This window comes from Pseudomonas subflava, assembly GCF_023823685.1.
Classification (GTDB): Bacteria; Pseudomonadota; Gammaproteobacteria; order Pseudomonadales; family Pseudomonadaceae; genus Aquipseudomonas; species Aquipseudomonas subflava.
In genome coordinates, this window is sequence record NZ_JAMXBF010000009.1 from 332,793 (window position 1) to 387,476 (window position 54,684).

Below are 54,684 nucleotides of genomic sequence, written 5' to 3' on the forward strand. Positions count from 1 at the left end.
GCTTCTGTAGCTTCGACTTCCACCAGCAGCTGGCGGCTCTTCACCTGGTCGCCCTGGCTGACCTGGACGCGGCGGATCACGCCGTCCATGCCGGCCTTGAGCGGGTGCTCCATCTTCATCGCCTCCAGCACCAGCAGCAGCTGGCCCTTGCTCACCTGCTGCCCCTCGCTGACCAGCACATCGACGATAGCGCCATCCATCGGCGCCTTCACCGTGCCGGAGGCCGCGCCCTCGGCGCCGCTGGCCGGCTCGTGGGTAACGTCGATGAGCTCCAGGTTGCGGCCATTGCCGTACAGCCAGACGCGCTCGCCATCCTGGTGATAGGCCAGGCGGCGGCGCACGCCGTCCAGCTCCAGAATGGCCCAGCGGCCGTCGCTGGCCAGCAGGCGCAGCTCGACGGTCTGTTCGCCGACCTGCGCGCGCAGCTGCGGCTGCTCGCCGGTCTGCAGCACCTGCAGCTCCACCACGTGTTTCTGTTCGCCCTGCTTGAGCAGGAAGCGCCAGGGCGCGCCGCCGCTGTTGCGCCAGCCGGAGAGGCCCGGCTGGTGCGCGCGGGCATTGGCCGAGGCCTGGTAGAGCAGGGCGGCGGCGGTGGCCAGCTCGGCGGCAGCCGGCGCTTGTGGCGCCAGGCTCGGGTCGTTGGCGAAGTGTTTGCCGATGAATGCGGTGGTGGCGTTGCCGGCGGCGAACTCGGGGTGCGCCAGCAGGTTGGCGAGGAAGCGCTGGTTGCCATTCACGCCGAGCAGCACGCAGTCCTCGACGGCGCGTACCAGCTTGCGCCGGGCCTCGTCACGGGTGGCGCCGTAGGCGATGACCTTGGCCAGCATCGGGTCGTAGAACGGGGTCACGGCCTGGCCTTCGACCAGGCCGTGGTCGATGCGTACGCCGTCGCGCAGGGCCGGCTCCCAGCGCAGTACCTGGCCGGTCTGCGGCAGGAAGTTGTGCGCCGCATCTTCGGCGTACAGGCGCACTTCCATGGCGTGGCCGGTGAGACGGATTTCATCCTGCCTGAGCGGCAGCGGCTGGCCTTCGGCCGCGCGGATCTGCCAGGCGACCAGGTCTTGCCCGGTGATCAGTTCGGTGACCGGGTGCTCGACCTGCAGGCGGGTATTCATTTCCAAGAAGTAGAAGGCGCCGCTGCTATCCAGCAGGAACTCCACGGTGCCGGCGCCGACGTAGTTGACCGACGCAGCGGCCTTCACCGCCGCCTCGCCCATGGACTGGCGCAGCTCCGGCGTCATCACCGGGCAGGGCGCTTCCTCGACCACTTTCTGGTGGCGGCGCTGCACCGAGCAGTCGCGTTCGCCCAGATAAACGATGTTGCCATGCTGGTCGCCGAATACCTGGATTTCCACGTGGCGCGGCTGGATCACCGCGCGCTCGAGAATCAGCTCGCCGGAGCCGAAGGCGTTCTGCGCCTCGGAGCGGGCGGTACGGATCTGCGCGGCCAGCTCGGACGACTCATGTACCAGGCGCATGCCCCGGCCACCACCACCGGCGCTGGCCTTGATCATCAGCGGGTAGCCGATGCGCTCGGCCTCGCGGGCCAGGGTCTCGTCGTCCTGGGCGGCGCCTTCGTAGCCGGGGATGCACGGCACACCGGCTTCGAGCATGGCGATCTTCGACAGGCGCTTGCTGCCCATCAGGTGGATGGCTTCCACGGTCGGGCCAATGAAGACGATGCCAGCCGCCTCGCAGGCGCGGGCGAAGTCGGCGTTCTCGGAGAGGAAGCCATAGCCGGGGTGGATCGCGTCGGCGCCGGTCTTCTGCGCGGCGGCGATGATGTTGTCGATCACCAGGTACGACTGGTTGACCTGGGCCGGGCCAATGCACACGGCTTCGTCGGCCAGTTGCACGTGGCGGGCGCCGGCGTCGGCCTCGGAGAATACCGCCACGGTGCGGTAGCCGAGGTCCTGGGCGGTGCGTATCACCCGGCAGGCGATCTCGCCGCGGTTGGCGATCAGAATCTTGTTGAAGGCGGGCATCGTCGTGCTCCTGCTGTTGTTATTGAGCCCAGGAGGGCTTGCGCTTCTGCACGAAGGCCATGGTGCCTTCCACGCCTTCGCTGCCCAGCACCGCCTCGGCGAACTGGCCGGCGGCATGGTCGAGCAGGCTGCCGAGGTGTTCCGTCTCGGTGGCCAGCAGCAGCGCCTTGGTTGCCGCGTTGGCGCCGGGGGCGCACTGGCGCACCTGCTGCAGGCATTCGGCGAGGCGGTCGACCACGGCCTGGTCGTCGGCTTCGCTGAAGTGCACCAGGCCCAGGCGCAGCGCCTCGGCACCGTCGAAACGGGCGGCAGTCAGGGCCAGGCGACGGGCCTGGGTCAGGCCGATACGCTTGACCACGAAGGGGGCGATCTGCGCCGGCAGAATGCCCAGGCTGGTTTCCGGCAGGCCGAACTTGGCGCCCTGGTGGGCGATGGCGATATCGGAGACGCAGGCCAGGCCGAAACCGCCACCGAGCACGGCGCCTTCCAGCACGGCGACCAGCACCTGCGGCGCGCACTGGGCTTCCTCCAGCAGGCTGCCGAAGGCGCGGTTCAGCTCGCGGTAGGCGTCGCCGCCCTTGGCTCGCGCACCGGCCATGTCCTTGATATCGCCGCCGGCGCAGAAGTGGCCGTCGGCACCGCGCAGCACCAGGGCGCGCACGCCCTGGTCGGCACGCACCGCGCGCAGCACGGCGCGCAGTTCCTCGACCATCGCCAGGCTCATGGCGTTGCGGCTGTCCGGGCGGTTGAGGGTGACGTAGAGCACGCCCTCGACCTGTTCCAGCAGCAGGGTTTGCGTGTTTGGTAGTTCAGCCATCACAGGCTCCTCGTGATCGTTCCCACGCTCTGCGTGGGAATGCGCTGTGCGGTGCTTTGCGCCGCAGGGACGCGGAGCGTCCCGTGCTGGGTTTCCACGCGGACGGCTCGACGCCTCGACGTGGGAACCATCGGCGAAGTTATTTCTTTTTGCCGGGCAGAATGCCCATCAGCTTGCAGATGATGCCGAGCATGATTTCGTCGGCGCCGCCGCCGATGCTCACCAGGCGCACATCGCGATACGCACGGGAAACGGGGTTGTCCCACATGAAGCCCATGCCGCCCCAGTACTGCAGGCAGCTGTCGGTGACTTCGCGGCCCAGGCGGCCGGCCTTGAGCTTGGCCATCGAGGCCAGCTTGGTGACGTCCTTGCCTTTCACGTACAGCTCGGTGGCGTGGTAGACGAGGGCGCGCAGGGCCTCGATCTCGCTCTGCAGCTCGGCCATGCGGAAGTGGATGACCTGGTTGTCGATCAGCGGCGTGCCGAAGGTGTGGCGCTGCTTGCAGTACTCGATGGTGCTGTCGACGCAGTACTCCAGGCCCTTGATCATGTTGGCCGCGCCGAACATGCGTTCTTCCTGGAACTGCAACATCTGCATCATGAAACCGGCGCCCTCAACGCCGATGCGGTTACGCTGTGGCACGCGCACATTGTCGAAGAACACCTGGGCGGTCTCCGAGCTGCGCATGCCGAGCTTGTCCAGATGCGGGCTGAGGGTGATGCCCGGGGTGTTCATCGGCACCACGATCAGCGACTTGTTGACGTGGGGCTTGTCGTCGCTGGTGTTGGCAAGCAGGCAAATGAAGTCGGCACTCGGCGAGTTGGTGATCCACATCTTGCTGCCGTTGATCACGTAGTCGTCACTGTCCTTGCGCGCGCTGGTCTTCAGCCCGGCCACGTCGGAGCCGGCGCCGACCTCGGAGACGCCGATGCAGCCGACCATGTCACCGGCGATGGCGGGACGCAGGAACTCCTCGCGCAGCTCATCGGAGCCGAAGCGAGCCAGGGCCGGGGTGCACATGTCGGTCTGCACGCCGATGGCCATGGGGATGCCGCCGCAGTGGATGGTGCCGAACTCTTCGGCGGCAACCACCGAGTAGCTGTAGTCCAGGCCCATGCCGCCGAATTTTTCCGGCTTGGAGATGCCCAGCAGGCCGAGGTCGCCGGCCTTCTTGAAGATCTCGTGCATGGGGAATTTGCCGGCCTTTTCCCACTCGTCGACGTGCGGGTTGATCTCGTGCTCGACGAAGTTGCGCACGGTGCGGCGGAGTTCTTCGTGTTCCTGGGTAAAGATCATTGTTGTTCTCCTTGTAGGGGGGCGGGGCCGCCTAGGCTGCGCGCACCGCGATCTTGGTTGGTGCGCACGGCGCACCCTACGGTCAGAATCTCGCGACGCCGAAAGTGTTGGTCTTGAGCGGGCGGAGGCTGGCCTCCGCGCAGATGTCGAGCAGCAGGCCGAGCAGGGCGCGGGTGTCACGTGGGTCGATCAGGCCGTCGTCCCACAGGCTGGCGGTGCCGTAGAGCGCGGTGGATTGGCTGTCGAGCTTCTGCGCGGTGGCCATTTCCAGCATGTCGAGCATCTTCGGATCGGCTTCTTTGCCTTCCTTGCGGTGTTTTTCCTCGGTGACGATGCGCAGCACCTTGCCGGCCTGGGCTCCGCCCATCACGGCGGTCTTGCTGGTGGGCCAGGCGAAGATGAAGCGCGGGTCGAGGCCGCGACCGCACATGGCGTAGTTGCCGGCGCCGTAGGAGCCGCCGACGACGATGGTCAGCTTCGGTACGGTGGCGTTGGCCACGGCCTGGATCATCTTCGAACCGTGCTTGATCACGCCGAGCTGCTCGGACTCGGTGCCGACCATGAAGCCGGTGGTGTTGTGGAAGAACAGGATCGGCATGTTGCTCTGCTCGCACAGCTGGATGAACTGGGCGGCTTTCGCCGCGCCGCGCGGGGTGATCGGGCCGTTGTTGCCGATCAAGCCGCAGGGCTGGCCTTCGATCTGCAGGTGGCCGCAGACGGTCTGGCTGTCGAACTCGTTCTTGAAGTCGAGGAACTCCGAGCCGTCGGCGATGCGGGCGATGATCTCGCGCACGTCGTACGGCTTCTTGGCATCCGCCGGGACCACGCCGAGCAGCTCGTGGGCCGGGTGCAGCGGCTCCTTGTAAACGCGTTGCGGGCGCACCGGCAGCTGGGCGTTCCACGGCAGCATGCCGACGATCTCGCGGGCCAGGCGTACGCCGTCGGCGTCGTTCTCGGCCAGGTACTCGGCGGTGCCGGCAACCTGGGCGTGCATCTCGGCGCCGCCCAGCTCCTCATCGGTGGCGATCTCGCCGGTGGCGGCCTTGAGCAATGGGGGACCTGCGAGGAACATCTTGGCCTTGCCGCGCACCACCACCACGTAATCCGACAAGCCCGGCTGGTAGGCGCCGCCGGCGGTGCTGGAGCCGTGCACCACGGTGACCTGCGGGATACCGGCCGCGGACAGGCGCGCCTGATTGGCGAAGGCGCGTGCGCCCTCGACGAAGATGTCGGCGGCGTAGGTCAGGTTGGCGCCGCCGCTCTCGGCCAGGGTGACGATGGGCAGCTTGTTCTCGCTGGCCACCTGCTGCAGGCGCAGGGACTTGCGCAGGCCGGTGGGGGAGATGGTGCCGCCCTTGATCGCGCTGTTGTTGGCGATCACCAGGCAGCGCACGCCGGCCACGTAGCCGATGCCGGCGATGATGCCGCCGCCGGCCTGGGTGCCGTCCTTGTCGTCGTGCAGCTTGTAGCCGGCCAGGGAGCAGAGTTCGAGGAACGGGCTCCCCGGGTCGAGCAACAGGTTGAGGCGCTCGCGCGGCAGCAGCTGGCCGCGCTTCTCGAACTTGGCCTTGGCCTCGGCCGCCTTGTCGAGGACCTTCTGTTCCACGTCACGGAAGCTGGCGATGGCAGTCAGCATGGCCTCGCGGTTCTGCGCGAAGCTGTCGCCGTGGACGTCGAGTTCGGACTGAATCACCGGCATCGCATCACTCTCCCTTGAACACTTCGGGCAAGTAGGCCCGATGGAAGCCGTTGTAGGACTCGCTGGCCTTGGCCTTGCCCAGCGTCCAGGCGCGGGTGCCCTGGCTGGCGGCGCCGTCGATGCGGATGGTGTTGCCGCTGATGAAGTTGGCGCCGGGGGAGAGCAGGAAGACGATGGCCGCGGCCACCTCCGACTCGGTGCCGATGCGCTGCAGGGGCACGTGATCCTTGAGGTTGCGGATCATGTTCTTCATCGACTCGGGGTAGGTGTCCATGCCGCTGGAGGCGATCCAGCCCGGCGCCACGGCGTTGACTCGCACACCGGCGTGGCCCCACTCGTAGGCGGCGGTCTTGGTGAAGTTCTCCATACCGGCGCGGGCGGCGCCGGAGTGACCCATGCCGGGCATGCCGCCCCACATGTCGGCGAGCATGTTGACGATGCTGCCGCCGGTCTTGCTCATGCTCTGGGTGAACACTTCACGGGCGATCAGGAAGCCGCCGACCAGATTAGTTCTGACCACCGTCTCGAAGCCTTTCTGGTTGATCGACACCAGCGGCGCGGGGAACTGGCCGCCGGCGTTGTTGACCAGGTGGTGGATCGGCCCGCGCTCGGCGATTACCGCCTTGACCATGGTCTTGACCGCTTCTTCTTCACGGATATCGCAGACGGCAAAACTGGCGCTGCCACCGTCTTCGGCGATCTCGCCGCAGGTGGCTTCCAGTTTCTCCGGCTTGCGCCCGACCAGCACCACATGGGCGCCCAAGTGCGCCAGTTCATGGGCCACGCAGCGGCCGATACCGCTGCCGCCGCCGGTGACCAGGATGGTCTGGCCAGCGAACAGGCCGGGCTTGAAGACTGAGTCGTATGCCATTGTTATTATCCTTGTTACAGGCTGTCAGCCAGTGCGTGTGGCACCGGAATCGGGAATTCCAGCAGCTGCTGGGCGAAGGCCTTGCCCTGCGGGTCGATGCGCAGGCTGGCCACGCCGCCGCCGCCCAGGGCGTTCTCCAGCAGGAAGTTGAGGCTATGGCTGCCAGGCAGGTACCAGCGCTCGACGCGGCCGATCTGCGGATCGAGCACATGGCTCATCCAGTCCACTACCGCTTCCTTGCCCAGCGCCTCGGCGATCCACGGCAGGTACTCCGGCTTGCGCGCCATCACGCCGATGTTGCTGTGGTTGCCCTTGTCACCGGAGCGCGCCACGGCCAGCTTGATCAGCGGCACGCTGGCGTCGGCCTCACCGCTGGGCGAGGGCGCATCGGCCTCGACGGCGATACGGGCCGGGTCGAAGGTATCGAGTTGGGGCAGGGCGACCGCGCTGCGTTCGCCATTGATTTCCACGGCCAGCTCGCAGGCGCTCTTGTCGACCAGGAAGCTGAACAGGCGGATCACCGGGTACACGGTGGGGCGGCCTCCGACGATGCCGGTCAGGCCCGGCGCCATTCCGGTGGCGGCCTGGGCGATCTCGCGGGAGAACAGGATCAGTGCCTCCTTCTTGGCATGACGCACGCCGAGCTTGATCACCACCTCGCGGGTGTCCTGCCTTTGGCCGCGAGGTCCGTAAGTGGCCTCGGCGCCCAGCAGCTCGATATTCACTTCGCGGTACGGGCCCCAGCCGCGCTCGGCGAAGATTTCCTCGGTCTTGCGGATGATCGCCTGGCTGACCCGCTCGGCCTTGGCCACGGCATCGATGCCGGCGATCAGACAGCTGGCGGTGCAGCGGAAGTCGTCCGGATGAGTGGCGCTGACCTTGTACTGATCGGTCGGTGCCAGGCCGCGTGCGCCTTGCAGTTCGACGCGGTTGGCGCCGACCTGCTTGAGTTCGACCCGGGTGAAGTCGCAGATCACGTCCGGCAGCAGGTAGGCGCGCGGATCGCCGATCTCGTAGAGCATCTGTTCGCCTACCGATAGGGTGGAGACCAGGCCGCCGGTGCCTTCGGGCTTGGTCACCACAAAGCGGGCATCGTCGCGGACTTCGATGACCGGGAAGCCGATGTGTTCGTAGTCCGGCACGTCGCGCCAGTCGGTGAAGTTGCCGCCGGTGCACTGGGCGCCGCATTCGATGATGTGGCCGGCGAGCGCGGCCTGGGCCAGCTTGTCGTAATCGTTCCAGGCCCAGCCGAACTCATGCACCAGGGCGGCGCTGACCACGGCGCTGTCGACCACGCGGCCGGTGATGACGATATCGGCGCCGGCCTGCAGTGCGGCGACTATGCCCGGCGCGCCGAGGTAGGCGTTGACCGACACGCACATGGGCGGCAGCGCGGCGCCGCTGAACATCTCCACGGTGCCGGCCTTGGCCAGCTCGCCGAGCTTGGGCTGCAGGTTGTCGCCATGCAGCACGGCGATCTTCAGCTGCACGCCGGCCTTGTCGCAGGCGGCGGCCAGGGCGGCGGCGCAGGCGCTCGGATTGACCCCGCCGGCGTTGCTCACCACGCGGATCTTCTTCTGCGCGATCTCGCCCAGCAGCGGGGCGAGCACTTCGACGAAGTCGGTGGCGTAGCCTTCGTCCGGCTTCTTCATGCGCGCGCCGGCCATGATCGACATGGTGATCTCGGCCAGGTAGTCGAACACCAGGTAATCCAGTTCGGTACCGCGTACCAGCTGGGCGGCGGCGGTGGAGGTGTCGCCCCAGAAGGCGGAGGCGCAGCCGATGCGTACGGTCTTGGTCATTGTCGTGAGTCCGCAGGAATGCCTGATGGTTCGAAGGCTACCAAGCAAGCGCTTGGTTGAAAAGCCTCCGTCCGCTTCTTTTTACCCAAGCGCTTGCTCGGTGCCCTGGGAGGCCCTAAATTCGCCAGGCTTGCGTACAATCCGCGGTGCAAGCGAGCGCTGATGGGGAAGAGATGAGTTTGGACGAGCAAAAAGCCCGAAAAGTGATGCAGAAACTGGTCGCCAGTGGCGAACTGACCGACCCGGACAGCGCCCGCGGCAAGCTGCTGCAGACCGCCGCCCACCTGTTCCGCAGCAAGGGCTACGAGCGTACCACCGTGCGCGACCTGGCCGGCGCCGTGGGCATCCAGTCCGGCAGCATCTTCCATCACTTCAAGAGCAAGGACGAAATCCTCAAGGCGGTGATGGAGGAGACCGTGCTCTACAACACCGCGTTGATGCGCGCCGCCCTGAACGAGGCTAACGGCCCGCGCGAGCGCGTGCTGGCGCTGATCCGCTGCGAGCTGCAGTCGATCATGGGCGGCACCGGCGAGGCCATGGGCGTGCTGGTGTACGAGTGGCGCTCGCTGTCCGACGAGAGCCAGGCGTACATCCTCAGCCTGCGCGACACTTACGAGCAGATCTGGCTGCAGGTGCTCGACGAGGCGCGCAGCGCCGGTTACTTCAAGGCCGATCCGTTTGTCTTGCGGCGCTTTCTCACCGGCGCGCTGAGCTGGACCACCACCTGGTTCCGCCCGGGCGGCAAGATGACCCTGGACCAGCTGGCCGAGGAGGCCCTGGCCCTGGTGTTCAAGGAAGGCTGAGACATAGCTAATCTGCCATCGGCACTGGCTACGGCCAGTCGCGGCTACAGGGACGAGGCGGCCGCCTGGTTTTTCCCACACGAGGTAACCGCGTTGCGCCTGTCCCTCCGCCTGCTGTCGATCGTCCTGATCCTCTGCGCGCCCGCCGCGGGCGCCGAGCAGCCTGTGCGCGTCGGTGCCTATCACTTCCCGCCCTACGTCATGAAGCCGGAGAGCAACGCGCCCGAGGGGCTGTTGCCCGAGTTGCTGGCCGCCTTCAATGCCGCGCAGGACCAGTACCGCTTCGATCTGGTGCCGACCTCGGTGACCCGCCGCTACCGCGACTTCACCCAGGGGCGCTACGACATGATCCTGTTCGAGTCGCCGGACTGGGGCTGGCAGGACATCCCGCTGAACAAGCTCGACCTGCAGATCGCCGACGCCGAGGTGTACGTCGCCCGCCAGCTGCCGGGCCGCGACCAGCATTTCTTCGACGCCATCGGCGACAAGCGCCTGGCGCTCTACACCGGCTACCACTACGGCTTCGCCGGTTTCAACGCCGACCAGGACCATCTCACCCGGCAGTTCAATGCGGTGTTCACCTACTCCCACGACAGCAACCTGCTGATGCTGATGCACGACCGCGTCGACATCAGCGTGGTGACGCGCTCCTATCTGCGGATCTTCCAGCGCGACAATCCCGAGACGGGACGCCAGCTGGTGATCTCCGAGCGCACCGATCAGGTCTACCACCACCACGCATTGCTGCGCCCGGGCGGCCCGCTCGACGTCGCCGGGCTGAGCGCGTTGCTGCAAACGCTGCAGCACAGTGGCCGGCTGGAGCCGCTGATCCAGCGCTACCAACTGCTGCGGGCCACGGACATGGCGGGCGAGCGGGCGCGGCCCATGCCGCGCTGAGGCGCCGTCGCTCATTTACGCGGCGCCCGCCACTGGGCTAGTCTTCGTTCAGCTCCAGTTGTCCATGAGGTCAATATGTGTCGGCGTCGACAAGGATTGCTTGGCGCTTTACTGCTGGCCATGTTGGTCGGCTCGGAGGCTTCGGCGGGCGAAGTGCTGATCGCCGCGGTGCATTTCCCTCCCTACGTGATCAAGCCCGAAGAAGATCCGCACCGTGGCCTGCTCGGCGATCTGGTGAAGTCCCTCAACCAGGTCCAGAGCCGGCATCGTTTCGCCCTGCGCGCGACTTCGCTCAATCGCCGCTTCGAGGACTTTCGCAAGGCGCGCATCCATGTCGCCATCTTCGAGAATCCCGACTGGAACTGGCAGGGTGTCGCCGGCACCCGTGTCGAGCTGGGCCTGGAGGATTCCGAGGTGCTGGTCGCGCGGCGTGAGCGCGGTCGCGATCAGCACTATTTCGACAATCTGAAGGACAAGCGCCTGGCGCTGTTCAACGGCTACCACTACGGTTTCGCCGATTTCAACAGCGACCCGCAGTGGCTGGAAGCGCACTTCAACCCGGTGATCACCTATTCCCACGAGAGCAATCTCAAGCTGCTGCTGCGTGGCCGTGCCGACGTGGCGCTGATCACCCGTTCCTGGCTGGGCGCGCGCATGCGTGAACAGCCGCAGCTGCGCGAGGAACTACTGATCTCTGCGAAGGAAGACCAGCGCTATCGTCACTACGCGATCCTCAGTCCCAAGGCGCCGATCAGCGCCGACGAGTTCCGCGCCGCCATGGAGCAGCTGCGGCAGAACGGCGAGCTGCAGCGCATCTTCGCGCCCTACGGCATCGACGTCATACCGAGCGCAGCGGATAGCTCAGCAGCAGTAGATGCAGCAGATTGACCGCGCCGTGCAGCAGCAGCGCCGGCCAAAGCCGGCCGCTGAGGTGAAAGACCAGCCCGTAGCCGAGCCCGGCAACGGTGGCCACCATGGCGAACAGCGCGCTGAAGGGAGCATGGGCGGCGCCGAACAGTAGCGCGGTCAACGCGACGCCGCCGACGACGCCCAGTCGCGCCATCAGCGCGCCTTGCAGCCAGGCACGGAACAGCAGTTCCTCGGCCAGTACCGTGATCCCGAGATTCACCATCAGCCATAGCCAGAGCTGCTCCGGCCACTTCGGCTGCCATCCCACCAGCCCCAGGCCCAGCGCCAGGAGCGGCACCGCCAGCAGCGTGGCGGCGCCGACCGCCAGCATGCGGCCCATTCGTGCCGGCTGCCGGCTCGGTTGACCCAGCCACCAGGCCAGCAGAATCAGGCCGAGCAGCAGCTTGTCCCAGGACAGGCGCAGCGCGTAGGGCGGGGCGTCTGCGCTCAGTTGCCGCGGCGGCCACAGCAGCGTCGGCTCGAAACCGGGCAGCAGGTGCGCGGCCAGGGCGATGCCGCCGAGCAGGCCGCCGCTCCACCACAGCCAGCGCGGCAGAACGTCCTCGGCGAACAGGATCCAGCAGAAGTAGAGGGCGGTCAGCGCCAGCCCGGTGGCATCGACGAAACCGAACGCCACGCCCATGCCGAGCGCCGGCACGGGAATCAGCAAACGCAGGTGCAGCGGCATGCCACGTCCTTGTCGAGCGGGTGGGGCCGTCTCAGCGGTCCTGGGCTTCCTTGGCATCCATTTCGGCATTGCGCTCGTGGATGCGCTTGAGCTGCTCCTCGGTGAGCGGCAGCTTGCGGGCACTGTCGCGCAGCAACAGCAGGCTGCCCAGGATGGAGCCGAGGGCCAGCGCGATGATCAGCCAGGCGTACCAAGGCATGACGTTCTCCGATGATGTGTTCCTTCCACCATAGCGACCCGCCCCCGCGCTGTCAGTTCAAATGTTGCAGTTCATGCGGCGCCCGCTCTACGACGGGTGATGGCTGTCACATGTCGGCAATCTCGGACTGTTTGAATGCCGGGCATTCGATCGTTCGGGAGTAGTTCAATGGAAGTCGTTCCCGCACTCGGCCGACTGTTGCGGCGGGTAGAGCCGTTGCAGGCGCAGGTGAGCATCAGCGATGTCGCCGACCGCCTGCTGCGCCCCGAGCACACGGCCGTTCTGTCGCTGCCGGTGGTGGACGCCGACGGCCGCCCGCTGGGGCTGGTCAGCCGCTCGACCCTGCAGGACATCTTCATGCAGCGCTTCGGCCGAGACCTGTGGGGCCGCAAGCCGGTCAGCGAGGTGATGAATCCCGCGCCGCTGGTGGTGAGTCTGGACACCAGCCTGGAAGAGGCGGCGCGGCAGATCACCGCCCAGCTGCAGTCGCCGATCCGCGACGATTTCGTGCTAGTGGACGAGCAGGGCCTGTACCAGGGCCTGGGCACGGTGCTCGACCTGCTCAAGGCCATGGAGCACCGGGTGGCGCAGCGCAATCGCGTGCTGCGCAAGGCACTGGTGGACCTGAAGGAATCGCAGACGCAGCTGGTGCAGTCGGAAAAGATGGCCTCGCTCGGGCAGATGGTCGCCGGCGTCGCCCACGAGCTGAACACCCCGTTGGGCTACGTGAAGAACAACGTGCAGCTGCTGCGCGAGCTGACCCGGCCGCTGCTCGAGCTGGCCGATGCCCAGGCGGCGCTGGGTGACTGCCTGGCCGATCCGGCTTGCGCCGAGGACGACCTGGCGCGTGCCCTCGAGGAGGCCGGTAGGCTGCGCGAACTGGCCGCACCGGAGCTGCTGGCCGAGGACCTCGAACAGCTGTTCGCGGACACCGGCTACGGCCTGCAGCAGATCGGCGAGCTGGTCGTCGGCCTCAAGGATTTTGCCCGCCTGGACCGGGCGATGAGCGAGGAGATCGACCTCAACGACTGCATCCGCAGCGCGCTGGTGATCGCCCGCAACAGCATCAAGGACAAGGCCGAGGTGCACCAGCAGCTCGGCGAACTGCCGCGCATCGCCTGCGCGCCCTCGCAGATCAACCAGGTGCTGCTCAACCTGCTGACCAACGCCGCCCAGGCCATGGAAGGCTTCGGCCGCATCCAGGTGAAGAGCTGGAGCGAGAACGGCCAGGTGCTGATCTCGGTGCAGGACAACGGCTGCGGCATGCCGCGCGAGGTGCTGGAGCGCATCTTCGACCCGTTCTACACCACCAAACCAGTCGGGCAGGGCACCGGCCTGGGCCTGTCCATCAGCTTCAAGATCATCCAGGACCACGGCGGCAACATCCGTGTGGTTTCCGAGCCGGGGCGCGGCACGCGCTTCCTCATCAGCCTGCCGTGCAGCGGCGCTGAAGAACTGAAAAGGAGCGCATGAACATGAGCCAACCGATCCGCGTGATGTTCGTCGACGACGAGGAACGCATCCTGCGCAGCCTGGCGCTGCAGTTCCGTCGTGACTACGAGGTGCTGGTGGAGAGCGATCCGCGGCGGGCGCTGGAGCGCCTGAAGAGCGAGCCGGTGCATGTTTTGGTCAGCGACCAGCGCATGCCGCAGATGAGCGGCTCCGAACTGCTGGCCCAGGCCGCCGAGCTGCAGCCGAATGCCGTGCGCATTCTCCTCACCGGTTATTCCGACCTTGACGCGGCCATCGAGGCGCTGAACAGCGGTGGCATCTTCCGCTACCTGACCAAGCCCTGGGAGCCCCGGGAGATGGCCGCCACCCTGCGCCAGGCCGGCGAGATCGCCGCGCTGCGCCAGCGCCAGGCGACACCTGCGGCGCCGCGCCCGGTCAGCGCCGAGGCGCTCAATCTGTTGCTGCTCGATGCCGACCCGCTGACCCTGGAATGCGTCGGCGCCTTCTGCAGCGAGGGCGGCCACCGCCTGCTGCGCGCCGACAACCTGAGCGAAGCGCTGCGCCAGCTCAACGAGGAACGCGTCGACCTGCTGGTCAGTGACCTCAAGCTCGGCGGAGCGGACACCGCGCCGCTGCTCAAGTCGCTGGCGCAGGCGCATCCGCGGTTGCTCAGCCTGGTGGTCACGCCGTTCCGCGACACCCAGGCACTGCTGGCGCTGATCAACGAGGCGCAGATCTTCCGCTACCTGCCCAAGCCGATCCGCAAGGGCATGTTCGACAAGGGCCTGCGCGCCGCCGCCGAACAGGCGCTGCTCTACCGCGCGCAACCGGAGCAGGTGGTGACCCGCCTGGCCGATGCGCCGCGTTCGCAGCCGGAGCGCGAGCGGGTCGGCAGCCTGCTGGGCATGCTCGGTCGCCTGCGCGAGCGGCTCAGCGCCTGACGTTTGAATCACTTCATCGAGGATCGAATCCGCATGAACATCACCCTGATCGAAACCGGCGATAAGGGCTGGGTCGTCAAGCTGGCCGGCTGCGACGTGCCCTTCCGCTCCCAGGCCGATGCGGGCCTGTTCGTCGAGCGCCTGCAGCAGCGCCTGGAGGCGCCCCACGAATTGCCGCCGCTCGACGGTCATCTTCCTGTCACACAAGAAGCGGAGCATCGCCCCTGACTCAGGTGCTGCTTCGAGCAACAACCTCTCCTGCCGCGATCATCGCGGCTTTTTTTTGCCTGGGACACGGCGCCGCGGCATGGCATTGCTAGAGCAATTGCTCTAGATTCGCCACAAAAAGCAGCCGCGGAGCAGGGCCGATGAGCCACGCGATTTCGTTTTCAAGCGGGGCCTTCCAATGCCCCTATGCCCTCTACCCAGCGGCATCGCCGGCCGCCTTCACCTTGCTGGTGCTGCCGGCGCTGGGTGTGACGGCGCGCAAGTACGAGGGGCTGGCACGGGCGTTGAACGCGGCCGGGCATCATGTACTGGTGGCGGACTGGCCCGGCCAGGGCGACAGCCAGCCGCGCCCGAGCCGCCGTCACGATTATGGCTATCGGCAGCTGGTGGAAGAGTTCGTGCCGGCGCTGCTCGCCGAGGCCCGGCGGCAGTTCCCTGAAGCCGCGCCGGTGCTGCTCGGGCACAGCCTGGGTGGTCATATCTCCACGCTGTATGCCGCGGCCAACCCGAGTGGCTCGGTGCCGGTGGTCGGCGTGGCCTGCGGCAACATCCATTACCGCAACTGGCAGGGCCGCGGCCGTCTGCTGACGCCCAGCGTGGCGCTGTTGTTCGGCCTGATCGTGCGCGTGCTCGGCTACCTGCCCGGGCGCCGGCTGGGCTTCGGTGGCCACGAGGCGCGCCGTCTGATGCTCGACTGGGGACGGGTGGCCTTCACCGGCAACTACCGCCACCTGGGGCTGCCGCTGGCGCCGGCAGCCCATAACCGGGTCGCTTCGCTGTATCTGCAGATGGAGGGCGACCACTTCGCCCCGCCGGCCTCTACCCTCGGCCTGGCGGCGCTGATCCAGGCCGATCCGCGATTGCAGCGCCTCGCCTCGCCACGCCCCGCGCGGGAAAATCCGCACAGCGCCTGGCTGAAGGCGCCGCAGAGCGTGGCCGAATGCATCGACGCCTGGCTGCGCCGCGACCTCAGTGGGGAATCAGCAGGAGCAGCGTGACCGCCAGCAGCACCAGCATGGTCAGCGCATGACTGACCTGGCGCAGCAGGAGCAGGCGGGCGAACAGCCCCGCGCAGTAGAGCAGGCGCAGCATGATAAAGGCGAAACCGAGGGCGGCGGTCAGCGGCCCGCCGATCTGCCCGCTGGCCTCGCCCAGGTAGAGCAGGACGATGAACAGCAGCGACTGCTCGAGGCTATTGCCATGGGCACGCATCGCCTTGACCAGGTCCGGCTTGCCGCCGTCGCCGAAGGCCACCTGATTGCGCATGCGCAGGCGCGAGACGTTCAGCGACAGGGCGATCAGCAGCAGCGCCAGAACGGCGGCGACGTAGAGGCTGTAGAGCATGGCGTTTCCCCTCGTTGTGATTGTCCGTCCAGCCTAGGGCCTGGCACGCACCCGGAGAAGCGGCGGATGGGACAAAGCCCGGCACGGGCCAGGCTCGGCCGGTCGAGCGGCGTTCATACGCGCTGGCGCTGCGCTTCCTCGACGTACTCCTTGAGCCAGCGCAGCACTTCCACCGCTTTCCAGCGGCCGGGATCGAACAGGGCGTAGGCCTGGCCCTGGTAACCGACCACATCGACCGGGCGGTGATAGCCGGCGCGCTGCAGCAGCGCCTCGATCTCGGCGAAGCAGGTGTTGAAGTGCACGCGCTTGAACGGCGTCTTGCTGCCGGTGACCAGGCCTTCCAGGCGCAGCTCGTCCACCGTGGCGCGGATGCTCTCCAGGGGCATCTGATTCACTTTATTCTTCAGCTGCAGTACGTCCAGCATGGTCGATCTCCTCGGGTCTACGGCCGCAAAAGAGTAAACGAAAAATACTGTACAAATAAACACTACTGGATAATAGTACAGCTCAAGTGTCGCCTGGATCACCGAACCGGAGCCGTAACAGGAGCTGCTTATATGCACCATAAGCTGATGACAATTCTGCTGTTGGCCTTGCTGGCGGGTTGTGCCCAGCCCCAGGTCGAGCAGCCCAAGGCCAATGGCGCCTATCTGGTGATCGAGGGCGGCGAGGCCTGGGCCGTGCTGGTGCGTGACGGCAAGCGCATCGAGGAGGCCGGCCGGGTGCTGGATGTAGTCAGGCTGCAGGGGCAGGAGTCGAGCATTTCCGCCAGCTACTTGATCGATACGCCCAACTGCGGTCGCCTGCGCTGGCTGACCGAGCGCGGCGGTGAAGGCGAGGTCACCCGCGTCGCGCTGGGCGGCAACGAGGCCCGCGAACGCCCCGGCTGCACCATTGCCAGCGACCTGTCGCGGGCCTGGACGGCGCTGGATTATTCGAGCTGATGTGAAAAGGCCCCGACGCATGTCGGGGCCTTTTTCGTTTCACGCCGATTCGGGTTTGACCTTTCCGGTCGCTCGCTTCGGCTTGGCGGCGGGCGCCTCGATCAGGCCATCGGCGCGGAACATCGCCTTGATGCCGCGGATGGCCTGGCGGGTACGGTCCTGGTTCTCGATCAGGGCGAAGCGCACGTGATCGTCGCCGTAGTCGCCGAAGCCCAGGCCCGGCGAGACGCAGACCTTGGCTTCCAGCAGCAGCTTCTTGGCGAACTCCAGCGAGCCCAGGTGCGCATAGGGCTCGGGAATCTTGGCCCAGATGTACATGGAGGCCTTGGGCTTCTCCACCATCCAGCCGGCCTCGTGCAGGCCCTTGACCAGCATGTTGCGGCGCTCGCGGTACTGCTCGGCGATATCGCGCACGCACTGCTGGTCGCCTTCCAGCGCAGCGATGGCAGCCACCTGCAGGGGCGTGAAGGTGCCGTAGTCGTGATAGCTCTTGATCCGCGCCAGGGCGCCGACCAGCTCCGGGTTGCCGACCATGAAACCGATGCGCCAGCCGGCCATGTTGTAGCTCTTGGACAGGGTGAAGAACTCCACGGCGATGTCCTTGGCGCCTTCCACCTGCATGATCGACGGCGCCTTCCAGCCGTCGTAGACGATGTCGGCGTATGCCAGGTCGTGCACCACCAGCACGTCGTATCGCTTGGCCAGCGCCACCACGCGCTCGAAGAAGTCCAGCTCCACGCACTGGGCGGTGGGGTTGGAGGGGAAACCGAGGATCATCATCTTCGGCTTGGGGATGGCTTCGCGAATGGCTCGCTCCAGTTCGGCGAAGAAGTCCACGCCCGGCACCAGCGGCACCGAGCGCACCTGGGCGCCGGCGATCACCGCGCCGTAGATGTGGATGGGGTAGCTGGGGTTGGGCACCAGCACAGTGTCGCCGTGGTCCAGGGTGGCAAGCATCAGGTGTGCCAGGCCTTCCTTGGAGCCGATGGTGACGATGGCCTCGCTTTCCGGGTCGATCTCCACGGCATAGCGATCCTTGTACCAGCGCGAGATGGCGCGGCGCAGGCGCGGAATGCCGCGGGAGGTGGAGTAGCCGTGGGTGTCTTCGCGCTGGGCGACCTGCACCAGCTTCTCGACGATGTGCGGCGGCGTGGCGCCGTCCGGATTGCCCATGCTGAAGTCGATGATGTCCTCGCCACGGCGACGGGCGGCCATCTTCAGTTCGGCAGTGATGTTGAAAACGTAGGGGGGGAGACGATCGATGCGCGCAAAGCGGCGCTTGGCGTTGTCGGCCATGGCTTCCTCGAGGTACGTAAGCGCCCGGAACCGTCCGAGCGACGTCGGCCACATGCGTGTGGCCCGGCGGCGACGATAAGCGCAGCGACGGGGCCTTGTCGAGCCCCGCGCTGCGCTGCGTTCACTCGGCGGCTGGGCGAATCACGATCGAGAAGGTCTTGGCATGGGTGCTGCCGTTGACGTCGCTCACCTGCACCATGAACCAGTGGGCCCGCTCCGAAACCGCCCTGGCTTCGGGGGTGCCGCTCAGCACGCCGTCAGGCGCCAGGCGCAGCCCCGCCGGCGGATGGCCGCTGACCAGTTTCCAGGTCGCGCCGCCGCGTCCCCCTGTGCTGTACAGCTGCTCCAGGTAGGGGCTTCCCGCGCGCGCGGGCGGCAATATCGCTCGACTGTTGATCAGCAGGCCATCGTTGGGATGGCTGGCGGCCAGGCGGTAGAACTTCACCCGGCCGCCTTCGCTCGCGCTGTCGCCGTGCATGTGCAGGTAGGCGCCGGCCTTGAAGTAGAAGTTTTCGCCGTCCCAGGCCGGACTCATGGCCATGCGCGCGGGTTCGCCTCCGTCGACCGAGGCCATGGCCCGGTTGTTCTCGACCTTGAGCTGGTAGCTGAAGGTTTCCCCCAGGTCGACCCCGGTGGCCAGCACATGCTTGCTGTAGGGCGGGCCCTGGATCGGCGTTTCCTGCAGCTTGGCGATCACCTGGCCGGTGCCGGCGGCGTGGTCGTAAAGGTAATAGATCATGATCAGGGGCGGGCTGCCGTGGCCGTGGACCTGGCCGACGATGACCATGCCGTCGCTGGGCACCTGGACAACCTTGACCATGGCATCCAGCACCGAGCTGCCGGCACCGTTCCAGATCAACGGGAACTCGCGCAGCTCCGAGCGGGGGCTGCTGGAGCCGCCGATGGTGGCGCCGTTGAGCGGAGCCCAGAAGGTCATCGCACCGTCGTTCTTGTCGGTGTTGAACCATCGGCCCTGATAGCCCTGCGGGCCCGCGATCAGGTCGGGACGCAGGATGAGCGCATCGCCCGAGTTACCGCCGTCTGCGTCGGCGGGGATGGTGATGTTCCAGTCTTCAAGGGCGAAGTTGCCGCCCGGCGGGACATTGCGATACAGGTCGGCGTGCGACTCGCCCAGCAGCAGACTGCCGAGCAGGGCGGAGCCGAACAGCGCGCGGCGCCGGTTCGACGAAGGGATGGAGCGTCCTGACATGCTGGGTCCTCTTGGCCGAGGGACGACACGCATCGTTCAAGACTTCACCCCTTCGAAACGTCGGCATGACGAACCCCGTGTGGGTGGGCGTCCGCCAGTCGCGGACCTGGGAAAGACCCTCGTTCCGCGCCGGTAGTTCGATGCCATTTCAGCCGCCGAAGCGGCGACGTAGACGCATCAGCAGGTCGGCCAGCAGCTGGATATCGGCGTCCGTGGTGCGCCAGGAGGAAACACTGAGGCGAAATGCCGGACGACCCTGCCAGACGGTCGGGCCGAACCAGACCTCGCCGGAGGCCTGGGCCGCCTCGCGTATGGCAATGGTCTGCTCGTCCGAGTCGCCACGCACCAGCACCTGGTTGAGCACGACCCGATTGAGCACCTGGTAGCCGCCGGCGCGCAGCGTCTCGCCCAGTTCGCCGGCCTGGCGGATATGGCGGTCGATGAGTTCACGCAGGCCGTCGCGACCCAGACTGGCCAGGGCCGCCCAGACGGCCACGCCACGGGCGCGACGGGAGAATTCCAGGGTCAGATTCTTCTGCGCGTCCCTGCTCGCGGTGGCATAGGCCGCGTCGCTGTTCATCGCCGCGGCCAGGGCGTCGGCGTCGCGGCAGATGGCCATGGCGCTGTCGTACGGTGTGTTCAGCCACTTGTGGCCATCGGTGGTCCAGCTGTCGGCCAGTTCCACTCCGGCGGCCAGGTGCGCGGAAGACGAGGCCCTGGCCCACAGGCCGAAGGCGCCGTCGACGTGCACCCAGGCGCCGGCTTGGCGGGCCCTGGGAATCAGCTCGGCGAAGCGGTCGAACTCGCCGGTGTTGACCTCACCGGCCTGCAGGATCAGCAGGGTGCGTTCGTCCAGGGCCGGCAGGCGCGCCGGATCGATGCGCCCGTGCTCGTCCACCGGCGCGTAGTGCAGGCGATTCATGCCGAAGCCGAGCACGCGCAAGGCTTTCTTCACGGTGATGTGAGCCGTCTCGGCGAGCACCACGCGGATTTCCGGGGCGCCCATCAGGCCGTCGGCGTCGAAGTCCCAGCCCAGGCGCGCCAGGAGCGTGCGGCGAGCGGCGGACAGGCAGGCCAGGGTGCAGGCGGTGGCGCTGGTACCGAAGCCCACCGCGCTCTGCGGCGGCAGTCCCAGGGCTTCGCAGACCCAGCGTCCGGCAACCTTCTCCAGGCGGTCGGCCGCGGGTGAGTTGTCGAAAGACGAGGCGCACTGGTCCCAGGCCAGCACCAGGCGCTCGGCGGCCGCGGCGGCCGGCAGCGTGGCGCCGATGACGAAGCCGAAGTAGCGCGGCCCGTTGCTCGCCACCGTGGCCGGCGAGCCAATCTCGTCGAGCTGCTGCAGAACCTGCTCGGCGGCCCGGCCGTTGTCCGGCAGGGGATGGTCGAACTCCGCGAGGGCGGCGATGGCCGCGGCATCCGGGTAGACCCGGCGTTCGGGTGTGCCGTCGAAATAGGCGAGGGCGCGGCGGTCGGCCTCGGCCAGCAGATTGCGTTCGTTCATGATCCGGCCTCGGCCAGGGAAGGGCCTTCTACCCTAGCCAGGCGCGGCGCGTGACGGCAGATACAGGCGGCAACGCAGGTGAGCGGAACAGCGCCGCCTGCCGGCTCGCCAGCACCGGTACAGCGGGCCCGGCGAGCGGTACAGTCGGTTGGCCGCAGCGATCAGCCGCCCAGCATGTCGTGCATGGCGATGATCTGTTCGGCCACCTGGATTAGCTTCTGCTGGCGGCTCATGGCCTGGCGGCGCATCAGGGTGTAGGCGTCTTCCTCGTTGCAGCTCTTCATCTTCATCAGTAGCCCCTTGGCCAGCTCGATGCGCTTGCGCTCGGCCAGCTGTGCGTCGCGGGCCTGCAGCTGGGCGCGCAGGGCCTGGTCGCTCTCGAAGCGGGCCATGGCCACGTCGAGGATCGGCTGCAGGCGCTCGGTCTGAATGCCCTCGACGATGTAGGCGCTGACCCCGGACTGGATGGCCTGGCGCATCACCTGGGGGTCGTGCTCGTCGGTGAACATGACGATGGGGCGCGGCTGGTCGCGCGTCACCAGCACCACCTGCTCCATCACGTCGCGGCCCGGCGACTCGGTGTCGATCAGCACCACGTCCGGGCGCACCGCCTCGACCCGCTCGGGCAGGTCGATGGTCAGCCCGGACTCGTCGACCACCTCGAAACCGGCCTCGACCAGGGCGCTCTTCAGGCGGCCGACCTTCTTCGGCGTATCGTTGATCAGGAGTATGCGCAGCATCGTGCTTGTATCTCGGTCCGTTACAGGTTGACGGCGGCGGGGCCGTCGGTGCGGGCATGGATGGCGAAGGAGCGGGCGTAGCCGGCCGGGTCGCTGCCATCCCAGACGCTGCCGTCGAGCAGGGTGGAACGGCGCATCTGCGCCTCCGGCACGGCGATGCCCAGGGCCTCGGCGGCGCTGCGGTAGATCTCCAGCTGGTGGATGCGGCGGGCGATGGCCAGGTAGTCCGGGTCGTCTTTGAGCAGACCCCAGCGGCGGAACTGGGTGAGGAACCAGATGCCGTCGGACAGCCAGGGCATGTTCACCTCGCCGTCGGCGAAGAAACGCAGCGGGTGGGCGTCCAGCCAGGCGTGGCCGAGGCCGTCCTCGTACTGGCCGAGGAAGCGCGGCTGGATCGCCGAGAGCGGCGCATCGACATAATCGCGGCTGCTGATCAGCTGCGCGGTGCCGCGGCGGTTCTCCTCGCTCTCGTCGATGAAGCGGCTGGCCTCGAGCACGGCCATGGTCAGCGCTCGCGCAGTGTTGGGGTAGTGCTCGACGAATTCGCGGGTCACGCCCAGCACCTTCTCCGGGTGGTCGGCCCAGATGTCCTGGCTGGTGGCCAGGGTGAAGCCCTGGCCTTCCTCGACCGCCAGGGCGCCCCAGGGGCCGCCCGCGCAGAAGCCGTCAATCCGTGCGGCGCGCAGGTGAGCGACCATCTGCGACGGTGGCACCACCACGGTATTGACGTCTTCCAATGGGTGAATGCCCTGGGCGGCGAGCCAGTAGTACAGCCACATGGCGTGGGTGCCGGTGGGGAAGGTCTGGGCGAGGGTGAGTTTTGCACCGTTCTGGCGCACGCGTGCGGCGAGTGCCTCGGCAGTGGTCACGCCGGCCTGCATGAGCGGCTGCGACAGGTTGATGGCCTGGCCGTTCTGGCACAGGCCCATGAGGATGGCCAGCTCGGTGGCCGGCCCGCCGAGGCCGAGGTGCACGCCGTAGACCTGGCCGTAGAGCATCTGCGCGGCGTCGAGTTCGCCGCTCAGCAGGCGGTCGCGCAGGCCGGCCCAGGACGTCTGCCGCTGCAGGTTGAGGCTCAGGCCGTAGGGCTGGGCGAAGCCCTGGGTGGCCGCGACGATCAGCGAGGCGGAGTCGGTGAGGGCCATGAAGCCCAGGTTCAGTGCGCTCTTTTCCGGGGCATCGCTGCCCGCGACCCAGGCCAGGGCATCGCTACGAGGGGTGTTGCTGTCGATCATCTGTCGTTCCGCCGATGAACAAAAGGCGCCGCTCCGGGCCGCCGCAGGGGTGGCCGGAGACGACGCCATTGTCTATGGACGGGCCCCGCCGTTGGAGCGCGTCTTGCTGCACAGGGCCAAGCAAGCCATATGCCAGCGCGGAAACGTCGAGCGGGTGTCAGCGCTCGATGATCTGCTTGATCTGACTTTTCGGGATTTGCTGGATGCGCCCGTCGCTGTCCTCGAACTCGAACATGCCGGTGTCTTCGTCCAACTCCGGTTCTTCGTCGCTGGTCAGCAATTGGCCGTCGGTGGTGAGGATCAGGTGTTCACTGGCGCAGCCAGTGAGGGCGGTGAGGTACAGCAGGGCGGCTATCCAGTGTTTCATGAGGCGCTCCTGGGGAAGGAGAGGGTTCGCCTCCAGTATCCGCGCGCCGCCGCACATGGCAAGGCGGCGCGGGACGGATCGCCATCAGCGCTCGATGATCTGCTTCACCGAGGTCTGCGGGATCTGCTGCTCGTTGCCTTCGGCGTCTTCATAGGTGATCAGGCCGGTCTCGTCATCGATCTCCGGCTTGTCCTCGGCGCTAAGCATCTGGCCGTCGGTGGTGGCGATGATGTAGTCGGTGGCGCAGCCGGTCAGGCCGAGGGTGCAGAGCAGGGCAAGAATCCAGGGTTTCATGGTGAACTCCTTACGAATGGGTGCCCGCGAGGGGCTTCAGAAAATCCGACCATGGCTCGCCCGTTTCGCTCCATAAAAAAAAAGCCCCGCACTGGGCGGGGCTTTTTTCACAGCTTGACGCTTAGGCCTGGACGACCGGGATCTTGGCGTTGGCCGCGGCTTCACGGTACTCGGCCATCTGGTCGAAGGACAGGTAGCGGTAGATGTCGGCAGCCATGCTGTCGATATCCTTCGCGTAGGCCATGTACTCCTCGACGGTCGGCAGCTTGCCGAGGATCGAGGAAACGGCGGCCAGCTCGGCCGAGGCCAGGAAGACGTCGGTGGCGTCGCCCAGGCGGTTCGGGAAGTTACGGGTGGAGGTGGAAACCACGGTGGCACCGGTCTGCACGCGCGCCTGGTTACCCATGCACAGCGAGCAACCCGGCATTTCCATGCGGGCGCCGGCCTTGCCGTAGATGCCGTAGTAGCCTTCCTCGGTCAGCTGGTGCTGGTCCATCTTGGTCGGCGGAGCCAGCCACAGACGGGTCGGGATACCGCCCTTGACCTTGTCGAGCAGCTTACCGGCGGCGCGGAAGTGACCGATGTTGGTCATGCAGGAACCGATGAACACCTCGTCGATCTTGCGACCCTGCACGCTGGACAGCAGGCGGGCGTCGTCCGGATCGTTCGGGGCGCACAGGACCGGCTCCTTGACGTCGGCCAGATCGATCTCGATCACGGCGGCGTACTCGGCGTCCTTGTCGGCTTCCAGCAGTTGCGGGTTGGCCAGCCAGGCTTCCATCGCCTGGGCGCGGCGCTCCATGGTGCGGGCATCGCCGTAGCCTTCGCCGATCATCCAGCGCAGCATGGTGATGTTGGACTTCAGGTACTCGGCGATGGCGCTTTCCGGCAGCTTGATGGTGCAACCGGCAGCGGAACGCTCGGCGGAGGCGTCGGACAGCTCGAAGGCCTGCTCGACGGTCAGCTCGTTCAGACCTTCGATCTCGAGAATGCGGCCGGAGAAGATGTTCTTCTTGCCCTTCTTCTCGACGGTCAGCAGGCCGGCCTGGATGGCGTAGTAGGGGATGGCATGGACCAGGTCACGCAGGGTGATGCCCGGTTGCAGCTTGCCCTTGAAGCGCACCAGTACGGATTCCGGCATGTCCAGCGGCATGACGCCGGTGGCGGCGGCGAAGGCCACCAGGCCGGAACCGGCCGGGAAGGAGATGCCCAGCGGGAAGCGGGTGTGCGAGTCACCACCGGTACCGACGGTGTCCGGCAGCAGCATGCGGTTCAGCCAGCTGTGGATGATGCCGTCGCCCGGGCGCAGGGACACACCGCCGCGGGTCATGATGAAGTCCGGCAGGGTGTGGTGGGTCTTGACGTCGATCGGCTTCGGATAGGCGGCGGTGTGGCAGAAGGACTGCATCACCAGGTCGGCGGAGAAGCCCAGGCACGCCAGGTCCTTCAGCTCGTCGCGGGTCATCGGGCCGGTGGTGTCCTGGGAGCCGACGGTGGTCATCTTCGGCTCGCAGTAGGTGCCCGGGCGCACGCCCTTGCCTTCCGGCAGACCGCAGGCGCGACCGACCATCTTCTGGGCCAGGGTGAAGCCCTTGCCGCTGTCGGCCGGGGATTCCGGCTTCTTGAACAGAGTGGACGGGGCCAGGCCCAGCTCGGCGCGGGCCTTCTCGGTCAGGCCACGGCCGACGATCAGCGGAATACGGCCGCCGGCGCGGACTTCGTCCAGCAGCACGTCGGTCTTCAGCTGGAAGGTGGTGACCAGCTCGTCGCTGCCGTTGCGGCGCACTTCGCCCTTGATCGGGTACACGTCGATGACGTCGCCCATGGCCAGGTTGGTGCAGTCGAACTCGATCGGCAGGGCGCCGGCGTCTTCCATGGTGTTGTAGAAGATCGGGGCGATCTTGGTGCCGAAGCAGAAACCACCGGCGCGCTTGTTCGGCACGTTCGGGATGTCGTCGCCGAAGAACCACAGCACCGAGTTGGTGGCGGACTTACGGGAGGAACCGGTGCCGACCACGTCACCGACGTAGGCGACCGGGAAGCCTTTGGCCTTCAGCTCTTCCATCTGCTTGATGGGGCCGACGGAGCCCGGCTGATCCGGGTTGATGCCGTCGCGGGCCATTTTCAGCATGGCCAGGGCGTGCAGCGGGATGTCCGGGCGGGACCAGGCATCCGGAGCCGGCGACAGGTCGTCGGTGTTGGTTTCGCCGGTGACCTTGAACACGGTCAGGGACACTTTTTCCGGTACGGCAGGGCGCTTGGTGAACCACTCGCCATCGGCCCAGGACTGCATCACGGCCTTGGCGGCGGCGTTGCCGTTCTTGGCGCGCTCGGCGACGTCGTGGAAGGCGTCGAACATCAGCAGGGTGTGCTTGAGTTGCTCGGCGGCGACTTCGGCCAGCTCGGGGCTGTCCAGCAGTTCGACCATGGTGGCGATGTTGTAGCCGCCCTGCATGGTGCCCAGCAGCTCGACGGCGTGCTTCTTGTCGATCAGCGGGGAGGAGGCTTCGCCCTTGGCCACGGCGGAGAGGAAACCGGCCTTCACGTAGGCCGCTTCGTCCACACCTGGCGGTACGCGGTTGGTGATCAGATCAAGCAGGAAGGCTTCTTCGCCGGCCGGCGGGTTCTTCAGCAGCTCGACCAGGCCTGCGGTTTGTTCGGCGCTCAGCGGCTGGGGCACGATCCCCTGGGCGGCACGCTCTTCTACGTGTTTGCGATAGGCTTCAAGCACAGTTATTACCCTCATCAGTGGTCGCGGTGGCCCGCAACGCTCATCCAGAAAACCCTCGCACGTCGCGCCGCTGCGCTTTTTGGGCGCACTGGCCGGCGGGTCGACGGTCTCATAACGAAGCTGCTTTCAAAGTTTTACGCCGCAGGAAGCGAGGGGAGGATGAGGGCTGGCGCGGGGCTTGAAAGGGCCCGGCGCCAACGGCGCTCCTGGCGGGTCGACTGTGCTCGTGACGCTTTGAAAACAGCTTCAGACGGACATCGGTGCCTAAAAAGGCGGTCCGATTCTACTGGAACAGGACGGCAAAGTTAAGCGCAAACCCCGTTCCGGACGGGCTCTAGGCTACTGCCCGTCGCCCGGCCGGCAAGTCGACAAAGGTCTGATCGGTCATGGTGACCCTGCCGGGGCGAGCCGCTATCATGGGCCGCCTGTTTCACAGCGCCCGTTTTCGCTCCCCTCATGTCCAATCAGCGCATCAAGACGCCCTGCGTCGGTCTCTGCTCCACCGTCTACGGCGACCTGGTGTGCCGCGGCTGCAAGCGTTTCCATCATGAAGTGGTGAACTGGAACGCCTACACCGACGATGAGAAGCGCGCCGTGTGGAAGCGCCTGGAAGTGCTGCTGGTGCAGGTGATGCAGGGCAAGGTCGAGGTGTTCGACCCGCAGCGCCTGCGGGCTCAGCTCGAGCAGCACCAGGTGCGCTTCGTGCCAGAACAGTCCGAATACTGCTGGGCCTACCAGTTGATCGCCCGCGCGTCGCGCTTCATCAATCGCCTCGATGCCTACGGCATGGCATTGCTGCCGGAGTTCCGCGACTGGCCACTGCCGGAGCTGCGCGAGGCCATCGATCGCGAATTCTTCCTGCTCTCCGAGGCGCACTACGAGCGTTACATCGTGCCACGCTTCCTGCGCGAGGGCATGGAAGTCCGGGTCTGACGCGCCACCATGAAAAAAGCCGCCCTCGGGCGGCTTTTTCGTCTGCGGCTGGGCTCAGCGCTGGGCCACCAGCTCCTCCAGATGGGCGATGATGGCGTCCGGCTTGAGCACCAGCACGTCGCTTTCCAGCGCGTCCAGCACCACTTCGGCGGTGTTGCCGATCAGCGCGCCGGACAGACCGGTGCGCGCCACGGTGCCGACCACGGTGACCACCGCGCCGAGGCGCTGCGCGGTGTAGGGAATCAGCACATCGGCCGGGCCTTCCTCTACGTGCAGACGTTCGTCGCTGACGTCGTATTCGGCCTGGAAGGCCTTGCACTGCTCGCGGTAGCGCGCCTCGATGCTCTCCTTGAGCTGGAAGGTCGGGTCGGCGGCCGAGAGCATGGGCGAGGGGTGGGCGCTGATCACGTGCAGGGTGCCGTTGGCCAGGCGGGCAATGTCGTAGCCGTGGCTGACGATGCCCGAATGCAGGGTGCGGTGCTCGGAGTCGCTGTTGCCGACATCCACTGCAGCGAGAATGATGCCGCCGGTCCAGGGCGTGGCCGTCTTCACCATCAGCACCGGGCTCGGGCAGTAGCGCAGCAGCTTCCAGTCGTCGGGGGTGAGCAGGGCCTTCTTCAGCGGGTTATCCGGCACGTGCTGCTTGATCACCAGACCGCAGCCCTCGGCCTGCTGCGCGGCGATGACGGTCTGGTAGTAGCTCTCATGCCAGGCCTGCTGAATGGAGGCACTGAAGCCTTCCTGCTGCAGAACGGCCTGCTGTTCGGCCAGATAGGCGCCGTGATCGCCCTTTTTGTCGCAGACCAGCAGGTGCAGATGGGACTGAGTGACGCCGGCGATCAGCTTGGCGCGCCTGAGCGCCAGACCCTCGGTCTGCTGCGGGTCCATCACCACCAGAATACTGCGTATGGCTTGCATGAGCGTCTCCCTGAGCTTGGTTGCTTGCACTATAGAGGTGGCGGCTGGCTACGGTCTTGACCTGCATCACGGCGTCGCTGGCCCCGCACGGCTTCATCCGTATAATGGCCCGCCCTCGCAGCCCTGCCAACAGCACCACCTGGAAGACCGTCTTGAACCTGCCCGAGATCCCGCAGTTCCTCGCCTGCTCCACCCCCGACGCCTGGGTGACCGCGGCCCTGGCCGATCAGGAAACCCTGCTGATCGATCATAAGAACAACGAGTTCAAGGCGGCCTCGACGGCCATGGCGCTGATCGCCAAGTACAACCAGGCGCTGGACCTGGTCAACTTCATGTCGCGCCTGGCCCGCGAGGAGCTGGTGCACCATGAGCAGGTGCTGCGCATCATGAAGAAGCGGCGCATCGAGCCGCGCCCCGTGTCGGCCTCGCGCTATGCGTCGGGCCTGCGCAAGCAGGTGCGCAACCACGAGCCGCAGAAGCTGGTCGACACGCTGGTGGTGGGCGCTTTCATCGAGGCACGCAGCTGCGAGCGCTTCGAGGCGCTGGTGCCGCATCTGGACGAGGAGCTGGGCAAGTTCTACGGCGGCCTGCTCAAGTCCGAGGCGCGTCACTACCAGGGCTACCTCAAGCTGGCCTATCAGTACGGCGAGGCGAGCGACGTCGAGCGCACCATCGGCCGGGTCCGCGAGGCCGAGCGCGAGCTGATCGAGTCATCCGACACGGAGTTCCGCTTCCACAGCGGCGTGCCCTCGGCCTGACCGCTTTCCTGCGGGCATGAAAAAGCCGGACTCGTGGTCCGGCTTTTTTGCATTCGGAACGATCAGGCGGCGACGAAACTGGCGGGGTAGGCGAGGGCGGCCTGGCTGCTCTGTACTTCGTTCAGCGTGTCGCGCACCACCTGCTTGGCCAGGCAGGCGCACTTGCCGCACTGGGTACCCACGCCAAGGCTCTCGCGTACGTCACGATAGCTGCAGCAGCCTTCATAGATGGCTTCGCGGATTTGACCGTCGGTAACACCCTGGCAGAGGCAAACGTACATGGGCAGACTCGAAGTGGTGTGGAAACGCTGTTGGGATCGGATACTAATGTTAATGAGAATGCTTGTCAAAGCGTGACGGAATTTCTTCCTGTCTGCATGTGTTTCCGAAGCCGGCAAAACCAGCAGACAAAAAAACGCCGCATTGCTGCGGCGTCGTTCGAGCGGTTGCGGTGCGCTCGGCGCACCCAAGGCGGACTCAGTGATCGAAGTCGTCCCAGCCGCCCATCTCCTTCCAGCGATTGACGATGCCGCAGAACAGCTCGGCGGTCTTCTCGGTGTCGTAGCGCGCCGAGTGCGCCTCCTTGCCATCGAAGTCGATGCCGGCGGCCTGGCAGGCCTTGGCCAGTACCGTCTGGCCATAGGCGAGTCCGGCCAGGGTGGCGGTGTCGAAGCTGGAGAAGGGGTGGAACGGATTGCGCTTGAGCTCGCAGCGGGCCACGGCGGCGTTGAGGAAGCCGAGGTCGAAGCTGCTGTTGTGGCCGACCAGGATTGCGCGCTTGCAGCCGTTGGATTTGATCGACTTGCGCAGGCCCTTGAAGATCTCGGTCAGCGCGTGCTCCTCGCTCACCGCCTGGCGCAGCGGGTGATCGAGCTTGATGCCGGTGAACTCCAGCGCCGCCGCCTCGATGTTGGCGCCTTCGAAGGGCTCGACCCGGAAGAAATGGGTATGGTCGGGGTAGAGGAAGCCGCCCTCGTCCATGGCGATGGTGGTCGCCGCAATCTCCAGCAGGGCGTCGGTGGCGGCATTGAAGCCGCCGGTTTCCACGTCCACCACCACCGGCAGGTAACCGCGAAAGCGCGCGGCCATCGGATGGCGCGGGCCCGGCGGCAGGCTGCCGTCGAGTTCGTCGTCGAACTGTTCTTCGCTCACGCCTGTTCCTCCAGCAGTCGCCAACGCAGCTTCTCGCCAGCGCGCAGCGGAATCACCTCCTGCTCGCCGAACGGCAGGCTGGCCGGGGCGCTCCATTCGTCCCTGACCAGGGTGATGCGGTCGGTGTTGCGCGGCAGGCCGTAGAAGTCCGGGCCGTGCTGGCTGGCGAAGGCCTCGAGTTTATCCAGCGCGTTGCGCTGTTCGAAGGCCTCGGCATACAGCTCGATGGCGGCGTAGGCGGTGTAGCAGCCGGCGCAGCCGCAGGCGGCTTCCTTGGCGTGCCTGGCGTGGGGCGCCGAGTCGGTGCCCAGGAAGAATTTCGGGCTGCCGCTGGTCGCCGCGTCCAGCAGGGCTTCCTGATGGGTGTTGCGCTTGAGGATTGGCAGGCAATAGAAGTGCGGGCGGATGCCGCCGACCAGCATGTGGTTGCGGTTGTACAGCAGGTGGTGGGCGGTGATGGTGGCGCCGACGTTGGCCGAGGCACCACGAACGAACTGAGCCGCGTCGCCGGTGGTTATGTGTTCGAACACTACCTTCAGTGTCGGGAAACGCTCGACCACGCGTACCAGATGCTCGTCGATGAAGCGCTTCTCGCGGTCGAACACGTCGACCTCGGCGCGGGTGACTTCACCGTGGACCAGCAGCGGCAGGCCGACCTCGGCCATGGCCTCCAGCACCGGGAAGATATTGTCGATGCTGGTCACGCCGGAGTCGGAGTTGGTGGTGGCGCCGGCCGGGTAGAGCTTGGCGGCGTGCACGAGGCCGCTGGCCTTGGCGGCGCGCACGTCTTCGGCGCTGGTCTTGTCGGTGAGGTAAAGCACCATCAGCGGCTCGAAGCGGCTGCCGGCCGGGCGGGCGGCCAGGATGCGCTCGCGGTAGGCGTCGGCCTCGGCAGCGTTGCGCACCGGCGGCACCAGGTTGGGCATGATGATGGCGCGTGCGAAGGTCCGCGCGACGTCGCGGACGGTGTGCTGCAGGACGGCGCCATCGCGCAGATGGATGTGCCAGTCATCGGGGCGCAGCAGGGTAATGCGGTCGGACATGGGAGTTCCCGGCAGGTAAAACGTGGGCGAATGCTACCAGTTTTGCCTCGCAGGCTGTTCCCGTTTCGTCCGCGCTGCGGTCGCGAAAGGGGCGACGGACGCGTCTTCCCGCCTATCAAGTTTCCCGGGCGGCCGCCGATATGGGCTATGAACGCCGTATCCACGACGGAGCCGATCTTGCGCCAGTCCAGCTTCCTTCTCCTCAGCCTGCTTGCCTGCGTACCCTGCATGCCGGCCGCGGCCATCACCTTCCAGACGCGCATGGAGAAGGTGGAGTGGAAGGTCGAGGGCGACCAGTTCGAGTGCCGCCTGAGCCAGCCCATCGCCGATTTCGGCAGCGGCGAGTTCGTCCGCCGGGCCGGCGAACAGGCCACTTTTCGCCTGAAGGTGCGCGAGCGCTGGATGGGCGCCGGCTCGGCGACCCTGCTGGCCGCCGCGGCGCCCTGGCAGCCCGGGCGTGGTGACATCAATCTCGGCAGCCTGCGGGTCGGCGGCGGCGACGTGCCGTTCAACAGCAGTCAGGAACAGGCCGGGCGCCTGCTCGCCGGGTTGATGGAAGGGCGCAGCCCGCTGGTGCGTCACCGCACCCTGCAGGGCGGCGAGGGCATGGAAGTGCGCCTGCTCCCGGTCAAGTTCAACCAGGCCTACAACGATTACCTCAAGTGCACGGCCAGCCTGCTGCCGGTCAACTTCGAGCAGGTGCGCCAGACCCAGCTGGGCTTCCCCGACGGCGGCACCACCCTGGAGCCGCTGGCCCAGGCGAAGATCGATATCATCCTCGATTTCATGAAGGCCGATCCCACCGTCAATCGCATCCAGCTCGACGGCCACTCGGACAACTCCGGCAATCGCCTGACCAACCGCGACGTCTCGCGCCGCCGCGCCATGGCGGTGGAGGAATACCTCCGCTCGCGCGGCGTGCCGGCCGAGCAGATCGTGGTGCGCTTCCATGGAGAGCGCTATCCGCTGGTGAAGAACACCAGCGAGGCCAACCGGGCGAAGAACCGCCGGGTGACCATGACCCTGTCCCGCGAGCCGGTCCTGCCGCCAGCACCGGAGGCGATTCCCCCGGCCAGCACGCCGCCCGCCACCGCGCCGACTCCGAGCGAGCCCGCGCCGGCCGCTGAAGCCCCGGCGGCGCCCGCGGCGAAATCCTAGGCACGGCGGCAAATAAATCTGTCGCTTTGTCGTTAGAGTCTGTCGCGCCCCTGTAAATCATTCCGCACGGTCGGTAGAATCCCCGGTTTTCCGTACAACCCGTGGAGTTGATTGGCATGGCGGACGTTAAGAAGGTAGTTCTGGCCTATTCCGGTGGCCTGGACACCTCGGTGATCCTCAAGTGGCTGCAAGACACCTATAACTGCGAAGTGGTGACCTTCACCGCCGACCTCGGTCAGGGCGAAGAGGTCGAGCCGGCCCGTGCCAAGGCCCAGGCCATGGGCGTCAAGGAAATCTACATCGACGACCTGCGCGAAGAATTCGTCCGCGACTTCGTGTTCCCGATGTTCCGCGCCAACACCATCTACGAAGGCGAGTACCTGCTGGGTACTTCCATCGCCCGTCCGCTGATCGCCAAGCGCCTGATCGAGATCGCCAACGAGACCGGCGCCGACGCCATCTCCCATGGCGCCACCGGCAAGGGCAACGACCAGGTGCGTTTCGAACTGGGTGCCTATGCGCTGAAGCCGGGCGTGAAGGTGATCGCCCCCTGGCGCGAGTGGGACCTGCTGTCCCGCGAGAAGCTGATGGACTACGCCGAGAAGCACGCCATCCCGATCGAGCGCCACGGCAAGAAGAAGTCGCCGTACTCCATGGACGCCAACCTGCTGCACATCTCCTACGAGGGCGGCGTGCTGGAAGACACCTGGACCGAGCACGAAGAAGACATGTGGAAGTGGAGCGTCTCGCCGGAAGCCGCCCCGGACACTCCGACCTACATCGAGCTGACCTACCGCCAGGGTGACATCGTCGCCATCGACGGCAAGGACATGACCCCGGCCGCCGTGCTGGCCGAGCTGAACCGCATCGGCGGCGCCAACGGCATCGGCCGTCTCGACATCGTCGAGAACCGCTACGTCGGCATGAAGTCCCGCGGCTGCTACGAGACCCCCGGCGGCACCATCATGCTCAAGGCCCACCGCGCCATCGAGTCGATCACCCTCGACCGCGAAGTGGCCCACCTGAAAGACGAGCTGATGCCCAAGTACGCCAGCCTGATCTACACCGGCTACTGGTGGAGTCCGGAGCGTCTGATGCTGCAGCAGATGATCGACGCCTCGCAGAGCAACGTGAACGGTGTGGTGCGCCTGAAGCTGTACAAGGGCAACGTCATCGTGGTCGGCCGCAAGTCCGACGACTCGCTGTTCGACGCCAACATCGCGACCTTCGAGGAAGACGGCGGCGCCTACAACCAGGCCGACGCCGCGGGCTTCATCAAGCTCAACGCGCTGCGCATGCGCATCGCCGCCGGCAAGGGCCGCAAGCTGTTCTGATAAGCTCTGCGCCCAGAGCCAGACGAACCCCGGCCACGAGCCGGGGTTCTGTTTTATAGAGCCCGAACGGGCCAACGATGAGGAAAAAACCGATGAGACTGCTGCATACCATGCTGCGCGTCGGCGATATGGATCGCTCCATCGCCTTCTACACTGAGGTGCTGGGCATGACCCTGCTGCGCCGCAAGGACTACCCGGAAGGCCAGTTCACGCTGGCCTTCGTCGGCTACGGCAACGAGGCCGAGAACAGCGTCATCGAGCTGACCCACAACTGGGGCGTGGACCAGTACGAACTGGGTACCGGCTATGGCCACATCGCCCTGGAAGTCGCCGACGTCTACAAGGCCTGCGACGACATTCGCGCCCGTGGCGGCAAGGTCACCCGCGAGGCGGGCCCGATGAAGCACGGCACCAGCATCCTGGCCTTCGTCGAAGATCCGGACGGCTACAAGATCGAGCTGCTCTCGCCCAAACGCGCCGACTGAGCGGCCGTCGCAACGAAAAAGCCCCGCATCGCGGGGCTTTTTTCATGACGGCAATCAGAGGTCGAAGTCGTAGTCGTTCAGCTGCTTCTGCAGGCGACGCTCTTCGAGCAGGTTGTCGATGATGCGGCGCTTGGTCAGGTTGGTCTTGGCGACTTCCACGGTGCGCTCGCCAGCGTCTTCGCTTTCCTCGGCGACGAAATCGTCTTCGAGTTCGAGTTCTTCTTTGCCGGTGCTCATTAGGCCTACTCCAGGGTTCGGAGGCTGATGGCGCACCTTATAGCGGCAAAGACTGGGGCCGGTAAAAAAGATTTTTTCAATTGAGCCCATGCCCGATTCACGGGCTTCTCAATCGTCAGACGTCTTCGCCTTGTACTCGCACAGATCCTCGATGCGGCAGGCGCCACAACGCGGCTTGCGCGCCTGGCAGACGTAGCGGCCGTGCAGGATCAGCCAGTGGTGGGCGTCCAGCAGAAACTCCTTGGGCACGAACTTGACCAGCTTCCTCTCCACTTCCAGCACGTTCTTGCCCGGAGCGATGCCGGTGCGGTTGCTCACCCGGAAGATGTGCGTGTCCACCGCCATGGCCGGCTGGCGGAAGGCGGTGTTGAGCACCACGTTGGCGGTCTTGCGGCCGACGCCCGGCAGCGCCTCCAGATCCTCGCGGTTGTCCGGCACCTGGCTGCCATGTTTCTCGACCAGGATGCGGCAGGTCTCGATGACGTTCTTGGCCTTGCTGTTGAACAAGCCGATGGTCTTGATGTACTCGGAGAGGCCCTCGACGCCCAGCGCATAGATGGCTTCCGGGGTGTTGGCGACCGGGTAGAGCTTGGCCGTGGCCTTGTTCACGCCCACGTCGGTGGCCTGGGCGGAGAGAATTACCGCGATGAGCAGCTCGAACGGCGTGGTGTAGGCCAGTTCGGTCTTGGGTTCGGGATTGTCTTCGTGCAGGCGGCGGAAGATCTCGTGGCGCTTGGCGGCGTTCATCGGGCGTCGTCTTGGTTGAAGTGGCGGAGCAGGGCGAGCAACAGGCCGAACAGGATAAAGGCGCCGGCGGCGTGCGTCAGCAATGGTATGCCGCTCGACCAGTACCAGCCGCTGGCGGCGGGTCCCAGCAGCCGGTCGGCATGGGCGAACAGGCTGCCATGGCCGAGCAGCTCGCGCAGGCCGCCGAGCAGCGTGGCCACCAGCGCGAAGATCAGTCCGGGCCTGAGGCCGGCCAGTGCCGTGTGCTGGTCGTCCAGGGCCAATACCAGGCAGGGCAGGATCAGCAACGGCAGGAACAGCTCCAGGGCGCCTGCCAGCTCGGCGCTGAACAGCTGCAGAGCAAGTGTTGCGATGCTGGCGAGGATGCCGCCGATCAGCAGGGCGGCCAGCACCAGGCCGTTGCCGTGCAGTCGGCTACGCAGCGGGGCCAGCAGCAGACCGCAGAGCAGCAGAACCAGCAGGCCGCACAGGCCGATGCCGAGAGCCTTGATCAGCAGATCGGTGCAGCCCAGCAAAGGTGCGAGGGCGAGTAGCTGCAGAGAGCGCTTCATGGCTGCGCCCCCAATAACCGCTCGCGCTCGGCATCGAAGAAGCGCAGCGCACGCTGCAGAGCATCGGTGACTGCGCGCGAGGTGACGGTGGCGCCGGCGATCTGGTCGATCTGGCCGCCATCCGCGCGCAGCTTCAAGTTGGCCTCCAGTGTCTTGTCGGTGAAGCCGCCCAGCCAGTGGGCCCTCTCCGGCGCCAGCAGATCGGCCAGGCCCGGCGTCTCCTGCTGTTGCAGCACCTTGCTGGCGAGCAGGCGGCCATCCGCGGTGATCGCCACCAGCAGGCGGATCGGCCCCTCGTAGCCGCGGGCGCTGACCGGCAGCAGCACGGCGCTGGGTCGGCCGTTCAGCCTGGCCAGGTAGCCCGGCTCGGCGCCTGGGTTGCCCAGCAGGCCGCCGGCCGGCAGCGCGATGGGGTTCTGCAGCGGACGGTTGTCGTAGCCGCCGGCGGGCAGCAGGTCGAGCAAGGTGCGTTCGGCGGCGGTCTGACGCTGCTGCTCGATGCGCGGCGCAGCGACGTGCTGGAGGATGGCGAGTAGGCCGGCGCCGAGCAGCACGATCAGCAGCAGGAGCGGGGCGGCGCGTTTCATCGCGGCGCTCCCAGGCGATCCAGGCGAGTGACGCAGAGGTTCATCAGCAGCACAGCGAAGGCCAGACCGTCCGGATAACCGCCCCAGGTGCGGATAGCGTAGGTCAGCAGGCCGACGCCGATGCCGAAGTACAGGCGCCCGCGCGCACTGTCCGGGCCGCTGACCGGCTCGGTGATGATGAAGAAGGCGCCGAGCATGGTGGCGCCGCTGAACAGGTGCAGCAGCGGCGAGCCGTTGGAGTCCGAACCCGAGCCGTTCCAGCACAGCAGGCTGGCGACGAACAGGGCGCCGAGCATGCCGACCGGCGCCTGCCAGCGGATCACCTTCTGCTGCAGCAGGAACAGGCCGCCGGCGAGGAAGGCCAGGTTGACCCATTCCACGCCACGTCCGCCGACACCGCCGAAGGCCGGGTGGCTGGCGAACAGCTCGTCGACGGTCAGGCGGTCGTTGTGGCGCAGGCTGTCCAGCACCGTGGCCTGGCTCCAGCCATCCGGCAGGCCGGGGCCGAAGCCGAAGATCTGCTGCAGCCCGGCGAGCAGATCGTGGCCGCCGCCGGGCGCTGGCCAATGCACCATCTGCGCGGGGAAGGCGACCAGGGCGAAGGCATAGCCGAGCATGGCCGGGTTGAACGGGTTGCTGCCGAATCCACCGAACAGCGATTTGCCGAACAGGCTGGCGAAAGCGGCGCTGGCCACGGTCAGCCACCAGGGCGCGTAGGCGGGCAGGGCCAGGGCCAGCAGCAGGGCGCTGACCAGGCCGCTGCCTTCGGCCAGGAGCGGCTGCTCGAGCAGGCTGTGCCGTTTCGGCGTGAGCGGCTGGCCGCGCAGGCGACGGGTCAGCAGGTCGCAGGCAGAGCAGGTAGCGATGGCCAGCAGCAACTGGATCAGCAGGCCCCAGCCGTTGAGCCAGAGCAGGGCCAGGGCGCCGGGCAGGCAGGCGAGCAGCACCCGCTGCAGGCTCGGACGCGGGTCGAAGGCGATCTCAGGACTGCTGGTAGTCATGCAGCTGTCGCTCGGCATTTGCCAGGCGCTGGCGGGCCTGCTGCAGCGAATCTGCGGGTGCCGCCTCGGGGTTGGCCGAAAGGCGCCGCTCCAGGCGCTGCAGCTCGGCGCGGGCGTAGGCGTGTTCGGTCTTCAGTTCGCGCAGCTTGTGGTCTACCGGCTGTTTGTCGGTGCGTACTAGGTCGGGCAGCGGCTTGCCGCTGGCCTCTTCGGCGGCGTGCAGGGCCTGGGCGGCGGCCTCCAGATGGGCGCGCAGCGCTTGCAGCGTGGCGTCGTCCGCGCCTTGGCGAGTGGCCTTGTCCAGCTCGGCACGGCGCAGGGCGAACTGGATCTTGGCCTGCTTGAGTGCGGCGATGCCGGCGGTGGGAACCGCTGGCGCTGGCGGTGTGGCCTGTTCGAGGGCCTGCTGGGCGCGTTCGGCAGCCTGACGCAGTTCGTCCACCTGGCGCTGCAGCTCGGCATTGCCGCGCTGGGCCAGCTGCTTCTCGGCCTTGGCCAGCACCACCTTGGCCATGGCCGCCTCGATCTTCAGGCGCTTGTAGCTGTCGTCGGTGCTCGCGGCCGGTTGCGCTGTCGGCGTAGCCGCGCTCACCGCAGGCGTACGGGCGGCACGCTCAGCCTTGCGCCGGGCCTCGTCCCGCTCCAGGCGGGCAAGGTGCGCCTCATGGCGGCTGCGGAACTGGTCGGCGCGCGCGCGCTGTTGATCGGCCTCTCTGCCTGCCAGCGGCAGGATGTCAATGCAGTCGACCGGGCAGGGCGCCACGCACAGCTCGCAGCCGGTGCATTCTGCGGTGATCACCGTGTGCATCAGCTTGGCTGCGCCGACGATGGCGTCCACCGGGCAGGCCTGGATGCACTTGGTGCAGCCGATGCATTCGGCCTCGCGGATCAGCGCGATCTGCGGCGGCACCTCCGGCAGCTCCAGCGGCAGCTCCGGCACCTGCAGCAGCCGGGCCAGGGCATGAATGGTGGCGGTGCCGCCCGGCGGGCACTTGTTGATCGCCTCGCCATTGGCGATGCCTTCGGCGTAGGGCTTGCAGCCGGGATGGCCGCACTTGCCGCACTGGGTCTGCGGCAGCAGGGCGTCGATGGCCTGGATGCTGATCAACGCGCTCATGCCGCCCCCATGCCGCTGAAACCGAGGAAGGCCAGACTCATCAGGCCGGCCGCGATCAGCAGGATCGGCGTGCCGCGAAAGGCTGCCGGCACATCGCATTGCTCGATGCGCTCGAGCAGGTCGCTCATCAGTTGCAGTACCATCCAGAAGCCCAGTCCGCCGCCGATACCCAGGGCCAGCGTGGCGGAGAAATTCTCCAGCGAACGCGCCAGCAGCATGGCGCCGAGGCCATTGCCGAGCAGCAGCGGCCACAAGCCGTCCAGAGGCAGAGCGGGGCGCAGGCGCGCCAGCAGAGTCAGGCTGAGCCAGCTCAGGGCGGCCAGCAGCGGCAGGCTGATCAGCAGGGAGAGATAAGTCAGGTCGACAGTCTGCAGAGCCTGTTGCAGCAGCCAGGCGCTGGGTGCGGCGAGCAGGATCAGCAAGGCGCCAGCCGGTCCCAGTGCCTGTACGCGGGCGCTGCGCAGGGCATCGGCAGCGAGCGGCAGGCCGAGAATCAGGTTGCTGACCAGCGCGGCGCCGATCAGGGCGAAGAGGAAGTCGATCATGCGTATCTGCTCCAGGCCCGCCGCCGGATCGGCGCGCCTGTGACAAGGCCAGCCTTACTTGACGCGCTGGCCTGGCTTGGCGCCGCTGTCCGGGCTGAGCAGGTAGATTTCCTCGCCGCCCGGGCCGGCGGCCAGGACCATGCCTTCGGACACGCCGAACTTCATCTTGCGCGGGGCCAGGTTGGCCACGTACAGGGTCAGGCGGCCTTCCAGCTTGCTCGGGTCCGGGTAGGCGGACTTGATGCCGGAGAACACGTTGCGCTTTTCGTCGCCGATATCCAGCGACAGGCGCAGTAGCTTGTCGGCGCCCTCGACGAACTCGCACTTCTCTATCAGGGCGATGCGCAGGTCGACGGCGGCGAAGGCGTCGAAGTTGATCTCGGCGGCCAGCGGGTCCTTGGTCAGTTCGCCATTGCCGGTAGGCTTGGCGGCTTCGGCGGCGAGGTCTTCCTTGGAGGCTTCGGTCATGGCTTCGATCTTCGCGGGTTCGATACGGGTCAGCAGCGGGTTGAACGGGTTCAGCTGGTGGTCGGCCAGCGGGGTGGCCAGGTCGTTCCAGGTCAGCGGGGCGACATTGAGGAAGGCCTCGGCGTCGGCAGCCAGCTTCGGCAGCACCGGCTTGAGCATGATCACCAGCTGGCGGAACAGATTGATGCCCAGGGCGCAGATGTCCTGCACCTCGGCCTGCTTGCCTTCGACCTTGTTCAGCGCCCACGGCGCCTTGTCGGCGATCCAGGCATTGGCGCGGTCGGCCAGGGCCATGATCTCGCGCATGGCGCGGGCGAAATCGCGCGCCTCATAGGCGTCGGCGATGCTCGGCGCGGCGGCCTGGAAGGCGGCCCACAGCTCCGGCTCGGGATTGGCGTTGACCAGCACGCCGGCGTTGCCCTTGTGGATGAAGCCGGCGCAGCGGCTGGCGATGTTGACCACCTTGCCGACCAGGTCGGAGTTGACCTTCTGCACGAAGTCCTCGAGGTTGAGGTCGAGGTCGTCCACGCCGCGGCTGAGCTTGGAGGCGTAGTAGTAGCGCAGGTATTCCGGGTTCAGGTGGTCCAGGTAAGTGCGCGCCTTGATGAAGGTGCCGCGCGACTTGGACATCTTCTGGCCGTTGACGGTCAGGTAGCCGTGCACGTTGACGCCGGTCGGCTTGCGGTAACCGGCGCCTTCCAGCATCGCCGGCCAGAACAGGGCGTGGAAGTTGACGATGTCCTTGCCGATGAAATGGTACAGCTCGGCGGTCGAGTCCTTGTTCCAGAAGGCGTCGAAGTCCAGCTCCGGGCGCTTGCTGCACAGGTTCTTGAAGCTGGCCATGTAGCCGATCGGCGCATCCAGCCAGACGTAGAAGTACTTGCCCGGCTCATCGGGGATCTCGAAGCCGAAGTACGGCGCGTCGCGGGAGATGTCCCACTCCTGCAGGCCGCCATCGAGCCATTCGGCGATCTTGTTGGCCACGGCGTCCTGCAGGGTGCCGGAGCGGGTCCAGGTCTTCAGCATGGCCTCGAAGTCGGGCAGCTTGAAGAAGAAGTGCTTGGAGTCCTTGAGTACCGGCACAGCGCCGGAAATCGCCGAGCGCGGATTCTTCAGCTCGGTCGGCTCGTAGGTGGCGCCGCATTTCTCGCAGTTGTCGCCGTACTGGTCCTCGGCCGCGCATTTCGGGCAGGTGCCCTTGATGAAGCGGTCGGCGAGGAACATGCCCTTCTCGGGGTCGAAGTACTGGGTCACCGCACGGGTGGCGATGTGGCCGTTGTCGCGCAGCGCCAGGTAGATGGAGGAGGACAGCTCGCGGTTCTCGTCCGAATGGGTCGAGTGGTAGTTGTCGAACTCGATCAGGAAATCGGCGAAGTCGGCCATGTGCTCGGCGCGCACGCCGTCGATCAGCTGTTCCGGCGTGATGCCTTCCTTCTCGGCGCGCAGCATGATGGCCGAGCCGTGGGCGTCGTCGGCGCAGACGTAGATGGCCTGGTTGCCGCGCAGTTTCTGGAAGCGCACCCACATGTCGGTCTGCAGATACTCGAGCATGTGGCCGAGGTGGATCGAGCCGTTGGCGTAGGGCAGGGCGCTGGTGACGAGAATCTTGCGGGCTTCGGACATGGTGATCGGGCCATCGGGTGTTACGAGGGAAGTCGGCAACTATATAGGTCCGGCGGCTTTTTTTCACCCGCGCGGCGGGACGCGGCATGCAATGCCGTGGTCGGTTTCCCCGGTCGGCGCGGCTGCGGCGAAATGAGCCTACGGCGGCTTTCCCGCCTACGGTAAGATGCCCGCCTGTTTTGCTCAGTCTTTCGGAGTTGCCCATGAGCACCGTCACCCGCGAAGCGGTCGAAGCCCGTCTGCGTCAGTTCACCGACCCCCATCTGAGCCAGGACCCGGTGTCCGCCGGTTGCCTGCGCGAGGTCGACATCCAGGGCGGCAAGGTCGCCGTCCACCTGGAGCTCGGCTACGCCGCCGGGCTGTTCAGGAACGGCTGGGCGCAGATGCTGCAGATGGCGCTCGAAGGCCTGGACGGCGTGGAGTCGGCGCGGGTGCGGGTGGACGTGGCCATCGCGCCGCACAAGGCCCAGGAGCAGGTGCCGGCGCTGGCCGGGGTAAAGAACATCATCGCCGTGGCCTCCGGCAAGGGCGGCGTGGGCAAGTCCACCACCGCCGCCAACCTAGCCCTGGCGCTGGCCCGCGAGGGCGCCCGCGTCGGCATTCTCGACGCCGATATCTACGGCCCCAGCCAGGGCATCATGTTCGGCATCGCCGAGGGCACCCGCCCCAAGGTGCGCGACCAGAAGTTCTTCGTGCCGCTGGAGGCCCATGGCGTGCAGGTGATGTCCATGGCTTTCCTCACCGACGACAACACCCCGGTGGTGTGGCGCGGACCGATGGTCTCCGGCGCGCTGCTGCAGCTGGTCACCCAGACGGCCTGGGACGACCTGGACTACCTGATCGTCGACATGCCGCCGGGCACCGGCGACATCCAGCTGACCCTGGCGCAGAAGGTGCCGGTGGCAGGCGCGGTGATCGTCACCACCCCGCAGGACCTGGCCCTGCTGGACGCCAGGAAGGGCGTGGAGATGTTCCGCAAGGTCAACATCCCGGTGCTGGGCGTGGTGGAGAACATGGCCGTGCACATCTGCAGCAACTGCGGCCATGCCGAGCACCTGTTCGGCGAGGGGGGCGGCGAGAAGCTGGCGGCCCAGTACGGCGTCGATCTGCTCGCCTCGCTGCCGCTGTCCATGGCCATCCGCATGCAGGCCGACGGCGGCAAGCCGACCGTGGTGGCCGACACCGAGAGCCAGATCGCCATGATCTACCAGGAAATGGCCCGCAGCGTCGGCGCGCGCATCGCCCAGGGCGGCCTGGGCAGCGGCGCGATGCCGACCATCGAGGTCAGCGACGACTGACGCCTCAGGGCGTCAGCAACGAGCCGCCGTCGGTGGGGAACTGCCGCGAGCGCAGTTCCTCGGTGGTGAGTTCGCGGCCGACCCACAACTGAACGTGCCTGGCACCCGCACCTCGGCACAGTTCGTACAGGCCTCGGATTTCCACTGGTGTCAGGCCGCCTTGCAGATGCTCCAGCGGGTGCAGAATGACTCTGGGCGCCAGCTTCAACAGCGACTTCGGCGGTAGCTGGCGGAACAGCAGCTGGAGTGTTTTCTCCGCGACGGCGAAGTCGGCCAGCAGCGAGCGCGGGTGCTCGAAACCATTGGCCACTTCAATGTGGGCTTGTCCCCGTAACTTGGCCGCCGCGTGGCCGACAGCGATGGCCTCGCGCTTACCCTTGAGGGTCTGCAGGGCCAGGACGGGCGGTTCGTCGAAAGGCCTGCCGGATGGCAGGTGCAGGCCGCTGATGCTGTCCGATCTGAGCTTGAGATAGAGCAGGGGAGTGAACTGGTCGAGCATGCCGGTATCCGTTCCAGGCGATAAAAGACGCCCAGCCTAGCGGCGGCGCGTCACGCCGTCGACCTGCCCGACGCCCCTTGGCTCGGTGCCCTGGCCCCCGGTAAGATGCGCGATCATTTTTCAGCCAACAGCTTCAGGACGCCCGCCATGAGCATCAAATCGGACAAGTGGATTCGCCGCATGGCCCAGGAACACGGGATGATCGAGCCCTTCGTCGAGCGCCAGATTCGCGGTGCAGACGACAGCCGGGTAATCTCCTACGGCGTCTCCAGCTACGGCTACGACGTACGCTGCGCCGCCGAATTCAAGGTATTCACCAATATCCACTCGGCGGTGGTCGACCCGAAGAATTTCGACGAGAAGAGCTTCGTCGACATCAACAGCGACGTCTGCATCATCCCGCCGAACTCCTTCGCCCTGGCTCGCACCGTCGAGTACTTCCGCATCCCGCGCGACGTGCTGACCATCTGCCTGGGCAAGAGCACCTATGCCCGCTGCGGCATCATCGTCAACGTCACCCCGCTGGAGCCGGAGTGGGAAGGTCACGTGACCCTGGAGTTCTCCAACACCACCAACCTGCCGGCGAAGATCTACGCCCACGAAGGCGTGGCGCAGATGCTGTTCCTGCAGTCCGACGAGGCCTGCGAAGTGTCCTACGCCGACCGCGGCGGCAAGTACCAGGGCCAGACCGGCGTGACGCTGCCGAAGGCCTGATCTGAGCCAGTTCAAAGAGCCGGGCATCGCCCGGCTTTTTTCTGCCCGCGAGACAAGGAGGTGCGTGTGATGAAGTGGCTGAAGGCGCTGGTCCTGCTGCTGATGCTGGGTTCCGGCCCGGCACTGGCCGAGCTGCAGGTATTCACCGATGGCGACGTGTTGGGCCTGATGCCGGATGCCCCACCCTCCGCCTTTATCGAACGGCTGGGCCCGCCCACCGTGGAGCTGCCGTTACGCCAAGGGCGAAGCGGATTGCTGTACGGCAATTCACTGCTGCTGGTGTTCGAGGGCGAGCGCTTGCGCGAGGTGCGTTGCTGGCTCGTACCACAGTTCACCGATGAGCTTTTTCTCGGCTGGCTGCAGGACGTGGAGCGCGAGGGCAAGCCGGAGGGTTTCGTGGTCGACCGGTACTTGCGCCTGGGGATATCACGCGAGGAGGCGAGCCGCGTGCTCGCAGGCCTGGAGGGCGATGGCGACGAGCGCTCCGACCTGCGCATGAAGAATGGCAGGCAGCTGTGGCTGGGGTATGGCGCTGCGCCCGACTACAGTGCCGGCGACGATGCCGGGCAGCAGGTGCTGGTGTCGATCAGCGTGCTGTACGGCGGTTAAATCCTGTGAATTCTTCCACGCGGGCGAACTCTACCTTCAGAGTTCGCCGTGGAGGGCACAACCATGTACAGGACAGCGATTCATCTATCGCCGGGGCCGCAGGATCGTTGGCTCAATGGCACCATTCCCGGCCAGCCCGATCCGGATGTACCGGATCAGCCGGGCAAGCCGGACCTGCCGCCGGTACCGGGCGAGCCGACCATTCCCGATCAGCCGCCGCCCGCACCGGTGGCCTGGCTCTGATCAGGGCACCAGCGGCAGCTCGCGCTTGTGGCGCGTGTTGTCGTAGGTGCGCACGATGGTGGCGTAGGCCGCGTCGCTGACCTTTTCGCCGTGCAGGAAGGCGTCGATTTCGGCGTAGCTCACGCCATGAGCCTCTTCGTCCGGCTTGCCCGGGCGCAGTTCTTCCAGGTCGGCGGTCGGGGTCTTCATCACCAGATGCTGTGGCGCGCCGAGGTGCTTGGCGATGGCACGCACCTGATTCTTCACCAGGCCGGACAGCGGGGCGAGATCGCAGGCGCCGTCGCCGAACTTGGTGAAGAAGCCCATCACCGCCTCTGCGGCGTGATCCGTGCCGATCACCAGGCCGTTGGTGGCGTTGGCGATGGTGAACTGGGCAACCATGCGGATGCGTGCCTTGACGTTGCCGTTGACGAAGTCGCGGCGCGCGTCTGACAGCTGCTGCATGTGTTCGACCTGCTGGCCCAGGCCGCGGACGCTGTCGGCAATGTTGACCGTGGCGTTCTCGTCGGCCGCGACGAATTTCAGCGAATCCTGGGCGTCCTTCTCGTCATGCTGGGTACCGTGCGGCAGACGCACGGCGATGAAGCGGTAGCCGTCGTCGCCGGTCTCGGCGCGCAGTTCGTCCACGGACACCTGGGCCAGGCGCCCGGCGGTGGTGGAGTCGACGCCGCCGCTGATGCCCAGCACCAGCACCTTCAGGCCCGAATTCTTCAGGCAGTTCTTGATGAAGCCCTTGCGTCGCTCGATCTCCGCCACCAGGGCGGCTTCGTCGGCGAAGGGCGGCACCACGTCCAGGGCGGCGGCGATTTCGGCTTGGCGGTTGCTCATGGCTGGGTCCTCATACGCGGAAAACATGTTTCAGGTAGCTGACGAAATTCTCGTCGCGGCACTGGGTCTTGCCTGGTGTGTCGGAAATCTTGGCGACGGGCTGGCCGTTGCAGGCGGTCATCTTGATCACGATGTTCATCGGCTCGACGCCCGGAATGTCGCAGGTCAGCTTGGTGCCGACGCCGAAGCTTACGTGGATACGACCGTGAAGTGCACGGTAGAGCTGCAGCGACTTTTCGAAGTCGAGGCCGTCGGAGAACACCAGGGTCTTGCTCATGGGGTCGATGCCGAGTTTCTCGTAATGCGCGATGGCTTTTTCCGCCCACTGCAACGGGTCGCCGGAGTCGTGGCGCAGGCCGTCGAACAGCTTGGCGAAGTACAGATCGAAGTCGCGCAGAAAGGCATCCATGGTGATGCAGTCGGTCAGGGCGATGCCGAGCAGACCGCGGTACTCGCGGACCCAGCAGTCCAGCGCGGCGCTCTGGCTGTCGATCAGGCGCGGGCCGAGCTGCTGGTGGGCCATCAGCCATTCGTGGGCCATGGTGCCGAGCGGCTTGAGGTCCAGCTCACGGGCCAGGTGCACGTTGCTGGTGCCGACGAAGCGCCCGGGGAAGTCGCGCTTCATGATCTTCACCATCTGCTCCTGCACCCGGAAGGAGAAGCGCCGGCGGGTGCCGAAGTCGGCGACCTGGAAACCGTCCAGCTCATCGGCCGAGGCCTCGCGCTTGAGCCAGTCGAACTTCTCGTACAGACGCTCGCTGGCCTGCTCCAGCAGCACTTCGCGGTAGCGATAGCGGTTGCGCACCTCGCTGATGATCGCCAGCAGCGGGATCTCGTAGAGGATCACGTGCAGCCAGGGGCCGCGCAGGCGGATGCACAGCTGACCATCCTCGATGCCGGTCTGCACGTGGCGCGGGTTGAAGCGGAACAGGCCGAGGAAGCGGATGAAGTCCGGCTTCATGAACGGGATGCGCTCGAGGAAGGCCAACTGATCGGCCGTGGCCTCCAGCTCCGCCAGGCGCTCGATCTGGTAGCGAATCTCGGCCAGGTAGGGCGTCAGATCCTCGCTGTTGCGGCAGCGGAACTCCCACTCCACTTCGGCGTTGGGGTAGTTGTGCAGCACCGCCTGCATCATGGTCAGCTTGTAGAAGTCGGTGTCGAGCAGGTTCTGCACGATGCGCTCGGCGAATACGCTCTCGGTCATCTCAGTGGTCTCCCAGCGCGGCGTCCAGCTCGTCGAGGCTGGCATAGAGTTCGATGCCGGCGGCGCGCATCTCGGCGCAGGCGGCGTTGGCCGTATCTTCGGCGATGGCCCGGCAGGCCGGCAGGTACACGCCGACGGCGAAGCCGGCGCGGCGCAGTTGCAGGGCGGTGGTCTTGACGCAGTAGTCGAGGGCCAGGCCGCCGACCAGTACGCGTTCGACCGCATTCTGCCGCAGGAACTCGATCGCGCCCGTGCTGCGCTTCTCGCCCAGGTCGTGGTAGCAGGCGCCGTAGGGGTGCAGGTCCGGTTCGACGCCTTTCCACACGAAGTAGTCGTAGTCCAGCGGGGCGGGCAACTCGTCGAGCAGCTCGAAGCCCGGCGTGCCCGGCACGCAGTGGCTGACCCAGGACAGATCGGCATTGGCCAGCGGCAAGGGCTTGAGCATCTCCGCGTGGCTCGGCGCCACCCAGGCGGCCTGCGGGCTGTGCGCATCCTTGCTGCCCAGGCGCAGGCTGGCGCGAGCGGCCAGTTGATTGAGCGCCGGGGCGATGGCATCGCCGCCGGGCACCGGCAGCTCGTCCGGGCACAGGGGCGTGAAACCCTTCTGCGCGTCGACGTCGAAGCTGGCGATTTTCATCTGGGCATTCCTCGTTGCCGTATAAGTGGTTACATATTCCATCTGATGAAATAAGTTGGCAAGCGCTTTTTGCCAGAGCGGATGAAATTCTGTGAGTTATTCGTCAAGATGAAATAAGTCGGAAGAATACGAGGAAGAAGGTATGGCATCCGCGGAAGTGCTGGCCGGCGTGGATATCGTGGCGCTGCGCCTGGGCGAGGAGGGCGAACTGCAGCTGCTTCTGATCCGCCGGGCCCAGGCGCCGTTCGCCGGTGAATGGGCATTGCCCGGTGTGCTGGTCAACGGGCGCAGCGCCGACGCCAGTTTGGATGCCGCGGCCGAGCGCGCCTTGCAGGACAAGGCGCGCATCGCGCCGGCCCATCTGGAACAGGTAACCACCGTAGGCAACGCGGATCGCGATCCGCGCGGCTGGTCGCTGTCGACCGTCTACCTGGCGCTGCTCGCGCCGGACATCGCGCTGCAGCACGACGACCTGCGTTTCGTCGCCCTGGCCGAGGTGCTGCAGGGGCGTCAGGCGCTGCCGTTCGATCATGCCCAGCTGGTGGCCCAGGCCGCCGAGCGCCTGGCCGGCAAGGCGGTCTACACGTCGCTGCCGCTGTATCTGTTGGCGCCGCGCTTCACCGTCACCGAGGCGCTGGCGGCGTTCCAGGCCAGCCTTGGCCAGGCGGTGCAGCACACCACCCTGCGCGGCCGGCTGGAGAAGATGAAGCAGCACGGCTGGGTGCTCGACACCGGCGACAAGAACCAGCCGCGCATGGGCCGACCGCAGGCCCTGCTGGAGCATCGTCCGCAGCAGCGCGGCGGCTTCGTCTTCGACCGCAGCGTGCTGTCCTGAGCGACATCTTCCCCGCACCTTCGCCGCGTGTTCCGGTCGGAACGCGGAAGGGCCTCCGCCGCCATCGCGGCGCGGCGGCCAGGGCCAAATCGGTGATTCTGAGCTATCACTGAAGGCGGGGAACGATAAAGAGCCTGGGAGGCTGACAATGAGGTTATCCATCGGGGCGAAGCTGTGGGGCAGCTTCTGCGCCATTCTGCTGGTCATCGTCGTCATCGGCGGCATTTCCTACCGCAATACGCTCAACATGCAGGAGACCGCCCGCTGGGTCGCGCATACCCATGAGGTACTGGCTCAGCTGAGCCGCCTGCTGGCCTCGGTCCAGGATGCCGAGACGGGGCAACGGGGCTACCTGATCACCGGCGCCGACCGATACCTGGCGCCTTATACCGCGGCCCGCGAGCGCATCGCCCAAGAGATGCAGGCGCTGCGCCAACTGGTCGATGACAACCCCGACCAGCAACGCCGCCTGGATCGCCTGGAGCCATTGCTGACCCAGCGCGTCCAAGCGCTGGCCAGCACCATCGAGCTGCACCGCACCCAGGGCTTCGAGGTCGCCCGTCGGCAGGTGCTGACCGACCAGGGCATGGAGGTGATGCGCGAAATCCGTGCGCTGGTCAGCGAGATGAGTGACGAGGAGCGCCGACTGCAGGCAATCCGCGACACGGCGGCGGCGGTCAGCGCTAATGGCGCGCAGCAGGCGATCCTGATCGGTCTGGGGCTCTCGGTGCTGATCGTAGTGGTGGCGGCACTGTTCCTTACCCAGCACATCGGCCGCCCACTGCGTGCGGTCAGCGAGGTGGCGGACAAGGTCAGCGCCGGCAACCTGGCAGTGGAGCTGGCGGCACGCCCGCGCTCCGACGAGATCGGCCTGCTGCAGGGCTCCATCGAGCGCATGCTGCGCTCGTTGCGCCAGACCGCGGAGTCGGCCCGGCAGATCGCCGCCGGCAACCTGGCCATCGAGGTGCAACCGCAGTCACAGGACGATCAGTTCGGCCAGGCCTTCGCCGCCATGATTCAGGCCCTGCGTCACGTCGCCGAGTCGGCCCGGCAGATCGCCGCCGGCAACCTGGCGGTCGATGTGCAGCCGCAGTCGCCCGGCGACCAGTTCGGCCAGGCCTTTTCACGCATGCTCCAGTCCCTGCGGCAGATGGCCGAGTCGGCCCGGCAGATCGCCGCCGGCAACCTGACCATCGAGGTGCAACCGCAGTCGTCCGGCGACCTGCTCGGCAATGCCTTCGCGCAGATGCTGGTCGACCTGCGCCAGATCAACGGCGACATCCGCAGCGGCATCGAGGTGCTCACCGACTCGGCCAGCGAGATCGCCGCCGGGTCCTACCAGATCGCCGCAGGCACGGCGGAGACGGCCACCGCGATCAGCGAGACCAGTACCACGGTGGAGGAGATCAAGCAGACGGCGATGCTCTCCAGCCAGCGCGCGCTGTCGGTGTCGCAGACCGCGCAGCGCTCGATCCAGGTCTCCCAGGACGGTCGCCGGGCGGTGGACGAGGTGAGCGAGGGCATGCGGCGCATCCACCAGCAGATGGAGCTGGTCGGCGAGAACATCACCCGCCTGGCCGAGCAGGTGCAGACCATCGGCGAGATCATCGCCACGGTCAACGACCTGGCCGAGCAGTCCAACCTGCTGGCGGTCAACGCCTCCATCGAGGCGGCCAAGGCCGGCGAGCAGGGCAAGGGCTTCTCGGTGGTGGCGCAGGAGGTCAAGAGCCTGGCCGAGCAATCCAAGCAGGCCACCGTGCAGGTGCGCGGCATTCTCGGCGAGATTCAGCGTGCCACCAGTAGCACCGTGCTGGCCGCGGAGCAGGGCAGCCGGGCGGTGAGCGAGGGGGTCAAGCAGTCCGGCCAGGCCGGCGAGGCCATCCGCCTGCTGTCGCTGAGCATCGACGAGGGCGCCCAGGCGGTGGCCGAGATCGCCGTCTCCGCCCAACAGCAGCTGGCCGGCATGGACCAGCTGGTGCAGGCCATGGAGAGCATCCGCGAGGCCAGCGCGCAGAACATGTCCAGTTCCAAGCAGGCCGAGGCGGCGGCCCAGGGCCTGCAGCGGCTCGGGCAGAAGATGAAGGACATGCTGGCGCGCTTCCAGATCTGAGCGCGAGCCGCCGCGGGCTCCGGAGTTTTTCGCAAAAACTCCGGAGCTTTTCGCAAGAAGCGGTCATGCACCTGTCACTAGAGTCCTGCATCCCGCTTCGGTGGCAGGCGCGTGTCGTCGCTTGTGTCACCCGGACAATGGGCTAAACCAATGGTAGAAGTCACGCCGAGCAGCGTTCGACATTCTGGCGGGGTGCGCTGTGCGTGCCCCGTCGGCGTTTCCGGGAGGGAAACGGTGATGCGGCGCCGGCAGCGGGCGTCCACCTAGTACCCCGGTTCAACGATCGGGACAACACAGCGTCCGTTACGAGCGGATGCGTTTGCCAACCCTGCCGCGGACGACCCGTCGCGGCGCATAACAACAAGCGAGAGGGCATCCTCCCATGACAGCTAGCACCCCCATGCTGATCACCTTCGTGGTGTATATCGCCGCGATGGTCCTGATCGGCCTCGTCGCCTATCTGCGTACCAAGAACCTGTCCGACTACATCCTCGGTGGCCGCAGCATCGGCAGCTTCGTCACCGCGCTGTCCGCTGGCGCCTCCGACATGAGCGGCTGGCTGCTGATGGGCCTGCCGGGCGCGATCTTCGTCGCCGGCATCTCCGAGAGCTGGATCGCCATCGGCCTGGTGGTCGGTGCCTACCTCAACTGGCTGTTCGTCGCCGGCCGCCTGCGCGTGCAGACCGAGCACAACGGCAATGCCCTGACCCTGCCGGACTACTTCACCAACCGCTTCGAAGACAACAGCCGCATCCTGCGCATCTTCTCGGCCCTGGTGATCCTGGTGTTCTTCACCATCTACTGCGCCTCCGGCGTGGTCGCCGGTGCCCGCCTGTTCGAAAGCACCTTCGGCATGAGCTACGAGACCGCTCTGTGGGCCGGTGCCGCCGCCACCATCGCCTACACCTTCATCGGTGGCTTCCTGGCGGTGAGCTGGACCGACACCGTGCAGGCCACCCTGATGATCTTCGCCCTGATCCTCACCCCGGTGATGGTGATGGTCGCCACCGGCGGCATGGACACCACCTTCGCCGCCATCGAGCTGAAGGACGCCACCAACTTCGACATGCTCAAGGGCGCCACCTTCATCGGCGTTATCTCGCTGATGGCCTGGGGCCTGGGCTACTTCGGCCAGCCGCACATCCTGGCGCGCTTCATGGCTGCCGATTCGGTCAAGTCGATCCCGGCCGCTCGCCGCATCTCCATGACCTGGATGATCCTCTGCCTCGGCGGCGCCGTGGCTGTGGGCTTCTTCGGTATCGCCTACTTCTCCGCCCATCCGGAACTGGCCGGCCCGGTCAGCGAAAACCCCGAGCGCGTGTTCATCGAACTGGCCAAGATCCTGTTCAACCCGTGGATCGCCGGCATCCTGCTGTCCGCCATCCTGGCCGCCGTGATGTCCACCCTCAGCTGCCAGCTGCTGGTGTGCTCCAGTGCTCTGACCGAGGACTTCTACAAGGCCTTCCTGCGCAAGGGCGCCAGCCAGAAAGAACTGGTCTGGGTCGGCCGCGCCATGGTGCTGCTGGTGGCCATCGTCGCCATCGTCCTGGCCTCCAACCCGGATAACCGCGTACTGGGCCTGGTGTCCTACGCCTGGGCCGGCTTCGGTGCCGCCTTCGGTCCGGTGGTGATCCTCTCCGTGCTGTGGAAGGGCATGACCCGCAACGGCGCCCTGGCCGGCATGATCGTCGGTGCCGTGACCGTGGTGGTATGGAAGAACTGGATCGGTCTGGGCCTGTACGAAATCATCCCGGGCTTCATCCTCGCCACCCTGGCCATCGTGGTGTTCAGCCGCATCGGCAACGCGCCGTCCGCCGCCATGAACAAGCGCTTCGACGAAGCCGAGCAGGAATACCAGGACGCCCACCTGTAATACCCCACGCGCGGTCGGCCGGTCGTCCGGCGGCGCGTTCCGTCCCGCCCCAGCCCTCCCTCATCGGCGGGTGGCGGGGCACCACGCACGACCAGTAGTGCTTTGCGGTCCACGTCGATTGACGATGGGCCGTTTTTTTTGCCCGTCGAAAAGTGCCACCGCCCGCGCTCAGTTCGGGCGGCGCTCCTCGCTGTCGTCGCTGCTGAACAGCCGCGCCAGCTCCGCACGGGCCTCGCGGGCGGTCTGCTGCACCGCCGCCTGGTTGTCGTAGACCTTGTGCTGGGCCTCCAGCACCTCCTCGTCGTGGCGCTGGAAGCGGCGCAGGCGCGCGGCGGCCTGCTCCTCACTCAGGCCCAGGCCGCGCAGCACCTGGCGGCTCATTTCCAGGCTGGAGTGGAAGGTCTCGCGCACGGCCTGGGCGTTGAGGTCCCACAGCTTGTGCACGTGCTGGCGGTTGCGCGCGCGGGCGATGATCTTCACGTGCGGGTACAGCCGGCGCACCATCTCGGCGGTCTTCAGGTTGGTCTCCGGGTCGTCGGTGGCGACGATGAACCACTCGGCCTTGTCCAACTGGGCGGCGCGCAGGATTTCCGGACGCAGCGGGTCACCATAGAAGATCGGCATGTCGCCCAGGCTGCGCGACATCTCCACCGCGTCCACCGAGGTGTCCAGCGCGACGAAGGGCACCCGCTGCGCGTGCAGCACGCGGGCGATCACCTGGCCCATGCGGCCCATGCCGGCCAGCACCACGCGCGGCGTGTCGCTGTCCATCTTCTCCAGCTCCGGCGGCACCGGCCGCGGCGTGGCGGGTGCGGCCTTGAACCAGTGGGCGGCGAGCAGCACCATCGGCGGGGTCAGGGCCATCGACAGGGTGATGGCGATCACCAGCAGGTCATGGGTGTAGGCATCCAGCAGCTGCTCGCCGCGGGCCATGCGGAACACCACGAAAGCGAACTCGCCGCCGGCCGCCAGCAGCACGGCCAGGCGCACTGCGCTGACCCGCGACAGGCCGCCGGCCAGACGACCGACCAGCAGCAGCACCGGCAGCTTGAGGCCGATCAGCAGCAGGGTCAGGCCCAGCACCAGCAGCGGTTCGCGCCACAGCAGGGCGAGGTTGGCGGCCATGCCCACGCTCATGAAGAACAGCCCGAGCAGCAGCCCCTTGAACGGTTCGATGTGCGATTCCAGCTCGTGGCGGTACTCCGAATCGGCCAGCAGCATGCCGGCGAGGAACGCGCCCAGGGCCATGGAAATGCCGGCCAGCTCCATCAGCCAGGCGGTGCCGATCACCACCAGCAGGGCGGTGGCGGTGGACACCTCACGAATGTTGGTGCGGGCGACGATGCGGAACACCGGGCGCAGCAGGTAGCGCCCGCCGAGCACCACCAGGGCGATGCTGCCGAACACCTCGAGCAGCCCCTGCAGCTCGTTGCCCGGCAGCGGATGCGGCGAGGCCTCGCCGAGCATCGGCACCAGGGCGATCAGCGGAATCGCGGCGATGTCCTGGAACAGCAGGATGGCGAAGGCCATGCGCCCGTGGGGCGCGGTGAGTTCCTTGCGTTCGGCCAGCAGCTGCAGGCCGAAGGCGGTGGACGACAGCGCCAGGCCCAGGCCAAGCACCATGGCCACCGGCAAGGGCTGGTGGAAGCCGAAGAGGGCCACCGTGCCGATCACCACGGCGGTCAGCAGCACCTGGGCCAGGCCCACGCCGAACACCGCCGTGCGCATCACCCACAGGCGCCGCGGCGACAGCTCCAGGCCGATGATGAACAGCAGCAGCACCACGCCCATCTCCGACAGGTGCGCCACGCTCTCGGGATCGCCGATCAGGCCCAGCACCGAGGGGCCGATCAACACGCCGGCCAGCAGATAACCGAGCACGGCGCCGAGTTGCAGGCGCTTGGCCAGCGGCACCGCCAGCACGGCGGCGAAGAGGAATACGACTGCTCCCTGCAGTACGCTGCCGTCGTGAGGCATGGAAATCTCCCGTTCAAAATGATTTCAAAGGTTATCAGCTCGCGCCTCGCCCGGCGCGGCCGCGGCGTCGCAGGCGGGCGTTATGGCCTAGAATGCCGGCCCGTTTCCTCGTTGCGCCCGTCATGAATCCAGCCGCCATCGCCACCCTGCAGCAGCACCTGCTGCGCGCCTTCGCCGACCTGCCGCCCGAGGCGCGCCGCCTGTTCCACGGCCGTGGCCGGCAGTGGCCGGGCTTGGAGCAGATCACCGTCGACTGGCTGCAGGGCGTGCTGCTGGTGTCGCTGTTCCGCGAGCCCGACGAGGCCGAGCTGGCCGAACTCAGGCAGATGCTGCTGGCCCTGGGCGACTCGCCGGCCTGGGCCGCCAGCGGCGCCGCGCACCTGTTGCTGCAGCACCGCTACCGCGCCGACAGCGCCACCGACTACCTGCTCGGCGCGCCCCTCGAGCGTCATGAAATCGACGAAGACGGTCTGCGCTACCTGCTCGATTTCGGCCGCAAGCAGAACTGCGGCCTGTTCCTCGACATGCGCATGGGGCGGCGCTGGTTGCGCGAGCAGGCCGGCGGACGGCGGGTGCTCAACCTGTTCGCCTACACCTGCGGTTTCTCCGTGGCGGCCATCGCCGGCGGCGCGGAGCGGGTGGTCAACCTGGACATGTCGCGCCCGGCCCTGAGCCGCGGCCGCGATAACCACCGGCTGAACGGCCACGACCTGTCGCGGGTCGGCTTCCTCGCCCACGACCTGTTCAACTCCTGGGGCAGGCTGCGCCGCGAGGGGCCGTACGAGCTGATCGTGGTCGACCCGCCGAGCTTCCAGAAGGGCAGCTTCGTGCTCACCCGCGACTACGCCAAGATTCTGCGCCGCCTGCCCGAGCTGCTGACGCCCGGCGGCCAGGTCCTGGCCTGCTGCAACGATCCGGGCCTGACGCCCGATTTCGTGATCGCCGAGGCC

The 54,684-nt window shown here is 66.8% G+C and carries 56 protein-coding genes (2 of these 56 running past the window's edge); 21 read left to right on the forward strand and 35 right to left on the reverse strand.

Features of this window, described 5'->3' with window-relative positions; all coding sequences use genetic code 11:
• From atuF to NF616_RS15060, 6 genes are all read right to left on the reverse strand, one after another.
• Positions 1–1,985 carry the 5' portion of a geranyl-CoA carboxylase subunit apha gene (gene atuF, locus NF616_RS15035; protein ID WP_252274094.1) on the reverse strand. It extends 4 nt beyond the left edge of the window, so 1,985 of the gene's 1,989 nt are visible here — the first part of the coding sequence; it begins with the start codon at positions 1,983–1,985; its stop codon lies beyond the left edge, outside the window.
• 19 nt (positions 1,986–2,004) lie between these two features.
• Positions 2,005–2,802, reverse strand: a complete 798-nt coding sequence (atuE, locus tag NF616_RS15040) for an isohexenylglutaconyl-CoA hydratase (RefSeq protein WP_252274095.1) — start codon at positions 2,800–2,802, stop codon at positions 2,005–2,007.
• A gap of 139 nt (positions 2,803–2,941) precedes the next feature.
• The gene (gene atuD / locus NF616_RS15045) at positions 2,942–4,099 is read right to left on the reverse strand and encodes a citronellyl-CoA dehydrogenase (protein WP_252274096.1); all 1,158 of its coding nucleotides are present in this window, start codon (positions 4,097–4,099) and stop codon (positions 2,942–2,944) included.
• A gap of 82 nt (positions 4,100–4,181) precedes the next feature.
• Positions 4,182–5,798, reverse strand: coding sequence for a geranyl-CoA carboxylase subunit beta (atuC, locus tag NF616_RS15050; RefSeq protein ID WP_252274097.1), 1,617 nt, complete (start codon positions 5,796–5,798; stop codon positions 4,182–4,184).
• Between the two features lie 4 nt (positions 5,799–5,802).
• Positions 5,803–6,669 (reverse strand): SDR family oxidoreductase, encoded by an 867-nt coding sequence (locus NF616_RS15055; RefSeq protein ID WP_252274098.1) that lies wholly within the window; start codon positions 6,667–6,669, stop codon positions 5,803–5,805.
• A 14-nt stretch (positions 6,670–6,683) separates the two neighbouring features.
• Positions 6,684–8,471 (reverse strand): acyclic terpene utilization AtuA family protein, encoded by a 1,788-nt coding sequence (locus NF616_RS15060; RefSeq protein ID WP_252274099.1) that lies wholly within the window; start codon positions 8,469–8,471, stop codon positions 6,684–6,686.
• Positions 8,472–8,650: 179 nt separating this feature from the next.
• Between NF616_RS15060 and NF616_RS15065 the strand changes: the two genes are divergently transcribed.
• The 3 genes from NF616_RS15065 (at position 8,651) to NF616_RS15075 (ending at position 11,059) form a co-directional block, all read left to right on the forward strand.
• Complete coding sequence (locus tag NF616_RS15065; protein ID WP_252274100.1) at positions 8,651–9,274, forward strand: TetR/AcrR family transcriptional regulator; 624 nt, start codon at positions 8,651–8,653, stop codon at positions 9,272–9,274.
• Between the two features lie 93 nt (positions 9,275–9,367).
• The gene (locus NF616_RS15070) at positions 9,368–10,171 is read left to right on the forward strand and encodes a substrate-binding periplasmic protein (protein ID WP_252274101.1); all 804 of its coding nucleotides are present in this window, start codon (positions 9,368–9,370) and stop codon (positions 10,169–10,171) included.
• A 75-nt stretch (positions 10,172–10,246) separates the two neighbouring features.
• Entirely contained in the window at positions 10,247–11,059 is an 813-nt protein-coding gene (locus NF616_RS15075) for a transporter substrate-binding domain-containing protein (protein ID WP_252274102.1), read from the forward strand.
• Here the strand turns inward: NF616_RS15075 and NF616_RS15080 are convergent.
• Together NF616_RS15080 and NF616_RS15085 are read right to left on the reverse strand one after the other, a co-directional pair.
• The gene (locus tag NF616_RS15080; RefSeq protein WP_252274103.1) at positions 11,010–11,768 is read right to left on the reverse strand and encodes a CPBP family intramembrane glutamic endopeptidase; all 759 of its coding nucleotides are present in this window, start codon (positions 11,766–11,768) and stop codon (positions 11,010–11,012) included. The genes NF616_RS15075 and NF616_RS15080 overlap by 50 nt on opposite strands.
• Positions 11,769–11,799: 31 nt before the next feature.
• Positions 11,800–11,967: a DUF2897 family protein gene (locus NF616_RS15085; RefSeq protein ID WP_252274104.1), complete on the reverse strand. Its 168-nt coding sequence runs from the start codon at positions 11,965–11,967 to the stop codon at positions 11,800–11,802.
• A gap of 168 nt (positions 11,968–12,135) precedes the next feature.
• Here NF616_RS15085 and NF616_RS15090 point away from each other — a divergent pair, with 168 nt between their 5' ends.
• The 4 genes from NF616_RS15090 (at position 12,136) to NF616_RS15105 (ending at position 15,586) form a co-directional block, all read left to right on the forward strand.
• Positions 12,136–13,440, forward strand: coding sequence for a sensor histidine kinase (locus NF616_RS15090; protein WP_252274105.1), 1,305 nt, complete (start codon positions 12,136–12,138; stop codon positions 13,438–13,440).
• Between the two features lie 2 nt (positions 13,441–13,442).
• Positions 13,443–14,360, forward strand: coding sequence for a response regulator (locus tag NF616_RS15095; RefSeq protein WP_252274106.1), 918 nt, complete (start codon positions 13,443–13,445; stop codon positions 14,358–14,360).
• Between the two features lie 33 nt (positions 14,361–14,393).
• Positions 14,394–14,588 (forward strand): hypothetical protein, encoded by a 195-nt coding sequence (locus NF616_RS15100; RefSeq protein WP_252274107.1) that lies wholly within the window; start codon positions 14,394–14,396, stop codon positions 14,586–14,588.
• Positions 14,589–14,728: 140 nt separating this feature from the next.
• Positions 14,729–15,586 carry an alpha/beta fold hydrolase gene (locus tag NF616_RS15105; protein ID WP_252274108.1) on the forward strand — a complete coding sequence of 286 codons (858 nt, stop codon included), beginning with the start codon at positions 14,729–14,731 and terminating at the stop codon, positions 15,584–15,586.
• Here NF616_RS15105 and NF616_RS15110 read toward each other — a convergent pair.
• Positions 15,558–15,932, reverse strand: a complete 375-nt coding sequence (locus tag NF616_RS15110; RefSeq protein ID WP_252274109.1) for an MAPEG family protein — start codon at positions 15,930–15,932, stop codon at positions 15,558–15,560. The genes NF616_RS15105 and NF616_RS15110 overlap by 29 nt on opposite strands.
• Before the next feature lie 113 nt (positions 15,933–16,045).
• Positions 16,046–16,357, reverse strand: coding sequence for a transcriptional regulator (locus NF616_RS15115; protein WP_252274110.1), 312 nt, complete (start codon positions 16,355–16,357; stop codon positions 16,046–16,048).
• Between the two features lie 132 nt (positions 16,358–16,489).
• Here NF616_RS15115 and NF616_RS15120 point away from each other — a divergent pair, with 132 nt between their 5' ends.
• The gene (locus NF616_RS15120; protein ID WP_252274111.1) at positions 16,490–16,876 is read left to right on the forward strand and encodes a hypothetical protein; all 387 of its coding nucleotides are present in this window, start codon (positions 16,490–16,492) and stop codon (positions 16,874–16,876) included.
• A gap of 39 nt (positions 16,877–16,915) precedes the next feature.
• Here the strand turns inward: NF616_RS15120 and alaC are convergent, their stop codons facing one another.
• From alaC to acnB, 8 genes are all read right to left on the reverse strand, one after another.
• Positions 16,916–18,172: an alanine transaminase gene (alaC, locus tag NF616_RS15125; RefSeq protein ID WP_252274112.1), complete on the reverse strand. Its 1,257-nt coding sequence runs from the start codon at positions 18,170–18,172 to the stop codon at positions 16,916–16,918.
• A gap of 121 nt (positions 18,173–18,293) precedes the next feature.
• Complete coding sequence (locus NF616_RS15130) at positions 18,294–19,382, reverse strand: polysaccharide lyase family 7 protein (RefSeq protein WP_252274113.1); 1,089 nt, start codon at positions 19,380–19,382, stop codon at positions 18,294–18,296.
• 148 nt (positions 19,383–19,530) lie between these two features.
• On the reverse strand, positions 19,531–20,883 hold the full coding sequence (locus tag NF616_RS15135) for a pyridoxal phosphate-dependent decarboxylase family protein (RefSeq protein WP_252274114.1): 1,353 nt from the start codon (positions 20,881–20,883) through the stop codon (positions 19,531–19,533).
• Positions 20,884–21,044: 161 nt separating this feature from the next.
• On the reverse strand, positions 21,045–21,623 hold the full coding sequence (locus tag NF616_RS15140; RefSeq protein ID WP_252274115.1) for an ANTAR domain-containing response regulator: 579 nt from the start codon (positions 21,621–21,623) through the stop codon (positions 21,045–21,047).
• A 20-nt stretch (positions 21,624–21,643) separates the two neighbouring features.
• A complete protein-coding gene (locus NF616_RS15145; protein ID WP_252274116.1) occupies positions 21,644–22,858 on the reverse strand; it encodes a CmpA/NrtA family ABC transporter substrate-binding protein in 1,215 nt (404 codons plus the stop codon).
• A 157-nt stretch (positions 22,859–23,015) separates the two neighbouring features.
• Positions 23,016–23,225 carry a YgdI/YgdR family lipoprotein gene (locus tag NF616_RS15150; RefSeq protein WP_252274117.1) on the reverse strand — a complete coding sequence of 70 codons (210 nt, stop codon included), beginning with the start codon at positions 23,223–23,225 and terminating at the stop codon, positions 23,016–23,018.
• Between the two features lie 84 nt (positions 23,226–23,309).
• The gene (locus tag NF616_RS15155) at positions 23,310–23,519 is read right to left on the reverse strand and encodes a YgdI/YgdR family lipoprotein (RefSeq protein WP_252274118.1); all 210 of its coding nucleotides are present in this window, start codon (positions 23,517–23,519) and stop codon (positions 23,310–23,312) included.
• A gap of 121 nt (positions 23,520–23,640) precedes the next feature.
• On the reverse strand, positions 23,641–26,250 hold the full coding sequence (gene acnB / locus NF616_RS15160; protein ID WP_252274119.1) for a bifunctional aconitate hydratase 2/2-methylisocitrate dehydratase: 2,610 nt from the start codon (positions 26,248–26,250) through the stop codon (positions 23,641–23,643).
• A 456-nt stretch (positions 26,251–26,706) separates the two neighbouring features.
• Here acnB and NF616_RS15165 point away from each other — a divergent pair, with 456 nt between their 5' ends.
• On the forward strand, positions 26,707–27,183 hold the full coding sequence (locus tag NF616_RS15165) for a DUF1289 domain-containing protein (protein ID WP_252274120.1): 477 nt from the start codon (positions 26,707–26,709) through the stop codon (positions 27,181–27,183).
• A gap of 54 nt (positions 27,184–27,237) precedes the next feature.
• On the opposite strand, the gene NF616_RS15170 is transcribed toward NF616_RS15165, so the two are convergent.
• Positions 27,238–28,101, reverse strand: a complete 864-nt coding sequence (locus NF616_RS15170) for a universal stress protein (RefSeq protein WP_252274121.1) — start codon at positions 28,099–28,101, stop codon at positions 27,238–27,240.
• 152 nt (positions 28,102–28,253) lie between these two features.
• Here NF616_RS15170 and NF616_RS15175 point away from each other — a divergent pair, with 152 nt between their 5' ends.
• On the forward strand, positions 28,254–28,859 hold the full coding sequence (locus tag NF616_RS15175) for a MiaE family protein (protein ID WP_252274122.1): 606 nt from the start codon (positions 28,254–28,256) through the stop codon (positions 28,857–28,859).
• A gap of 62 nt (positions 28,860–28,921) precedes the next feature.
• Here NF616_RS15175 and NF616_RS15180 read toward each other — a convergent pair whose 3' ends face one another.
• From NF616_RS15180 to pyrC, 3 genes are all read right to left on the reverse strand, one after another.
• On the reverse strand, positions 28,922–29,140 hold the full coding sequence (locus tag NF616_RS15180) for a bacterioferritin-associated ferredoxin (protein ID WP_252274123.1): 219 nt from the start codon (positions 29,138–29,140) through the stop codon (positions 28,922–28,924).
• A 196-nt stretch (positions 29,141–29,336) separates the two neighbouring features.
• Complete coding sequence (gene rnt, locus NF616_RS15185; protein WP_252274124.1) at positions 29,337–30,011, reverse strand: ribonuclease T; 675 nt, start codon at positions 30,009–30,011, stop codon at positions 29,337–29,339.
• Positions 30,008–31,054, reverse strand: a complete 1,047-nt coding sequence (gene pyrC, locus NF616_RS15190; protein WP_252274125.1) for a dihydroorotase — start codon at positions 31,052–31,054, stop codon at positions 30,008–30,010. Before pyrC ends, rnt begins: the two co-directional genes overlap by 4 nt.
• A gap of 147 nt (positions 31,055–31,201) precedes the next feature.
• Here pyrC and NF616_RS15195 point away from each other — a divergent pair, with 147 nt between their 5' ends.
• The 3 genes from NF616_RS15195 (at position 31,202) to gloA (ending at position 34,031) form a co-directional block, all read left to right on the forward strand.
• Complete coding sequence (locus NF616_RS15195) at positions 31,202–32,212, forward strand: flagellar protein MotY (protein ID WP_434091888.1); 1,011 nt, start codon at positions 31,202–31,204, stop codon at positions 32,210–32,212.
• Between the two features lie 116 nt (positions 32,213–32,328).
• Positions 32,329–33,546 carry an argininosuccinate synthase gene (locus NF616_RS15200; RefSeq protein WP_252274126.1) on the forward strand — a complete coding sequence of 406 codons (1,218 nt, stop codon included), beginning with the start codon at positions 32,329–32,331 and terminating at the stop codon, positions 33,544–33,546.
• A gap of 92 nt (positions 33,547–33,638) precedes the next feature.
• On the forward strand, positions 33,639–34,031 hold the full coding sequence (gene gloA / locus NF616_RS15205; protein ID WP_252274127.1) for a lactoylglutathione lyase: 393 nt from the start codon (positions 33,639–33,641) through the stop codon (positions 34,029–34,031).
• A gap of 54 nt (positions 34,032–34,085) precedes the next feature.
• Here the strand turns inward: gloA and NF616_RS15210 are convergent, their stop codons facing one another.
• From NF616_RS15210 to metG, 8 genes are all read right to left on the reverse strand, one after another.
• Positions 34,086–34,268, reverse strand: coding sequence for a PA3496 family putative envelope integrity protein (locus NF616_RS15210; protein ID WP_252274128.1), 183 nt, complete (start codon positions 34,266–34,268; stop codon positions 34,086–34,088).
• A 108-nt stretch (positions 34,269–34,376) separates the two neighbouring features.
• Positions 34,377–35,015 carry an endonuclease III gene (nth, locus tag NF616_RS15215; RefSeq protein ID WP_252274129.1) on the reverse strand — a complete coding sequence of 213 codons (639 nt, stop codon included), beginning with the start codon at positions 35,013–35,015 and terminating at the stop codon, positions 34,377–34,379.
• Positions 35,012–35,566: an Rnf-Nqr domain containing protein gene (locus NF616_RS15220; RefSeq protein WP_252274130.1), complete on the reverse strand. Its 555-nt coding sequence runs from the start codon at positions 35,564–35,566 to the stop codon at positions 35,012–35,014. The genes nth and NF616_RS15220 overlap by 4 nt, the downstream gene beginning before the upstream one ends.
• Positions 35,563–36,153 (reverse strand): RnfABCDGE type electron transport complex subunit G, encoded by a 591-nt coding sequence (locus tag NF616_RS15225; RefSeq protein ID WP_252274131.1) that lies wholly within the window; start codon positions 36,151–36,153, stop codon positions 35,563–35,565. The genes NF616_RS15220 and NF616_RS15225 overlap by 4 nt, the downstream gene beginning before the upstream one ends.
• The gene (locus tag NF616_RS15230) at positions 36,150–37,154 is read right to left on the reverse strand and encodes an RnfABCDGE type electron transport complex subunit D (RefSeq protein WP_252274132.1); all 1,005 of its coding nucleotides are present in this window, start codon (positions 37,152–37,154) and stop codon (positions 36,150–36,152) included. The genes NF616_RS15225 and NF616_RS15230 overlap by 4 nt, the downstream gene beginning before the upstream one ends.
• Positions 37,135–38,271, reverse strand: coding sequence for an RnfABCDGE type electron transport complex subunit B (locus tag NF616_RS15235; RefSeq protein ID WP_434091889.1), 1,137 nt, complete (start codon positions 38,269–38,271; stop codon positions 37,135–37,137). Before NF616_RS15235 ends, NF616_RS15230 begins: the two co-directional genes overlap by 20 nt.
• Positions 38,268–38,816 carry an Rnf-Nqr domain containing protein gene (locus NF616_RS15240; RefSeq protein ID WP_252274133.1) on the reverse strand — a complete coding sequence of 183 codons (549 nt, stop codon included), beginning with the start codon at positions 38,814–38,816 and terminating at the stop codon, positions 38,268–38,270. The genes NF616_RS15235 and NF616_RS15240 overlap by 4 nt, the downstream gene beginning before the upstream one ends.
• A gap of 54 nt (positions 38,817–38,870) precedes the next feature.
• Positions 38,871–40,907 (reverse strand): methionine--tRNA ligase, encoded by a 2,037-nt coding sequence (gene metG, locus NF616_RS15245; RefSeq protein ID WP_252274134.1) that lies wholly within the window; start codon positions 40,905–40,907, stop codon positions 38,871–38,873.
• A gap of 203 nt (positions 40,908–41,110) precedes the next feature.
• On the opposite strand from metG, the gene apbC reads away from it, so the two are divergent.
• Positions 41,111–42,205, forward strand: a complete 1,095-nt coding sequence (gene apbC / locus NF616_RS15250; RefSeq protein WP_252274135.1) for an iron-sulfur cluster carrier protein ApbC — start codon at positions 41,111–41,113, stop codon at positions 42,203–42,205.
• 4 nt (positions 42,206–42,209) lie between these two features.
• Here apbC and NF616_RS15255 read toward each other — a convergent pair whose 3' ends face one another.
• Complete coding sequence (locus NF616_RS15255; protein WP_252274136.1) at positions 42,210–42,704, reverse strand: rod shape-determining protein; 495 nt, start codon at positions 42,702–42,704, stop codon at positions 42,210–42,212.
• A 147-nt stretch (positions 42,705–42,851) separates the two neighbouring features.
• Between NF616_RS15255 and dcd the strand changes: the two genes are divergently transcribed.
• The 3 genes from dcd to NF616_RS15270 all read left to right on the forward strand — a co-directional run bounded on the left by dcd (position 42,852) and on the right by NF616_RS15270 (position 44,270).
• Positions 42,852–43,418 (forward strand): dCTP deaminase, encoded by a 567-nt coding sequence (dcd, locus tag NF616_RS15260; protein ID WP_021699627.1) that lies wholly within the window; start codon positions 42,852–42,854, stop codon positions 43,416–43,418.
• Positions 43,419–43,487: 69 nt separating this feature from the next.
• Entirely contained in the window at positions 43,488–44,027 is a 540-nt protein-coding gene (locus NF616_RS15265; RefSeq protein ID WP_252274137.1) for a hypothetical protein, read from the forward strand.
• Positions 44,028–44,090: 63 nt separating this feature from the next.
• Positions 44,091–44,270, forward strand: a complete 180-nt coding sequence (locus tag NF616_RS15270; protein WP_252274138.1) for a hypothetical protein — start codon at positions 44,091–44,093, stop codon at positions 44,268–44,270.
• Here NF616_RS15270 and nadE read toward each other — a convergent pair whose 3' ends face one another.
• From nadE to NF616_RS15285, 3 genes are read right to left on the reverse strand one after another with little or no spacing between them, the layout of a single operon-like run.
• The gene (gene nadE, locus NF616_RS15275) at positions 44,271–45,098 is read right to left on the reverse strand and encodes an NAD(+) synthase (RefSeq protein WP_252274139.1); all 828 of its coding nucleotides are present in this window, start codon (positions 45,096–45,098) and stop codon (positions 44,271–44,273) included. It lies immediately after the preceding gene.
• 10 nt (positions 45,099–45,108) lie between these two features.
• The gene (gene pncB, locus NF616_RS15280; RefSeq protein WP_252274140.1) at positions 45,109–46,302 is read right to left on the reverse strand and encodes a nicotinate phosphoribosyltransferase; all 1,194 of its coding nucleotides are present in this window, start codon (positions 46,300–46,302) and stop codon (positions 45,109–45,111) included.
• A gap of 1 nt (position 46,303) precedes the next feature.
• Positions 46,304–46,981, reverse strand: a complete 678-nt coding sequence (locus tag NF616_RS15285) for a nicotinamidase (RefSeq protein ID WP_434091890.1) — start codon at positions 46,979–46,981, stop codon at positions 46,304–46,306.
• Between the two features lie 100 nt (positions 46,982–47,081).
• On the opposite strand from NF616_RS15285, the gene NF616_RS15290 reads away from it, so the two are divergent.
• From NF616_RS15290 to putP, 3 genes are all read left to right on the forward strand, one after another.
• A complete protein-coding gene (locus NF616_RS15290; protein WP_252274142.1) occupies positions 47,082–47,774 on the forward strand; it encodes an NUDIX domain-containing protein in 693 nt (230 codons plus the stop codon).
• Positions 47,775–47,922: 148 nt separating this feature from the next.
• On the forward strand, positions 47,923–49,884 hold the full coding sequence (locus NF616_RS15295) for a CHASE3 domain-containing protein (RefSeq protein WP_252274143.1): 1,962 nt from the start codon (positions 47,923–47,925) through the stop codon (positions 49,882–49,884).
• A 382-nt stretch (positions 49,885–50,266) separates the two neighbouring features.
• Positions 50,267–51,757 (forward strand): sodium/proline symporter PutP, encoded by a 1,491-nt coding sequence (gene putP / locus NF616_RS15300; RefSeq protein ID WP_252274144.1) that lies wholly within the window; start codon positions 50,267–50,269, stop codon positions 51,755–51,757.
• A gap of 168 nt (positions 51,758–51,925) precedes the next feature.
• On the opposite strand, the gene NF616_RS15305 is transcribed toward putP, so the two are convergent.
• Positions 51,926–53,734, reverse strand: a complete 1,809-nt coding sequence (locus tag NF616_RS15305; RefSeq protein ID WP_252274145.1) for a monovalent cation:proton antiporter-2 (CPA2) family protein — start codon at positions 53,732–53,734, stop codon at positions 51,926–51,928.
• Positions 53,735–53,856: 122 nt separating this feature from the next.
• Between NF616_RS15305 and NF616_RS15310 the strand changes: the two genes are divergently transcribed.
• Positions 53,857–54,684 carry the 5' portion of a class I SAM-dependent methyltransferase gene (locus NF616_RS15310; protein ID WP_252274146.1) on the forward strand. The gene runs 111 nt beyond the window's last position, so 828 of the gene's 939 nt are visible here — the first part of the coding sequence; it begins with the start codon at positions 53,857–53,859; its stop codon lies off the right edge, out of view.

Excerpts from the sequence above, each read along its gene's own strand:
- atuE (WP_252274095.1), bottom strand. The coding sequence starts at position 2,802 with ATGGCTGAACTACCAAACACGCAAACCCTGCTGCTGGAACAGGTCGAG.
- atuD (WP_252274096.1), bottom strand. The coding sequence starts at position 4,099 with ATGATCTTTACCCAGGAACACGAAGAACTCCGCCGCACCGTGCGCAAC.
- atuC (WP_252274097.1), bottom strand. The coding sequence starts at position 5,798 with ATGCCGGTGATTCAGTCCGAACTCGACGTCCACGGCGACAGCTTCGCG.
- NF616_RS15055 (WP_252274098.1), bottom strand. The coding sequence starts at position 6,669 with ATGGCATACGACTCAGTCTTCAAGCCCGGCCTGTTCGCTGGCCAGACC.
- NF616_RS15060 (WP_252274099.1), bottom strand. The coding sequence starts at position 8,471 with ATGACCAAGACCGTACGCATCGGCTGCGCCTCCGCCTTCTGGGGCGAC.
- NF616_RS15075 (WP_252274102.1), top strand. The coding sequence starts at position 10,247 with ATGTGTCGGCGTCGACAAGGATTGCTTGGCGCTTTACTGCTGGCCATG.
- NF616_RS15080 (WP_252274103.1), bottom strand. The coding sequence starts at position 11,768 with ATGCCGCTGCACCTGCGTTTGCTGATTCCCGTGCCGGCGCTCGGCATG.
- NF616_RS15085 (WP_252274104.1), bottom strand. The coding sequence starts at position 11,967 with ATGCCTTGGTACGCCTGGCTGATCATCGCGCTGGCCCTCGGCTCCATC.
- NF616_RS15090 (WP_252274105.1), top strand. The coding sequence starts at position 12,136 with ATGGAAGTCGTTCCCGCACTCGGCCGACTGTTGCGGCGGGTAGAGCCG.
- NF616_RS15095 (WP_252274106.1), top strand. The coding sequence starts at position 13,443 with ATGAGCCAACCGATCCGCGTGATGTTCGTCGACGACGAGGAACGCATC.
- NF616_RS15100 (WP_252274107.1), top strand. The coding sequence starts at position 14,394 with ATGAACATCACCCTGATCGAAACCGGCGATAAGGGCTGGGTCGTCAAG.
- NF616_RS15105 (WP_252274108.1), top strand. The coding sequence starts at position 14,729 with ATGAGCCACGCGATTTCGTTTTCAAGCGGGGCCTTCCAATGCCCCTAT.
- NF616_RS15110 (WP_252274109.1), bottom strand. The coding sequence starts at position 15,932 with ATGCTCTACAGCCTCTACGTCGCCGCCGTTCTGGCGCTGCTGCTGATC.
- NF616_RS15115 (WP_252274110.1), bottom strand. The coding sequence starts at position 16,357 with ATGCTGGACGTACTGCAGCTGAAGAATAAAGTGAATCAGATGCCCCTG.
- NF616_RS15120 (WP_252274111.1), top strand. The coding sequence starts at position 16,490 with ATGCACCATAAGCTGATGACAATTCTGCTGTTGGCCTTGCTGGCGGGT.
- alaC (WP_252274112.1), bottom strand. The coding sequence starts at position 18,172 with ATGGCCGACAACGCCAAGCGCCGCTTTGCGCGCATCGATCGTCTCCCC.
- NF616_RS15130 (WP_252274113.1), bottom strand. The coding sequence starts at position 19,382 with ATGTCAGGACGCTCCATCCCTTCGTCGAACCGGCGCCGCGCGCTGTTC.
- NF616_RS15135 (WP_252274114.1), bottom strand. The coding sequence starts at position 20,883 with ATGAACGAACGCAATCTGCTGGCCGAGGCCGACCGCCGCGCCCTCGCC.
- NF616_RS15140 (WP_252274115.1), bottom strand. The coding sequence starts at position 21,623 with ATGCTGCGCATACTCCTGATCAACGATACGCCGAAGAAGGTCGGCCGC.
- NF616_RS15145 (WP_252274116.1), bottom strand. The coding sequence starts at position 22,858 with ATGATCGACAGCAACACCCCTCGTAGCGATGCCCTGGCCTGGGTCGCG.
- NF616_RS15150 (WP_252274117.1), bottom strand. The coding sequence starts at position 23,225 with ATGAAACACTGGATAGCCGCCCTGCTGTACCTCACCGCCCTCACTGGC.
- NF616_RS15155 (WP_252274118.1), bottom strand. The coding sequence starts at position 23,519 with ATGAAACCCTGGATTCTTGCCCTGCTCTGCACCCTCGGCCTGACCGGC.
- NF616_RS15165 (WP_252274120.1), top strand. The coding sequence starts at position 26,707 with ATGTCCAATCAGCGCATCAAGACGCCCTGCGTCGGTCTCTGCTCCACC.
- NF616_RS15170 (WP_252274121.1), bottom strand. The coding sequence starts at position 28,101 with ATGCAAGCCATACGCAGTATTCTGGTGGTGATGGACCCGCAGCAGACC.
- NF616_RS15180 (WP_252274123.1), bottom strand. The coding sequence starts at position 29,140 with ATGTACGTTTGCCTCTGCCAGGGTGTTACCGACGGTCAAATCCGCGAA.
- pyrC (WP_252274125.1), bottom strand. The coding sequence starts at position 31,054 with ATGTCCGACCGCATTACCCTGCTGCGCCCCGATGACTGGCACATCCAT.
- NF616_RS15195 (WP_434091888.1), top strand. The coding sequence starts at position 31,202 with ATGAACGCCGTATCCACGACGGAGCCGATCTTGCGCCAGTCCAGCTTC.
- NF616_RS15200 (WP_252274126.1), top strand. The coding sequence starts at position 32,329 with ATGGCGGACGTTAAGAAGGTAGTTCTGGCCTATTCCGGTGGCCTGGAC.
- gloA (WP_252274127.1), top strand. The coding sequence starts at position 33,639 with ATGAGACTGCTGCATACCATGCTGCGCGTCGGCGATATGGATCGCTCC.
- NF616_RS15210 (WP_252274128.1), bottom strand. The coding sequence starts at position 34,268 with ATGAGCACCGGCAAAGAAGAACTCGAACTCGAAGACGATTTCGTCGCC.
- nth (WP_252274129.1), bottom strand. The coding sequence starts at position 35,015 with ATGAACGCCGCCAAGCGCCACGAGATCTTCCGCCGCCTGCACGAAGAC.
- NF616_RS15220 (WP_252274130.1), bottom strand. The coding sequence starts at position 35,566 with ATGAAGCGCTCTCTGCAGCTACTCGCCCTCGCACCTTTGCTGGGCTGC.
- NF616_RS15225 (WP_252274131.1), bottom strand. The coding sequence starts at position 36,153 with ATGAAACGCGCCGCCCCGCTCCTGCTGCTGATCGTGCTGCTCGGCGCC.
- NF616_RS15230 (WP_252274132.1), bottom strand. The coding sequence starts at position 37,154 with ATGACTACCAGCAGTCCTGAGATCGCCTTCGACCCGCGTCCGAGCCTG.
- NF616_RS15235 (WP_434091889.1), bottom strand. The coding sequence starts at position 38,271 with ATGAGCGCGTTGATCAGCATCCAGGCCATCGACGCCCTGCTGCCGCAG.
- NF616_RS15240 (WP_252274133.1), bottom strand. The coding sequence starts at position 38,816 with ATGATCGACTTCCTCTTCGCCCTGATCGGCGCCGCGCTGGTCAGCAAC.
- metG (WP_252274134.1), bottom strand. The coding sequence starts at position 40,907 with ATGTCCGAAGCCCGCAAGATTCTCGTCACCAGCGCCCTGCCCTACGCC.
- apbC (WP_252274135.1), top strand. The coding sequence starts at position 41,111 with ATGAGCACCGTCACCCGCGAAGCGGTCGAAGCCCGTCTGCGTCAGTTC.
- NF616_RS15255 (WP_252274136.1), bottom strand. The coding sequence starts at position 42,704 with ATGCTCGACCAGTTCACTCCCCTGCTCTATCTCAAGCTCAGATCGGAC.
- dcd (WP_021699627.1), top strand. The coding sequence starts at position 42,852 with ATGAGCATCAAATCGGACAAGTGGATTCGCCGCATGGCCCAGGAACAC.
- NF616_RS15265 (WP_252274137.1), top strand. The coding sequence starts at position 43,488 with ATGAAGTGGCTGAAGGCGCTGGTCCTGCTGCTGATGCTGGGTTCCGGC.
- NF616_RS15270 (WP_252274138.1), top strand. The coding sequence starts at position 44,091 with ATGTACAGGACAGCGATTCATCTATCGCCGGGGCCGCAGGATCGTTGG.
- nadE (WP_252274139.1), bottom strand. The coding sequence starts at position 45,098 with ATGAGCAACCGCCAAGCCGAAATCGCCGCCGCCCTGGACGTGGTGCCG.
- pncB (WP_252274140.1), bottom strand. The coding sequence starts at position 46,302 with ATGACCGAGAGCGTATTCGCCGAGCGCATCGTGCAGAACCTGCTCGAC.
- NF616_RS15285 (WP_434091890.1), bottom strand. The coding sequence starts at position 46,981 with ATGGAATATGTAACCACTTATACGGCAACGAGGAATGCCCAGATGAAA.
- NF616_RS15290 (WP_252274142.1), top strand. The coding sequence starts at position 47,082 with ATGGCATCCGCGGAAGTGCTGGCCGGCGTGGATATCGTGGCGCTGCGC.
- NF616_RS15295 (WP_252274143.1), top strand. The coding sequence starts at position 47,923 with ATGAGGTTATCCATCGGGGCGAAGCTGTGGGGCAGCTTCTGCGCCATT.
- putP (WP_252274144.1), top strand. The coding sequence starts at position 50,267 with ATGACAGCTAGCACCCCCATGCTGATCACCTTCGTGGTGTATATCGCC.
- NF616_RS15305 (WP_252274145.1), bottom strand. The coding sequence starts at position 53,734 with ATGCCTCACGACGGCAGCGTACTGCAGGGAGCAGTCGTATTCCTCTTC.